Raw genomic sequence first — 57,671 nt, 5'->3', positions numbered from 1 at the left:
GGATTGTTTTAACTGGTGGTGGTGCTTTATTGAAGAACTTACCAGAAGTGATTTCTGATGCGACTAAGGTGCCAGTTTTCATCGCACAAGACCCGCTTGATTGTGTGGCAATTGGTACTGGTGAATCACTAAAAAGTATTGAAGTTATGAAACGGAAACACTAAAATCCGAATGGCGGGCCTGTCCCGCTTTTTTGATTTATGGAGGATTTAATGAATAAGTTCTTTTCTAACAAAAAACTGATCATTGTGATGGTCACTTTGATCGCGGTTTTTGGGATGATTTCAGTTTCGATTGGTTTGCGGAATAACCGCAAAGCACCTGTTTTTGTCCAACGTTTTGGTAATGATACTTTAGGCATTGTTGGTCGTGTGATTACGACACCAGTTAATGCTGTCCGTAATTTCTCTGGTAATATTAGTGATTTGTTTAATACTTATGATGAGAATAAGGCTTTAAAAGCTGAAGTTCAGGATTTAGCTGAGACTAAAGTTCAAAATCAGACTTTGAAAAACGAAAATCGTGATTTAAAGAAACAGTTAAATTTAAATGAAACCCTAACTGACTATTCAAAAATTACCGCAGCGGTTATGAGCCGCTCGCCAGTGAATTGGCAGAATTATTTAGTGATCAATCGTGGTTCTGCTTCAGGTATCAAGAAAGATATGCCAGTTATGTCTGGTTCAGGCCTAATTGGGCGGATCATCGAAGTTGACAAAACCAATGCCAAAGTGGAATTGGTTTCTAGTGACAATAATTCCAGTAATCGGTTTGCTGCCGAAATCAGTGTTGATGGTGGCACACCTGTTAGTGGCTTGATTACAGGTTTTGATGACACGACTGCTACTTTGAAGATGAGCCATTTAGTGACCGCAGATAAAGTAAAGAAGGGTCAAAAAGTGATTACCTCAGGCCTAGGTGGTTTAACACCACGTGGCTTGTTAATTGGCACCGTCGTTAAAGTTAAAAAAGATAACTATGGTTTAGCAAATACAATCTATTTGAAACCGGCAACTAATTTGAATAATTTCTCTGTTGTTACGGTAATCAATCGGGCCATTGGGGATGATTAAATGAAAGCACAACCACGGCAATATCAACATCGTTGGCTGCTACCATTGGTCATTGCAATCAATTTTTTCCTGGACGGCAGTTTAAGCTTAGTCTTTTCAAATTTCTTTTATGATAATAATTTACAAATGGCACCGCAGTTAATCCTTTTGAGCGTGGTGATGTGTACCTTTGCATTTCCAGAATCAAAAATGCTGTTTTGGTACGCGCTATTAGCCGGTTTAGCTTATGATTTATTTTATACAGGTTTAATCGGCCAATACATGTTGATTGTGCCATTAACGTATTTGATGACCAAAGCATTGATGAATTATTTTCTTCCCAGCGCGATTTATGAATTAGGTGCTGATATCATTTGCGTTTTAGTTGCACAAATGATTCTTTACTTTCTTGCACATTTCTTTGGCATGACGCAGGCTGGTGTTGGGCAATTTATTAGCAATGCTTTAGCACCGACAATCATTCTGAATGTCATCTTATTTTTAATCTTTTATTGGCCAAATAAATGGGCGTTACACTTTATTCATCGCAATCACGGGAGGTAACTACTTTGGAAAATGTTTTTCTACGGGGACGTAATGATGGTTATGAAATTGAAATACCGGCTGATCGTAATTTTACTGATAGCCTAACAGACTTACAGGCTTTATTAAAAAAAGTTCGGGCTGAAGATACTAGTACCACAGAAATTAGTTTTAAGGTACGAACTGGTCGGCGAATTTTGACAGCTGACCAACGTCAGGCTTTGTACGATTTAGTTGCTCAATTTACTAACTTCAAAATTTTAGAAGTCACTGCTGATGTGATGGACCAGCAAACGGTGGCGACTTTATTACGCTCCAAACAAGTTCACTTAGTGCCTAATACGATTCGGAGTGGGCAAGAAGCAAGTTATGATGGCGATGTGGTGCTATTGGGCAGTGTTCATCAAGGGGCAACGTTAAAGGCTTCGCACAATATTTACGTGGTGGGGACCGCCCAAGGTATTTTACATGCTGGCTATCCTGATAATGCTGAGGCAATTATTGCTGGAAATCTACAACAGGCTGCCCAGCTACGAATTGCTGATTTGGTCGAAATCGTCGCTGATGACCAGAGTATTACCCGAGCACAGTTCGCCTACATTGATGATTTGCATAAATTAATTACCGCGAAGTTGACTGAGTTGCCAAAATTGAAACCGAAATTATATCAACAATTGGAGGAACAATAATGGGAACAGCATTAGTGATCACCTCTGGTAAAGGTGGCGTTGGCAAGACCACAACGACAGCAAATCTAGGAACGGCATTGGCACTATTAGATAAAAAGGTTTGTTTAGTTGATTTGGACTTAGGCTTGCGTAATCTTGATGTCGTTATGGGCCTACAAAATCGGATTATTTATACAATTGTCGATGTTGTTGCTGGTAAAGTGAATTTAAATCAGGCTTTAATCACGGACAGTCGGTTTGATGGTAAATTAAAATTACTGCCAGCTGCTCAAAATACTGATAAGAATGTCCTAACACCAGAAAATGTTCGCCAAGTAGTCAATGAATTGAAGCAAAGTTATGACTTTGTGTTGCTCGATTGTCCAGCCGGGATTGAACAAGGCTTTGAAAATGCTGTTGCTGGTGCTGATGGTGCTATCTTAGTCACAACACCAGAAAATGCAGCAGTTAGTGATGCTGATCGGATTATTGGGATTCTTGAAGATCACCAGCTAGAATTTGCGCCACGTTTAATTATTAATCGCATTCGCAAGCATCTGATGAATCAGGGCGAAATGATGAGTATTGATGATATTACTGATCATTTAGGTATTCAGTTATTAGGCATTGTTTTCGATGATGATGGCGTGATTGCTACTACTAATGCTGGTGAACCAGTTGCGCTTAATCCGGATAATCCTGCTAGCCAGGGCTATCGCAATATTGCCCGGCGAATGTTGGGTGACAGTGTGCCATTAATGACTTTGAAGGAAGAGACTGCACCAGAACCTAAGAAAGGTTTTTGGCAACGTTTATTCCATCGTTAGTTTTTTTAATAAAAATTCATTTTTTCCTTGACATTTTTATTGGCAATGCTAAAATAATGTCAATCTAATAAATATGCAATTGCGATAAATTGTCCCGATGTTAACCGCTATGCTAAGAGAACTTCTGGCCGGCTGTAAAGAAGAGATATGTTAACATGCACAACAATTTTTGCTGATCAATGTCAGTCTGTTAATAACTGGTTTTGGTAACAAATTATTAATACTTAAAGTTGGTCCGGTTGCCGCCGTTAGTGGTCAGTTTTTTTAAAACTGGTGGAGCCATTTATTGTGAGATAAATGGGATCATGAGGTGGAACCGTGTTTATACATAATGAGCACCCTCTAGACGATTATCGTTTAGAGGTTTTTTTTTTATCTAAAAAAGGAGTGAGTCAAATGAGTTGGCAATATTTTACAGGAATTTTTCCGGCGTTATTAAGTGGGACTAGCATGACTTTAAGTATTTTTGGATTAACTTTGTTATTAGCTTTGCCATTAGGGTTATTGGTTAGTGTGGGGTTACGCAGTCATTTTAAACCATTGCGAGCTTTGCTGGACTTTTATGTTTGGGTGATGCGAGGCACACCACTATTACTGCAATTGATTTTTGTTTTCTATGGGTTGCCATTAATTCATTTGGTGTTAGAACGATACAGTGCTGCCTTGTTTGCGTTTGTATTGAACTACGCGACTTACTTCGCCGAGATTTTCCGTGGTGGTTTACAAAGTGTTGATCAAGGCCAAATCGAGGCAGCCCAAATGCTGAAATTAAAACCAAAACAAATATTTATGCATATTATCTTGCCTCAGGTGAATAAAAAAGTTATTCCAGCAATTGGCAATGAAGTGATTAATTTAGTCAAGGATTCATCTTTAGTTTATGTGATTGGGTTAGGCGATTTATTACGTGCTGGTAATATTGCGATGGCTCGCGACGTGACTTTGTTGCCGTTGTTGGCGGTAGCAGCCATTTACTTGGTACTGACAGCAGTTCTAACGTGGTTGTTGCGTCGGGCTGAGCGGCACTATGCGTATTATGAATAGGAGGGGTTTTGATGTTAACTTTAACGAATATTAGCAAGCAAATTGATCAGCGGCAAATTCTAAAGGCTGTTTCTTTAACCGTCAAGGATGGAGAAACGTTATGTATTGTAGGTCCTAGCGGTGCAGGTAAAACAACCTTATTGCGAATTATTACGGGGCTGATTGATTATGACCAAGGTCAGATTCAGTTAAATCAGCGGGAATTTCGACCAAGTCGTGATAATTTACAACAAGGTGTGATTGGGGGTGTTTTCCAAGATTTCCGGTTATTTCCACATTTAACAACTTTAGAAAATGTGATGTTAGCACCTAAATTGACGGGTTTGTTAAGTGCCGATGAAGCCCGCCAACAAGCAACTGAGTTGTTGACCCAGCTAGGTTTGGAACAACAGGCGCAACAATACACCTTTCAATTATCAGGTGGCCAAAAGCAGCGGGTCAGTATTGCGCGTGCTTTAGCCCTCAAGCCCCAAATTCTTTGCTATGATGAACCAACTTCAGCCTTGGATCCTAATTTACGAGATAGTGTCAGCCAACTGCTGCTGCAACTTAAACAAACTGGGATGACGCAAATCGTTGTGACTCATGATCTAACCTTTGCAGAGCAGATTGCTGCTCAAACTTATCACTTAGCACCATTACAGTGAGGTGTTAGCCATGATTAAAATGAAAAAAACACTACCAAGTTTGCTGTTACTATTACTTGGCCTGATACTAAGTGGTTGTGGTGGCGTGCGGCAATTGAAACAGGTTGATCAGGGCCAGCGCCCATTAATTATTGGCTTGGATGATACCTTTGTACCGATGGGATTCCAACGTCAAGACGGCAGTTTAGCTGGCTTTGACATTGATTTAGCTCGAGCTGTCGGGAAAAAGATGCACCAAAAAGTGACTTTTCAGGCGATTGATTGGAATATGAAGGAAACTGAGTTAAAAAATGGCACGATTGATTTGATTTGGAACGGCTATACCAAAACACCAGCACGAGCAAAAAAAGTAGCCTTTTCTCAACCCTATCTCCGTAATCAACAAGTACTAGTCACTCTGCGAAAAGACAAGATTAATAGCTTCGCGGGAATGCGTCAGCAAAAAGTCGGCGTTCAAAATGGTTCATCAGGGCAAACCTTATTTAATCAGCAGTCGCAAGTCTTAAAAAATATTGTTGCTGATCACAGCGCTGTTTTATATGAGAATTTCAACACGGCATTTTTAGATCTACAAGCAGGTCGGATTCAAGGTGTAGTTGGTGATAGTATTTATGCTGGCTATTATGTTCGCCAACAGCACAGCGCTAATAAATATCGTATCATTAGTGGCGGTTACCCGGAAGAAACATTTGCCATTGGGATGCGGAAGCAAGATCGACAGTTGAAACAGCGCATTAATCAGGCGTTGGTTGCCTTAACGCGTGATGGTACTGTTTCTAAGCTTAGTCAGAAGTGGTTCCAACAAGATTTGGCAATTAAATAGTTGTTGCAAAATTGCTCACAGTAAAACTCAACCAGCATAGTGGCCGTTAATAATCATTAAGTTGGGTAAGGCACTGTAGCATAAGCGCTTTTGAAAATCGGTGAGCTGAGTTTGATTTTAGCACTTTACCGATCGTTTTAACCGCTGCTGATTTTGAAAAAAGGTCCGGTAAAAGTTGACTTTTGAACGGTTTCACGGTTAAATGAAAGTATCATAAATCAGAATAGACCATCACAAAGGGGAGCTCATGCAGCTGAGAGTGATTTCGGATCAGACCCTTGAACCTGTTGTGTTAATACACGCGTAGGAATTGTGATGGAGTGAAAACACTCCGACTTTGTTGATGGTTAAATTCAAAGGAGGAGTATTTTTATGCATGAAAATGAACGATTACAAGTAATGGTGGAGGGCGCTATTTTTGCTGGCCTTGCCATGGCTTTAGAATATGTGCCACATGATTTAGGGGTTTCTTCGGTACAGTTTGCTTATGGTTTGATCCCGTTAGGTATTTATAGTCTGCGCCGCGGACCAATACCTGGCATGATGGCTGGACTGGTTTGGGGGCTATTAGATATGTGGCTGCGCGGGAGCGGTTCGCTGTTTAATCCGTTACAAATAATATTGGATTATCCTTTGCCATTTGCTTTGGCCGGCTTAATTGGTATTTTTCACCGTCAAGTTAAGACTGCACTACAAGCAAATCGCTGGTCACTTGCATTAGGCTGGATCACAGTCGGTTTTTTAATTGGTGATTTAGCAAAATATACGGCGCATTATTTCTCTGGTGTTTTTTTCTGGGGGCAATACGCGCCTAAAGGTCAATCAGCTTGGTTATACTCTTTGGTGATCAATGGCGGTAGCTTCATTGCTAATGCGGTTTTAGGTGTGATTGTCTTTGCACTGATTGTCCGGTTACTGCCTAATTTGTTAACCCGTCATTTATCGGTTTAATAACTAAATCTGCCAGCAGCTGGTAGCTAAATAAATTTTTTTAAGAAAAAACTGGGCCTTTATTCAAACTGATTTTGGATATGATGGCCAATAAGGGACATCACTAGATTTCTGTCTTTACGATTACTGTGGTAGTTTCAGATTAGGCCACAATCAGGTGATGTCCTTTTGTATGGCGCTGATGTTTAAGAATAATTTCCAAACAAGTCATTTAGCCACAGTAATCATGGTTACAGCGGGTTCTTTGAATCACTTTAAAATTAGAGTAAAATAAAAACGTGCTGCCGCTGAGCCAGCACGTTAAGTTATGAAGATGATTTGTGGAAAGAGCGGTAATGGTATCTAGAAGCCTAGGGCACTAACAGCACCGAAGACGACACCAGCGACAGTAATAATGATCATTAACCAGACAAAGACCATTGTAATTTTGCTAAAAGTACTTTTTTTCTTTTTCAAGTTGACACCTCGTTTACTTATTCTATATCATTCTACTTAAAAGCGCTGTGAATTTCAATCTAAATTGTGAAGTAAGGAAGAACATTGATGACGGGTAATTTAAGAATGTTGGGGATTTTACTCCCTCTAATTGGCTTAACAATTGGTATTTTAGCCCGGACTTTATTAGCCCGGTTCTTGGGGCCCAAGTGGCGGTTCTATGATTTTCTGCCGCCGTTTTTAACAGTGGGGACTGAATTGTTAGCTCAAAGTGCTGATATTCAGGGGACCTGGGCTTTTGGTATTATTGGCGTATGTGTGCTAGCCTTGGCTTACGCGGCCTTTTTGGCAGTCGATCATCATGAAATTCTCTTTGGCCATTACTTTCGCGTGGTTTGGCGCCTTTATTTACTAATTAGTTTTGTTTGGTTTGCATTCATGCTTTTCTGGTTATTAATGAAATGATCAACTAATGTTTAGTAAGCCCAGCCAGACAAGTTTTTGGGATGTTTTATTAAAAAATAATTACAATTTTATCATTTTTTTAAAAGCCTTGCTATCAAGGCTTTTTTTATTTTTGCAAATTGTGGAGGATAACTGAGATAAAGTGGTTAATAGTGGGGGGATGTGGTAAAATTTAAACAAGATAGGGGGTGAAGCAATGTTAATGGGTGAGTTTCATCATACAATTGATGCCAAAGGTCGACTGATTGTGCCAGCTAAATTTCGTAGTGAGTTAGGCGATAATTTTGTTTTGACTCGAGGCATGGATGGTTGTTTGTTTGGTTATCCAATGCCTAAATGGCAACAATTAGAGGCAAAACTTGACCAACTCCCCCTGACCAAGAAAGATGCTCGGGCGTTCGTGCGTTTCTTTTATGCAGCGGCAGCCGAGCAGGAAATTGACAAGCAAGGTCGAATTAACATTGCTAAACCATTACTTGAATTTGCTCATCTAAGCAAAAATTGTGTCGTTGTTGGAGTTTCTGATCGCATTGAGATTTGGGATGAGACACTTTGGCAAACCTTTAATCAAGAGGCAGAAGCCAACTTCGATGATATTTCTGAGAATTTACTGGATTTTGATTTATAAGTCAGTGTTAATTTAGAGAAGAAGAGGTGAAAACATTGTTCAAACATCAAACCGTCCTTTTAAAAGAAACAGTCAACGGTTTAGCACCACATGATCATGGTATTTATGTAGATGCGACTTTCGGCGGTGGTGGTCATACCCGCGAATTATTGAGCCGATTTAAAGGCGGACATGTTTTCGCCTTTGATCAAGACGAAATTGCGATTGCTAATGGGCAACGATTATTACAAACAGATCCAACTTTTCAAGATGCTCAGCGAGTTACTTTGATTCATGCTAACTTTCGACAGTTGTTACCAGAATTGCAAAAACTAGGCATTGATCACGTTGATGGTGTGCTATATGACTTGGGGGTCTCCTCACCGCAACTTGACCAAGTAGACCGTGGCTTCAGTTATCGCTTAACAGCACCGCTAGATATGCGAATGGATCAGGACAATCCGCTGACAGCAGCAATTATAGTCAATCAGTGGTCTTATCAGGATTTGGTCCGAATTATTCACCGCTATGGGGAAGAAAAATTTGCTAAACCGATTGCGCGGGCAATTGAACGGCAACGCGCAATTGCTCCGATTACCACAACCACTGAATTAGCAGAACTAGTAAAGACGGCTATTCCTGCGGCTACTAGACGGACTGGCGGTCATCCCGCTAAGCGAACTTTTCAAGCCATTCGCATTGCCGTTAATGATGAATTAAGTGCCTTGTCTGATAGTTTAGATCAGGCCATTGCTTTATTAGATTTAGGCGGACGTTTGAGCGTCATTACTTTCCAATCGTTAGAAGATCGGATTGTTAAACAAACAATGAAATCATATGCTGAAGTAGAGTTACCACCGGGTTTACCAGTGATTCCCGAAGAATTAAAGCCAACTTTAAAAGTTGTCCAGCGTAAGCCAATTTTACCAACGACGGAAGAATTAGCTGAGAACCATCGCGCTCACAGTGCCAAGTTACGTGTTGCTGAGAAAATTAAATTATTTGATTAAATAAGTTTAATTAAATATTGGGGTATTTAAAATGAATGATAATACAGTTAGAAAAATTGAAACCGAGCCTTTAGTTACACCAGATGCACCGGCAACACCGGCCCACGTTGACCAAGAACAATCAGCGCGCGTCGCTTTTTCCGGATTGGAACGTGTTTGTGCCTGTTGTGCTGGGATTGCCACCATTGCTTTAATGATTTTCCTCGTACATACGAATGTTGGCATTGCTGGCACCCAGCGACAACTGCAGGATGTTCAAGTTAAAATTTCGCAGATTAAGGCGACTAATGTTGATTTACGCCAAGAAGTAAGTGAGCTCTCAAGCTCTGATCGTCTGTCTGCCTATGCTCAAAAGAACGGGTTAACTTTTAATGATGCTAATGTGAGGAATGTCAGCAAATGACCCCAAAAGAAGTTAGAAATAGAAAAACAGCTAGGAGGACGCAGCAAAATCGGATCAAGACAGGATTTATCTTGATACTGATCATGTCAGCAGTTCTCCTGTTTTTTATCGTTCGCTTTGGCTATATTGCCGCCAGCGGTCACGTCGGTGCAGTTGACCTAAGTGAAAAGACCAAGCAAATTTATCAACAAGATAATGTTTTGCGCGCTCGTCGGGGAACGATTTACGATACAAATGCGAATATTTTGGCGGAAGATTCCAATGTTTATACTTTGTATGCGGTGCTCGATAAGAAGAGCGTTAGTGCGGCTGGTAAGCCACTTTATGTCACTGATAAGAATAAAACGGCCCAAGTTTTAAGTCAGTATATTAGTTTGCCGGCAGATAAGATTCTGCAATTTTTATCGCAAAAGAATTATCAGGTCGAATTTGGGAGTGCCGGGCGTAACCTATCATTAGATACGAAGCAAAAAATTGAGGCTGCCAAGTTACCAGGCATTTTCTTTACTGATACTCCATCAAGAATGTATCCTAATGGGACTTTTGCATCACATATCGTCGGTTTGGCCCAACTAGCAGATACGAAAACGGCTGATAATATTAGTACCAAGCAATTAACCGGTATATTAGGCATCGAAAAATATTTTAATAAAGCACTCACTGGTAAAAACGGTTCGCAAATTAGCAAACGTGATTCATATGGTTATAATATTCCCGGGTCAAAAACAGTGACCAAACAGGCAGTTAATGGTAGTGATATCTATTTAAGCCTAGACGCTCGTTTACAAAGTTATTTAGAGCAACTGATGCAAAATGTTCAAGATAAATATCAACCGAAAAAGATGGACGCAGTCTTAATGAACGCGAAAACTGGTAAGATTGTGGCAGCCACGCAACGGCCAACTTTTAATGCCGCTACGAAAAAAGGCTTAGGGGATCTTTGGCGCGATAGCTTAGTGGAAGATACTTATGAACCAGGTTCAGTTTTTAAACTGTTAACTTTGTCGGCGGCAATTGATTCTGGCCATTATAATCCGAATGCTACTTATCAATCAGGTTCGGTTACAATTGGTGATTCGACGATTCATGACTGGAATAATTCTGGTTGGGGCACAATTCCATTTTCTGAAGTCATTCCACGGTCTAGTAATACTGGGGCAGTGGCAATTGAACGCAGTATGGGGGCCGATATTTGGCAACAGTATCTGAATCGTTTTCATGTTGGTCAAAAAACTGGCATTACTTTGCCAGGGGAGGCAAGCGGCAGTATTCAATTTAAAACCCCGCTTGATCGCGCAGTTACTTCCTTCGGTCAAGGGATCGATGTGACGGTGATGCAGATGATGTCCTATCTAAGTGCAATTGCCAATGGTGGTAAGATGCTGCAGCCACAAATTATTGATAAGACTATCAATAGTCAGGGTAAAGTGACTAACTATCCCACAAAAGTTCTGGGTCAACCGATTACCGCCGATACCGCTAAGCAAGTGATTGCGGCGATGCGAGATGTTGTTGAGAAGGATTATGGGACTGGTTCAGTTTTCAAAATTGATGGTTATGAGAATCAAATTGCTGTGAAAACGGGGACGGCACAAATTGCCGGCGATGATGACAAGTATTTAACTGGCTCAGAGAATTACATTTTCTCAGTTGGGGGAATTGCCCCAGCTGATGATCCAGAGTATGTTTTGTACTTAACTGTTCAGCAACCTGATTTAACGGATACTTCTGCTGAAAAAATTATGTCAGAAATTTTTAATCCGTTAATGAAACGGGCTTTGAAATATCGGACGACCAGTGCTAACTTAGACGAAAACGCGATTAAAATGCCAAAGCTAACCGGCTTAACGACCGCTGAGGCAGCGAAAACTGCTCAAGAAAAGGGATTAACTGTTGCTCAAGTTGGCCAAGGTGCGAAGATTGTGCAGCAATTACCTGCGGCCGACGAAAAAGTGATTGCCAAACAGCGAATTGTGTTGTTGACCGAGGGCGCAATGACGATGCCGAATGTTGTTGGCTGGTCAAAAAATGATGTGTTAAAATTAGCAGAGATTACTGGTTGTCAATTTAAATTTAGTGGTACCGGCTATGTTACTAGCCAAAGTCTAAACGCTGGCGAAGTGCTGACCACAAATAAGACGATTACTGTCAAATTGGCAGAACCATAAAACAGGAGTGAATGAAGATGCAAGTGCCAATCGTTGCACTAATTAGTGCATGCTTACTGACAAGCTTGATTTTACCTTTCTTTATTAGTTACCAACGTCGTCATGACGAAGGCCAACAAATCCGTGAAGAAGGGCCTAAATGGCATGCAAAGAAATCTGGCACCCCAATTATGGGAGGTTTGGTTTTCCTTAGCGTGATTATTTTAGTATTATTAGTTTTAGGGGCGATTTTCCATCAATTGACTACTAGCTTATGGTTGTTTATTTTAGTGATTTTCCTCTATGGAGCAATCGGCTTCTCTGATGATTTTATTAAGCTGGCAAAGAAACGGAATATGGGATTAACCGCGATTCAAAAGTTTAGCGCTCAAATTCTGACAGCAGTTTTGTTCTTGGTCATCTTGATGAATGATCACCAACCTCATGCCTTACCAATGCCAGGCACACTGAATCCAGTGCAGGCACCAATTATTTTTGCGATTTTTGTGGGGATTTGGTTAGTCGGTTTCTCCAACGCAGTTAACTTAAGTGACGGTCTTGATGGGTTAGCTGGTGGTTTGAATGTGATTGCTTATGGTAGTTATGCTGTGTTGGCTTATCGTGATCATAATCAAGTGATGCTAATGGTTTGTTTAGCGGTTGTCGGGGCACTGGTGGGCTTTCTTTTCTTCAACCATAAACCAGCCCAAATTTTTATGGGTGATGTTGGTTCCTTGGCTTTAGGTGGTGGCTTAGCGGCTATCTCAGTGATTTTACAACGTCCTTGGTCATTATTGCTGATCGGCTTGGTTTTTGTTTTGGAAACTGCTTCCGTTATTTTACAAGTGGGTTCTTTTAAATTATTTCATCGCCGAATTTTCTTGATGACACCAATTCATCATCACTTTGAAAAATTAGGTTGGTCAGAGACTAAAGTTGTCATTGTCTTCTGGCTAGTGGGACTATTGAGTTCAATTTTGTATTTGTCATTATTTCATTAAAAAGTATCATTAAAAATTTAAGAAGGGTCCCTTATCATGAAAGAAATTACCGATTATCAAAATAAAAAGGTCCTCGTTTTGGGCCTAGCCAAAAGTGGCTTGCATGCTGCCTTGCTGTTACACCGACTAGGCGCTTTAGTCACAGTTAATGATCATGCGCCACTGGAAAAAAGTCCGGATGCACAAGAATTGGTGGCCGCAGGAATTCGTGTTATTTCTGGCTCTCATCCTTTAGCATTATTGGACGAAGATTTTGCAGTTATGGTCAAAAACCCAGGTATTCCCTATTGGAATCCCATGGTTAAGCGGGCACAGGAAATCGGTTTACCGATTATCACTGAACCAGAACTAGCTTCGGAAGTACTGGACGGTGAATTAATTGGGATTACAGGCTCTAATGGTAAGACAACCACCACTACCTTGATTAATTTGATGTTGAATCAGGATCAAGCAACAACGAAAGCTTATGTTGCTGGTAATATTGGTGTTCCAGCAACTGAAGTCGCTGAGAAAATCAAACCTGGTCAAACAATGGTGACGGAACTATCAAGTTTTCAATTGCTAGGTGTCACCAAGTTACGTCCGCATATTGCTGTTTTAACGAATATTTATGAGGCTCATTTGGACTATCATGGCAATCGCCATAATTATGTGGAAGCAAAAATGCATTTAATTCAAAATCAAACAGCCGCAGATTATTTTGTGGTTAATTGGGACAGTGATGAGTGGCAACAGCTTAGCCAACGGACTAAAGGACAGGTCGTGCCATTTTCACGACAAGGTTTAAGTCATGAAGGCAGCTACGTTGATGATGGGCAAATTTATTTTCGCGGGGAAAAGATTTGTCCAACGGCAATTATTAAAATTCCTGGACAACACAATGTTGAGAATGCTTTGGCTGCAGTCGCCGTTGCAAAACTTAAGGGTGTCAGCAATGCAGCAATTATTAAAGTCCTAGAAACATTTTCGGGGGTCAAACATCGCATTCAATTTGTGGAAGAGTGGCAAGGTCGTCGGTTCTACAATGATTCCAAAGCAACCAATATTGAAGCAACAACCGTGGCTTTACAAAGTTTTGAGCAGCCGATTGTTTTAATTGCTGGTGGCTTGGATCGAGGGTTCACTTTTGAAGCACTGGTGCCGTTAATGAAGCAGCATGTCAGAGCGATGGTTGTTTATGGTGAAACTGCTGATTTAATGATTACTGCTGGCCAACAGGCTGGGATTAAGGTGATCAAGAAAGAGGCTGATTTGGTTGCAGCAACCAAGACGGCAACGGCTTTATCACAAGCCAATGAAATCGTCTTATTATCGCCAGCTGCAGCTAGCTGGGATCAATTCAAGACTTTTGAAGATCGTGGCGATTTGTTTATTAAAACCGTTGCAACAATTACTGGTGAAACCGAGGAGTAGGAAAAATGAGATTAATGATTTCTGGCGGTGGTACTGGTGGTCATATTTATCCGGCCCTAGCTTTAATCAAACGACTTCAGGAACGGCATCTTCTTGATGAAGTCATGTATGTTGGCACTGAGAAAGGTCTTGAAGCAAGAATTGTTCGTCAGGCTGGGATTCCTTTTGAAACAGTCGATGTGCAAGGATTTCGTCGCAAACTAACTTTTGATAATTTTAAGACGATCACGAAGTTTCAAAAGAGTATTAAACGCGCACGTCAACTAATTAAGGATTTTCAACCCGATGTTGTTGTGGGAACTGGTGGCTATGTTTGTGCGCCAGTTGTCTATGCGGCCAGTCGGCTAAATATTCCAACATTGATTCACGAACAGAATTCAGTTGCGGGGCTTTCTAATAAATTCCTTGCTCATTATGTGGATCGAATTGCCTATGTATTTCCAGAAGTAGCACATCAATTTACGGAAAAGAAAAAATTAGTTCAAACTGGTAACCCACGTGCCCAAGAAGTATCCACTTTAAAGCCACAAGGTATGTTGGCAGATTTGGGATTACGAGTTGATTTACCAACACTATTAATTGTTGGTGGTAGTCGCGGTGCCGCGCCTCTGAATAAGGCAATGATTGCGGCTATTCCAGAATTTTCGGAAAAGTCTTATCAAATTTTATTTATTACTGGTCGGGCGCTTTACGACCAAGTAAAGGATAATGTGGGGCCTTTGACCGAAAAATCAAATATCAAGATCGTGCCTTACTTAGATAATTTAAGCCAATTGTTACCGGAAATTTCAGTTTTATGTGGTCGTAGCGGTGCGACTACCTTAGCTGAGGTAACGGCCTTGGGAATTCCGTCGATTCTAGTGCCAAGTCCGTACGTGACACATGATCATCAAAATAAAAATGCTGATTATCTTGTTTCCAATTATGCAGCAATTTTACTGCCAGAGGTAGAATTAAACGGTCGCTCATTGGTGGCGGCGGCTGATCACATTTTGTTGGATTCGGATGTATGGCAACAAATGCATCAAGCTGCCTTAAAATTAGCAACGCCTGATGCCAGTGATCAGTTGATCAAGGTTTTAGAGGCACTAATTTATGAACATCGACAGGCTTAGCTAAGTAAACTATTGGGGAGGTGGGTAACTTGGTTAAAAAAAATCGTCCGACAAAGGTTGCCCAACAAGACCCTAATTCAACGATTCAGGTCTGGGAGTCATTTCAGAAACGGTTTCAAAATAAGCAAGCTCATACTCGCAAGCAGCCAGTAACACGCAAATTACCACAATTACAAAAACATCGTCGCTGGCAACTCATCTGGCATCTTTTAATAATTATTTTGATTTTTGGAAATTTATTAGTTGGTTTGCTTTATTATGTCTCGCCGTTGGCCCATGTAGGCGAGCTATCAGTAACTGGTGTAAAAATTACGGCGGCGCAAGATGTCATTAATGCCAGTCGTTTGTCACAAAAATCTTATGTGGTGCCGACTATTTTACAACAAAAGAAAATTACGCAACAAATGCAAAAAAAGATTCCTGCTTTAAAACAGGTCAAAATTAAATTTAGCCAGTGGAATCATGGTCGAATTGAGGTTGTTGAGCAAGAAACAGTTGGTTTTTTTGCTAAAAAGAATGGCTATCAACGTATTTTCAGCAATGGTGCCGTTGATCGAGAGATACTTAGTAAACCAATTGGTAATTTTCCAGTTTATGCCGGGTTCAAAGCTGGCGCAACTTTAGATCAGGTAGTCAAGCTTTATGCCAAGATGCCCAATCAGATTCAAAATGCGATTTCAGAAATTAAAGCCGATCCCAGTAAGAGTAACCCTTATCGTATTCATTTATATATGAATGATGGTAATGAGGTGTTGGCAGATTCTCGGACAGTGATTAGTCGCTTGAAGTATTATGGCAATATTGTGAGTCAGACGAAAGAAAAAGGTGTGGTTGATTTAGAGGTTGGGGCATTCTTCGTGCCTTTTGCTAAACAGTAGTTTCTAAATGGCCGCATCAAGTCGTGAATGTCTGACAACGCAATTATTTTTGTTTATTTGCTAAGGAAACCTAAAGTTATTCCCTAAAACTAGGAATAACAGTTTATTATCAAGCTTGCGGTGTGGTAAACTTTAAGAAGTACTAAATTTTTTTTGAAAATGAATAATATAAAGAAAAATCGGGGAGGCTTTATTGATGAATAAAGCACAAGTATATGTGGGCCTCGATATTGGCACAACTGCGATTCGCGTGATTGTCGGGGAGGCTGTCAATAGTCAGCTCAATGTGATCGGCGTTGGTAGTGAACGATCACAAGGGTTGAAAGACGGTGTCATCGTCGACATTGACAAGGTTGTAACTGCAACTAAAAAGGCAGTTCAACAAGCACAAACGAAAGCTAATTTGAAATTCGATCAAGTTGTTGTTGGTATTCCCGCAAAAGATTTGACCATTGAACCAGCTCGAGGCATGGTGATCGTTGCGAATCAGCCTAAAGAAGTCACTGAAGTTGAAGTATTTAATGTCGCCACTGCTACATTGTCACGGAGCGTGCCACCTGAGCGAGAAATCATTGGCATTACGCCGGAACAGTTCATTGTTGATGGTCAATCGAATATTATTGATCCACGAGGCATGAGTGCGGTTCGCATTGAATTAGAGGCACTCGTTTACTCAGTGCCACGGATTGTTGTCAATAACATTCGTAAAGTCCTTGAAAAAGTTGGCTTAAAATTAAAACATTTTGTTTTGAATCCACTAGCTTTAGCCCAAGTAGCTTTAAATGATGGTGAACAGGATTTTGGTACGGTTCTGATTGATATGGGTGGTTCTCAGTCTAGTGCTTATGTCATTCATGATCACCAATTGAAGTTTGTAAGTGTTGATGATGAAGGTGGCATGAATGCGACTAAAGACGTGTCAATTGTGTTAAACACTTCGGTTAGCAACGCTGAGAAGCTTAAACGAGACTATGGTATTGCCGATCCCGATCAGACCTCAGCCAGTGAAAAATTCCCAGTGACTGTCGTTGGTAAAGATGATCCAGTTATGGTTGATGAAACTTATTTATCGGAGATTCTTGAGGCACGTTTTGAGCAAATTTTCCAGCGCTTGGATCATACTTTAGAACAGGTCAATGCGCTTGATTTACCAGGCGGTATTGTTTTAACTGGTGGGGTTGCTGAAACGGCAGAGATAGATTCATTAGCTGCGCGGTTCTTCCCACAAGGTGTTCGGATTTATGCGCCTAAAGAAATGGGCATTCGGAATGCTAGTTTTGCCACTGGCTTAGGTTTATTAGTTTATGCTTCAAGGTTAAGCGAAATCGAGTTACTGGTGACTAGTGTGATCAATAAACGGGCCTTGAATGATACTCAAAGTCAACGGGTTGATGCACCACGCGCTGCAACTAATGATGAACGTGAACAAGACCAAGCTGACGCACAACCAAATCAAGCACAAACGCAACAAAATAGTGCACCTAAAAAGGGTTTGCGTAGTTTCTTTAGTAAATTTTTTGATTAATAAAAGCATTATGACTGTGAATTAGGAGGAAATCGCATGGATTTTTCAATTGATCCCCAACAAACTACTGGTCCAGTAATTAAAGTTATTGGGGTTGGTGGCGCTGGTGGTAACGCCTTGGATCGGATGATCGAAGAGAGTATTCAAGGCGTCCAATTTATTGCTGCAAATACAGATTTACAAGATTTAACTAAGTCAAAAGCCGATATTAAAATTCAAATTGGCCCTAAATTGACTCGTGGTTTAGGTGCGGGTTCCACTCCTGAGGTTGGTCAAAAGGCAGCTGAAGAAAGTGAAGAGGTCATTACCGAAGCACTTAAGGGTGCAGATATGATTTTCGTAACTTGCGGTATGGGTGGTGGTACCGGAACTGGTGCTGCACCTGTCATTGCGCGCATTGCTAAAGATATGGGTGCCTTGACTGTTGGCGTTGTTACCCGGCCATTCACTTTTGAGGGTCCTGATCGGAGCCGTTTTGCTGCCGAAGGTATTGCTGAATTAAAGCAGCATGTTGATACATTAGTGATTATTTCCAATAACCGGTTATTAGAGATCATTGACAAAAAGACGCCATTGAATGAAGCATTCCATGAAGCTGATAATGTTTTACGCCAAGGTGTTCAAGGTATCTCTGATTTGATCACTGCACCTGGTATCGTTAACTTGGACTTTGCCGACGTTACGAATGTGATGCAAAATCAAGGTTCAGCCTTAATGGGTGTCGGTTCTGCTAACGGCGAAAATCGAATTACTGAGGCAACGAAGAAGGCTATTTCATCACCATTATTGGAAGTTTCAATCGAAGGTGCCAATAAAGTGCTGTTGAATATTACTGGCGGCCCAGATCTTTCACTTTACGAAATGGAAGCTGCTTCGCAAATTGTTTCTGACGCAGCTAATTCAAATGTGAATATTATTTGGGGGACTTCGATCGATGAAAGTCTTGGTGATGAAGTTCGTGTTACCGTAATCGCAACTGGTATTGAAAATCTCGATACTAATAAGCGTAAACGGGTTGCCGATGTTGCTAATAAGAAAGTGAACGGCACTAAAACAAGTACAGTAAAGGCTGACGAAAAGAACACCAATGCCTCACAAAGTGGTAAGTTTGATTCTGATAGTTGGAATATTCTTAATGCTAAGAATAACCAACGGGAAGATACTGATCAACAATTTGCTGATATTGAAAAACAAGATTTTGATGTTTTCCAAGCCCGGCAGGTCACAGATCAGACCAATAACGATCAAGCTGATGATAATGATGTGCCACCATTCTTAAAACGGCGGCAACCTAGAAAATAGGTTTCGGGATTTAGATTAGTGAGGTGAAAATCATGGCTTTTGAAAAATTAAGTCATTTCTTCGGGATTTCTGATGAAGATGAGTACGATGAAGCGGAATATCAGTCAGAAGCAAATGATGAATCAACGCCGGTTGCACCAACTACGAACAGTACCGCTACTGGTAATGTGGTGGCGATGAATCAAGCTGGTCGTAATGTGGCCCGGAAAATCATTATTTTTGAACCGCGGATATATGCTGACGCAAAAGATATTGCGACTAATTTATTAAATAATCAAGCAGTTATTGTTAACTTTACCCAGCTTGATGATAGTCAGGCTCGTCGTATTGTTGACTTTCTAACGGGGACTGTCTTTGCATTAAAGGGCGAAATTCAACGCGTTGGGGATCAGATATTCCTTTGCACACCACCTAAGTTTGAAATTGAGGGCACAATTTCTGAGAACTTAAAGAATGACCAAGGACTGTAATCATGATGATTCTTGGTGTACTTTATCGCATCTTGAGCACGCTGTTGGAGTTATACGGGATTGCAATTATTATTTATGCGCTGATGAGTTGGGTACCACAAGCATATTCTTCTAAATTTGGTCAGTTTATTGGACGGCTAGTTAGTCCGTTAATGAATACCATTGAAGATCATGTGCCTAGTATTTTTGGGTTAAGTTTTGCGCCAGTAATTGCGTTACTAGTCGTTGGTGGCTTGCAATGGTTATTACGCGTGATATTTAGTTTGTTTTAGATGATGAGGGGAAGTGTGGTTAGTTATGGATAGTGCCGTTTTTCAACATTTTCGTCCCGAGGAACGACCATTTATTGAACGAATCAATGATTGGCGTAATCAGGCAGTCGATGAATATCGGCCAATTTTAACCAACTTCTTGGACCCACGACAGATTTTTCTAGTTGAGTCTGTTTTGGGTAAATTAGATCAAAGTTTTCAATACTGGCAATTTGGTGGTTATAACCAGGCTGAACGGCGCCGCGTTATTTTTGCACCGGGTTATTACACGCCTGAAACTGCTGATTATCAGCTGCAATTGTTTGAAATCAAATATCCGCAGAAGTTTGCTGAGTTATCTCATGGTAAGATTTTGGGAACTTTGATCAATTCTGGCGTTGATCGGAGTCAGTTCGGTGATATTATCACTAATGGTCATGATTGGCAGTTCTTTGGTGTCAAAAATATGACTGATTTCTTCACCGAACAAATCAGCAAAATTGGCGCCATTAATGTTCGAGTTGAGGCAATTTCTGATATGGATGTGCTTGTCCCAAGTAATGATTGGCTTGATGAAACTTTATTAGTCACTTCTTTTCGATTGGATACTATTGTGGCTGATACCTTTAAAATTTCGCGGCAACGAGCTAAGGATTTAATTGAAGGACAACGGGTTCAAGTTAACTGGACAGTTGTGACCCAGCCAGATTTTCAAGTAGATTTGCTGGATATGTTAAGTGTTCGTAAATTTGGTCGCGTTCAATTGCGAGCTGTTTTAGGTCAAACTCGCAAGGAACGCTTTAAAATCCAAGTTGGCACCTTACGCCGGCAGCCACTTAGTGGACAAAAATAGGAGGCAAGCAATGACATTACAACCAGACGATATTCGCAATAAGACTTTTGAAACAAAATTTCGTGGTTTAGATCCAGACGCAGTCAAACCATTTTTGACCGAGATTGCTAGCGAGCTAGGTGAACTACAAGAAAAAAATCAGCAGTTGACTCAGTCGTTAAAGGAAAGTCAAGAACGGGTGGCTTATTTTACTGACTTGAAGGATGCTTTGAATCAGTCGATTATTGTGGCCCAGAATGCTGCTGATCGCGTAAAAAACAATGCCCAACATGAAGCTGATGTTATTAAGAGCGATGCCGACAAGCAGGCCAAGCAATTATTGACTGAAGCAACTGATCGTTCTAATCAGATTCTGCAAGATGCCTCAGAGCGTGCGCGTCATTTGACGATTGAAACCGATGATTTGAAGAAGAATACACGGGTTTTCCATCAACGGTTACAAGTGTTACTTGAGTCACAACTGGCAATGATTAAAACACCTGAATGGCAAGCTTTGCTTGGGCAAGCTGATCAAGGGACAGCTAATGTTGGGGCTTTATTAGCTCAACAGCAAGAACCTGTTGCTTCAGATCAAACTGGTACACCGACGGTCTCAGCAGCACTTGCGCAAAATGATGATGACGCGACATTGCCAGAACATGATGTGATGGCCGCAACTGAGGAAGATTCAGAAGTTGAGACAACAAAAGCGGATACTAGTGAGGCACCAGCGGCTCCAGTCGCAGTACCTTCAGCGGCAGATATTAATTTGACATCACCTACACCAACTGAGCCAACAGCTGACAGTGAAGTTACTTCAGAAAGCGACCCAGCAGCTGCGACCCCTGAGGATGAGTCACCAGTTTTTCAACATCGCGGTAACAATCAACTAGTTCAGCCGGAGAATATCACGTCAACTGATGATCAGAACAATTATGATGGTGTAACGATTGTTTTTCCTGATGAAAACGAGTAGAATATAGACAAGTATTTCTGAAACTAAGAAATTAGTTATTATTTCAAGTGAGTCAGCGATAGTGTGAGGCTGGTAATTAACGGTTAATTTCGCATCATTTCAGAAAATAATTTAAATAGTATTTTAAAGTGGAAAAGGTAACTTTTCAAATTAGGTGGTACCACGGGAATCTCGTCCTATAATTAGGCGGGATTTTTTTATTTGTGATGAAATTAAGACGTGTTGGCATAGTTATTGACTACTGCTTACACATTATATTAGGAGGACTTGGCATGCGAGTTAAAGATACCTTACATCTTGGCAAAACAGCTTTTCCAATGCGCGGTAGTTTGCCTAAACGCGAACCAATGTGGCAACAAGACTGGGAAGAGAATCATGTATATGAACAACGGCAAAAATTGAATGAAGGGAAACCAACCTTTATTCTTCATGATGGCCCGCCATTTGCAAATGGGGATATTCATCTGGGACATGCGTTGAACAAGGTCAGCAAGGATATTGTTGTTCGTTATAAATCAATGCATGGTTTCCGGTCACCTTATGTGCCTGGTTGGGATACACATGGTTTACCAATTGAACAGCAATTAACTAAAAAAGGTATTGATCGCCGTAAAATGCCCCGTGATGAATATCTGGAGTTGTGTCGAAAATTTGCGTTAGAAGAAATCGACAAGCAACGGACAGGATTTAAGCGGTTAGGTGTAGCAGGTGATTGGGATCATCCTTATATTACCTTACAACCGAAGTTTGAAGCTGAAGAAATTCGTTTATTCGGAGAAATGGCGGCTAAAGGTTATATTTATAAAGGTAAGAAACCTGTTTATTGGTCACCGTCTTCAGAATCGACTTTAGCCGAAGCAGAAGTTGAATATCATGATATCAAATCACCATCAATGTATGTGGCCTTTAAAGTGGTTGATGGTAAAGGCATTTTGGATCAGGATACTTCGATGATTATCTGGACCACAACACCTTGGACAATTCCTGCTAATGAAGCAGTTTGTGTTAATCCGCGTTTTGATTACAGTGTGGTTGACGCTGATGGTCACAAATATGTGATTGCTAGTGGTCGACTTGATGCTGTTCAAGAAGCACTTGGCTTCAAAAATGTGGCGGTAATCAAGCAAGTTAAGGGGAAAGATCTTGAATATATGACGGTGCAACATCCTTTATATGATCGGACTTCTCTTGTGATCCTAGGAAATCATGTTACGCTTGATGATGGGACTGGTTTGGTTCATACGGCACCTGGTCATGGTGCTGATGACTTTAATGCTGGTCAGAAGTATCATTTGCCAGTGTTATCTGTTGTGGATGCCAAAGGGATGATGACCGATGATGCACCTGGTTTCGCAGGCGTCTTCTACGATGATGCCAACAAACTCGTTACTGATGCACTAAAGAAAAATGGCGCTTTGTTGAAGCTTAGTTTCTTTACCCATAGTTATCCTCATGATTGGCGGACTAAAAAGCCAGTTATTTTCCGGGCAACTGCACAATGGTTTGCTTCAATTGACGCTTACCGCGACCAAATTTTGGCTCAAATCAAAGATGTTAAATTTAGTCCTGATTGGGGTCAGAAGCGACTTTACAACATGATTAAAGATCGTGGCGATTGGGTCATTTCCCGGCAACGTGCTTGGGGCTTACCATTGCCAATCTTCTATGCAGAAGATGGCACGGCAATTATCACACCAGAAACAATTGAACATGTGGCCCAGTTAATTGAAAAACATGGCGCGATTGTTTGGCAACAAATGTCGGCTAAAGAATTATTACCTGAAGGTTTTAGCCATCCTGGGTCACCAAATGGTGAGTTCACTAAGGAAAAAGATATTCTCGATGTTTGGTTTGATTCTGGGTCGTCACATCGTGGTGTTTTAAGAGAACGTCCAGAATTATCATTCCCTGCAGATTTAATTATTGAAGGATCTGATCAATATCGAGGCTGGTTTAATTCTAGCTTGATCACTAGTGTGGCAACAACTGGCCAAGCACCATATCGCCATGTCTTGTCACAAGGGTTCGTTCTCGATGATAAGGGTCACAAGATGAGTAAATCATTAGGCAATGTCATTGATCCTAATGATATTTTCAAACAAATGGGCGCTGAAATCATTCGTTTATGGGTTGCTTCAGTTGATAGCAGTTCGGATGTCATGGTTTCGATGGATGTCTTGCGACAAATGTCCGAATCGTATCGTAAGGTTCGTAATACGATGCGCTTCATGTTGGCTAATATTGCTGATTTTGATGTTAAGAAAAATCGCTTACCAGAGAACGACTTGCGCGATGTTGATCGTTATTTACTAGCACGCTTGCATGAAGTGAATCAAAATGTGATTGCGGCTTATGATGACTTTAACTTTGCCACTGTCTTTAAACAAATCAATAATTATTTGGTGAATGATCTGTCAGCCTTCTACTTAGACTTTGCTAAGGATGTTATCTATATTAAGGCGGAAAATGATTTAAGCCGGCGGGCCATGCAAACAGTTATCTATGAAGCATTGGTGACTTTAACTAAGTTATTGACACCAATTTTGCCTCATACTTGCGAAGAGATTTGGGGCTTCTTGCAAGAACCTGAGAAGTACGTGCAGTTAACTGAGCTACCAACGGCCACTGTTAGTGCCGCTGATCAAAAATTGTTAGATCAATGGGCTAATTTCATGACATTCCGTTCAGATGTTTATCGTGCGTTAGAACAGGCTCGGACTGATAAACTGATTGGTAAGTCTTTGGAAGCGGCTGTTGTTGTCTATCCTAAGGCTGAGTTAATCCCAATGTTAACTGAACTAGAACCAGAATTAGCAGAATTACTGATTGTTTCTAAATTCCAATTAAGTGAGACTGAAGTGCCAAGTAGCGCGACTCAGTTTGAGGGCTTTGCGATTGAAGTAACACATGCGCCAGGTCAGGTTTGCGAACGTTGTCGTAAGACTTTAACGAGTGTTGGTACTAATCCAGATTTACCGACTTTTTGTGCTGATTGTGCTAAGATTGTGGCTGAAGAGTTTCCTGAAGCAATTACGGAAGGTTTTGAAGCTAAAAAGTAATTAGAACAATTGGTTGATTGAAAAAAGAAGGTATGGCCCTGACAGGGATGCTGTCAATTAGGCCATACCTTTTTTATTTAGGGGGACATCAGTGTTATGGAAGATTATTTGGCAGATCCAAAAGTTCAGTCCAAACGTTGGCTGATTTTAACAGCGGTTGGCATGTTCACCTTCATGTCAACATTGGATGGCAGTATTGTCAACATTGCTTTACCAACAATTAGTAAAGATTTAGGAATTCCCATGAATCAATCTGAATGGGTTGTTTCAGTTTATTTGATTGTTATCTGTGCATTGCTATTGTTTTTTGGGAAGCTAGGCGACATTGTTGGTAAAATTAGAATTTTTCGAATTGGAACGATTTTGTTTGTCTTAGGATCGCTATTTTCTGGCTTTAATCATGGGTTATATTTGTTACTGGCTGGGCGGGCAGTCCAAGCAATCGGGGCAGCTATGACCATGAGTACTAATAATGAGATCATTACTGAAGTTTTTCCGATTCATGAACGTGGGAAGGCTTTGGGCTGGATTGGTTCTTTTGTTTCCTTAGGGAGCATTGCTGGTCCAGGAATTGGTGGCCTGATTTTGGCAAAACTTTATTGGGGAAATATTTTCTGGATCAATGTACCTGTCGGTATTTTAACAATGATCCTGGGTGCTTTTGTGTTACCCAAGGATATTTCTTTTGCAAAAACTAAAATTGACTGGTTAGGGACAATTACTTTTGCCGTGCTGATCATCGGTTTGTTTGGTGGCATTTTTGTGGGCCAGGATACTGGTTATCAGCATTGGCCAGTTATTTGTTTATTTATTTTAGCAGTTCTGGCTTTGGGTATCTTTATTTATCATGAGAATCGGGCGGTTGCACCTATGCTTGATTTTAAGATTTTTAAAAATGTTGATTTCTCACTAAGTTTACTGACTGCTTTTATGATTTTTGTTGTCAATTTCGTTTTCAATGTTATTTCGCCATTTTATTTACAAAATGCTCGTGGCTTGGCGGCAAGTACTGCTGGCTATTTACTCATGATTTTTCCAGTCGTGCAGGTGTTAGTGGCACCAGTTTCTGGCGCTATTTCTGATCGCATTGGTCCTGAAAGCCTAACTTTTTTCGGTTTAGTTTTTATTACGGTTAGTCAGGTTGGCTACTATTTAACGAATTTGCAAACCCCTTTGTGGTTATTTACGGCTTTTGTTGGCTTGGTCGGCTTAGGTAATGGGATGTTTCAAGCGCCTAATAATACTATTGTGATGAGCTCGGTCGAACGACAGGACTTGGGACAAGCAGGTGGTATCAACAGCTTAGCACGGGAACTTGGGATGATTGTTGGGATAACTTTTGCAACGACGATTTTATTCAGTGCTATGAGTCATCAATTGGGTCAGCATGTGACAACTTACTTGCCAAAACATCCGGAAACATTTATTTATGGCATGAAAGTAACTTTCTTAATTTCTATGGGGTTAAGTTTGATTGCAACAATCTTAACTGGTTATCGCTGGTTTAAAGGACGGTCAAATCGAAAAAAATTAGCCGATTAACCTTCATTCAGCATGAAACCGGCGGATAAAGAATTAGGTTATGTCAAAAAGCAGCGTGTGATCAGGGCGGTTAAGTAGAACCGGACCCTGTCACAAGGTGCTTTTGCATGTAGTCAAACTATTTTTAATTATTTGTTATCAATTCGGGGATCAGGAATGGGGTCAACTTCTTTGTGAGTGCGATAATCAGTTGCAGTTTCACCGCGACTATAAGCCAACAAATGTGCCTTCAATTCCGATTCCATTTTTTGTAATTCTCCTTCAGCTGCTTGCCGTTTCTTCCGACCATCTTGCTGAATTTTCAAGGTTTGTTGCAAGGTTTCAACCAAATCATTTTGAGTTTTTTGTAGTGTTTCGATATCGACCACACCACGTTCATTTTCTTTAGCTGTTTCAATTGCAGAAATCTTCAACATTTCTGAATTCTTAGCTAATAAATCATTGGTTGTTTGTGAGACCTGTCGTTGTGCAGTGACGGCATCTTTCTGCCGAAGTAGGGTCAGGGCGATTGCAACTTGATTCTTCCATAATGGAATAGCCGTATTGATTGAAGCTTGGATTTTTTCCGCTAAAGCTTGATTGGTTCCTTGAATCAGGCGGATTTGCGGTGCTTGCTGAATTGTAATTTGACGAGCCAGCTCTAAATCATGGGTCCGTTTTTCCAATCGATCAGCAAATTGTTTTAAATCGTTAGCTTCTTGAACTTGCATTTGATCACCAGATGCTTCAGCGGCCGCCAGTAATTTAGGAATATCATTTTCTTCCAAATCTTTCAGTTTGACTTTTCCTGCGGCAATATAAACATTTAAGGCATCGAAGTAAGCCTTATTTTGGTCATAAAGCCCATTTAACATTTTATTATCTAATAATAAATCATTTTTTTGATGGTCAAGTTTAGTGGCGATTGAATCAATTTGCGCACCAATTTTTTGATACTTAGCCGTTAATTCGTAAACTGAGCGTTTAACTTTGCCAAAGATTTTACGGAAAACATTGTTATTTTCAGCTTCTAATTCACTGGGATTGGCTTCATTAAGGCGATACATTAAATCAGTTAAGCCATTGCCAATCTCACCAGTTTGCTGGCTTTGCACTTGATCAAGCATTTTTTGAGAGAAAGCCGATAATTGTTTTTGGGCGTTAGCACCATAATTAAGGACGGCCGCCTGATTTTTAGTGTCAATTTGTTTGACCAAAGCAGCTGCTTGTTGCTTTTGAGTCTCATTTAAACGATCAAGGGCTGCAGTTTCATCAGCAGCCTTAGTGGCCGCCGCTTGGTTATCACTGGCAGTTAAATCCCCATGATCGGCGAATGGATCGGCCAGCAAATCATCATATAAATTACTGTTATCTGTTTGATTATTTTCCGTCATCGTGATTTTCATCACTTTCTTCAGTTGTGTCAGCTGAGTGCTCATTTACTTCCGGCTGCGTTGTGTTCGCAGCGTTATTTTCTGCGGAAGTTGCATCCTTTTCAGCTTGGGTGGACAAATAGTCATGTTGGATTTGATTGAGTTCGGCTTGCATTTGGGCAATAGTTTGATCACTTTGACTACTGAAATCAGGCTGATCATGATTATCATTAACTGAATCTAACGTTGATTTTAAATCAGTGACATCTTCAGAAACAAAGTCGAGATAATCGTGCTTAATTTGTTCACTTAAGGCAGCTAACATTTCCACACTCCGGTCCAATACTGCGTAAGTATCACTAGTCTTCAATTCGTGATGGCTAATTTCTTGATACTTTTTCGCAATTTGAAGGCTAGTTGGTAAGTGCTTGTAAAGGAATGGTGCCGCTTCTTGTAAATGATCTGGTTCTTTAACTAAAGCAGCAAATAACGCTTTACTTAAGTCGATTGTATCGTGATTAAGGTTAATTGCTCGTAATTTGGGTACTTCTTGCATCGTCGTCTCTAGGGCAACGATTTCTTTTTTTGCTTCGGCCATGGTATCACGGAAAACTTTAATTTCAGCATCACTTAAACCAGCTTGTTGGTAATGAGTTAGCATCTGCTTACTTATTGGTGTATCGAAACTATCACCTTGGTTGCGTGACTTTTCCCGCCGACCACGGTGATTAAACAATAACAAGGCAAGACCAATCAAAGTGAAAATTAACATTGCTTGAAAGCTATCGTGGTCATCATAAGCCAATACAGTACAACTGGCGAAGATAATCACCCAGGCCGTAAATAAAACACGCATTATTTTTTTAAATGTCATCATAAACCTCCATCTCACTCAATCACTACCTTGATTCTATCATAATTTCCCTAAAGCTGAATAAGGCTAAGGATTGATTTTATTGCTCCGTCTTGAGACGGGACGTTTTACTCGCAACACGACACTGGTTGGATTGTGGGTTAAGCCGATTTTACGATGACAAGATTGGTGATGGTTTGATTGAAACGTGTTTGGGGTGCCAAATGGCTATGGCTAATTTAAATAATCACTCGATCTGCTGCGCAGCTCAAGCAATTATTTGAAATTATCCTACGCCAAAAAATCACCAGCGCTCACACTCTATTCAAAAACGTGTTCGGAGCAACAAATGGCTAGGCCTAACTTGATTATTTGCTCGATCTGGTTGGCACCAGCTCAAGCAAATATTTGAAATTGTACTACGCCAAAAAACCACCAGCGCTCACAACTTGTTGAAACGTGTTTGGGGTGCCAAATGGCTATGGCTAATTTAAATAATCACTCGATCTGCTGCGCAGCTCAAGCAATTATTTGAAATTATCCTACGCCAAAAGACCGGCACCCCTCACACTCTATTTCGAAACGTGTTCGGGCTGGTAAATGGCTATGCTATAATCAAACTAGTCACCATAATTTTTATTAACAAAAAGTAAGCATTTTTAATTTACATTCTGTTCATATTTCGGTATGATATTATTTTATGGGAGTTGGCTAAAAAATGGATTTCACAGAAACAGTCAAGCAAGATCGGGTCCTTTATGATGGTCGGATTTTGCGTTTACATCAGCAAGTTGTCGAATTACCAAATGGTAAAGCAGCCGAACGAGAAATTGTGGAGCATCATGGGGCAGTTGCTATTTTAGCGTTAGCTGATTTAGATCATGCTTATTTTGTGCGGCAATGGCGTGCACCACTGGCTCACGAAACTTGGGAGGTTCCGGCTGGTAAAATTGATCCTCTAGAAACTGATCCGTTGCCAGTTGCACAACGTGAACTAAATGAAGAGATTGGTTATGCAGCCGAACGTTGGCAACTTTTAAGTCGATTTTATAGTTCGCCTGGGTTTGCAACGGAACAGATGTCACTTTATCTGGCGCAAGATTTACAAAAGATTGCCCATAAGCGGTCACTAGACGTCGATGAATTTTTAGAAGTTAAATTGTTTACTTTAGCAGAAATTCAAGCTTATTTAACTTCAAGTGAATTTATTGATGCTAAAACTTTGTTAGCTGTTCAGTATTGGCAGCAGTTAGTGGGAGGCCATCATGAATAAACGCCAGCAACGTTCAGAGCCAGATTTGATTGTGGATGTTCATCAGGCAGATACCGCAACATCTGAATCGGCAGCAACATCAGCACCGTTATCGCGGGTTGCCCGCCAAGAACAACTTCAGCGTCAAGGGCAGACTTCCACTTTTGTCGCCCATCCGAAAATGCGCCGTAAATTAAATTGGGCGATTTTAATTGTGAGTAGCTTAATTGTGATTGTTTATTTGATTTTATTTTTTGTTTAACAGGTAATTGGTTTAATTTAAGGAGGGCACTTATGAAAGTTGGTATTTTAGTTCCAATGGCTGAAGAAATCGGTTTATATCGGCAGCAATTATCAGCAGTCGAGACTGTTGAAATTGGTGGTGCTAGTTTTACGATTGGCAGTTATCAAAGCATTGATTTAGTATTAGCACAATCAGGAATTGGTAAAGTGCAAGCAGCAATGACAGCAACAGTGTTGTGTGACCACTTCCAAGTTGACTTGATTATTAATTCTGGTTCTGCCGCCGGTGTCGGGGCTGGGTTACAGGTTGGTGAGCTGGTTATTGGTGATCGGCTGGTGTACCACGATGTTGACGTGGTCAACGGTGGCGATTATGTGATTGGTCAAGTGCCTAATCATGATTTGTACTTTCAAGCTGATCAGCGGTTAGTCAAAATTGTTGAGGCTGCCGCTGAACAACTCGATTTAAAAGTTGTGACTGGCCTAATTGCGACCGGAGACCAATTTGTGGCCGATCCGCAACGGGTTACAGCAATCAAGGCTGATTTTCCTGGCGTACAAGCTGTGGAAATGGAAGGCGCTGCTGTGGCGCAAATTGCCACTAACTTTGATTGCCCTAGTTTAATTATTCGTGCGATCAGTGACAATGGTGATGATGAGGCTAGTGTTAGCTTTGATGAATTTGTTGTTCAAGCTGGCCGTCACGCCGCCCAATTATTACTATTAGCATTACCAGAAATGCAAAAAGAAATTTAATATGCACTCAATTGCAATGATTGTAGCCAGATGACTTTAACCTGAAATTGTAATTGGGGTTAAGGAGTAAACGTGATTCATGACACACTATTATTTTGACAATGCTGCTACGACACCAATGAGTAGCAGTGTAGTAGCGGCAATGACTGAAGTTTTACAGCACAGCTTTGGTAATGCCTCCAGTACGCATTACTTTGGCCGCCAAGCGCATCATTTATTAGACCAGAGTCGACAAACATTAGCGACTAGTATTCATGCGGCCTCACCGGAGGAAATTATTTTCACTAGTGGTGGGACTGAAAGTGATAATACCGCAATTTTAAGTACGGTCCGGGCTTATAGTGATCGCGGGCATCATATTATTACGACTGCGATTGAACATCCAGCTGTTTTACAAACCATGGCTTATTTGGAACAACATGGTTATGAAGTTACTTATTTACCAGTTGATCAACAAGGTCAGATTTCGTTGGCTGATTTGCAGGCGGCGTTGCGTCCTGACACAATCCTAGTTTCAGTCATGCTTGCGAATAATGAGGTTGGTAGTATTGAACCGATTGCTGAGATTGGCCGTCTACTAGCTGATCATCAGGCTATTTTTCACACCGATGCGGTTCAGGCTTATGGTGTTCTAAACATTGACGTGCAAGAATTAGGCGTTGATTTCTTATCCATTTCTGGTCATAAGTTACATGGGCCAAAAGGGATCGGCTTTCTTTATGCCCGCACCGGTGTAAAATTAGTACCATTTATGCGTGGCGGCGAACAGGAACACAAGCGTCGCGCTGGCACTGAAAATATTCCTGGGATTGTTGGCTTGGCACAAGCTGCTCATGATTTGGCAGGTCAAGAGAAAGCTAAAAAACGGCGGCAACTATTTGCTATGAAACAAGAAGTAATAAATGTTTTAACCGCAGAACAGGTTGACTTTGCAATCAATGGGCCCGATTTAGCTGACGCTGCACCGCATGTTCTAAATATTTGGCTGAAGGGTGTGCCAACAGAATTGGCCTTGATGAATTTAGATTTACGCGGCTTTGCTGTATCGGGTGGCTCTGCTTGCACTGCTGGTAGTTTGGAACCCTCACACGTTTTAATTGCCTTATTTGGTGAACAGGCGCCGCAGATTCGCGAATCATTGCGTTTATCTTTCGGTAGTGAAAATGATTTGGCTAGTGCGCACCAACTAGGGCTGGCAATCAGTGCAGTGGCCCATGATTATTTGCAAAAAAAGTCCGCCGACTAGTCAGGAAGATTGTTCTTGTTGACTGACTATTTGCTATAATGAAACCAGAATATGATCTGGCCAATTTTTTGTTGACCGTGACTTGGAGGAATAAACATGGCAAAAGATGAAGTTAAAGTTTTAGGGGATAAACGGACATTCAAAATTAGTCCTAAAATTAAAGCTTACGCCTTACGTGACGTTGGCTTTACGAAGACCCCACGTGGTGTTTTTCAATTAGAACGACCATTAAGAGGATCTTCACCTTATGAAGCGATTTATAATTTAAAAATGTCAATCAGTGCTGATTTAACGACTTTAAAGATGTCAGTGACTGATCGTAGTGGTATGAAGAGTATTAATATTTTCAAAGATGAAAAAAATGTCGATGAAGTGGAGCAGTTTAACTTCCAAATTGACAATTTGATTGAGCGGGATATCTTAGTTGTGACCGCTTAGAAGGAGCTAAAGAGAAAAGATGGATAATTCAAAAACCCGAGTAGTTGTTGGCATGAGTGGTGGCGTTGATTCTTCAGTAACGGCGTTGTTATTGAAAGAACAAGGCTATGATGTTGTCGGCGTATTTATGAAGAATTGGGATGATACAACTGACTCGGGCGTTTGTACAGCAACCGAGGATTTCGAGGATGTTGCTCGCGTCGCAAATCAGATTGGGATTCCTTATTATTCAATCGATTTTGAGAAGGAATATTGGAATCGCGTGTTCGAATATTTCTTAGACGAATATCGTCATAACCGGACGCCTAATCCTGATGTGATGTGCAACAAAGAAATCAAATTTAAATCTTTTCTTGATTATGCGATGGCAATGAATGCTGATTATATTGCCATGGGCCATTACGCGCAATTACGGCGTGATGACGCTGGCCAGGTTCATTTGGTGCGTGGTGCTGATGATAATAAGGATCAGACTTATTTCTTGAATACATTGTCGCAAGATCAATTGCAAAAAGTCATGTTCCCGATTGGTCATTTACGCAAGCCAGAAGTACGCGCAATTGCTCAGCGGGCAGGTTTAGCGACTGCTAGCAAGAAGGACTCAACTGGTGTTTGCTTCATTGGTGAGCGTGACTTCAAGAAGTTCTTGAAGGAATTTTTACCAGCACAACCTGGTGAAATGCGGACACCTGCTGGTGAGTTGAAGGGTCAGCATGATGGCTTAATGTATTACACAATTGGTCAGCGTTCAGGCTTAGGTATTGGTGGTGGCACTGGTTCTAATGACCCTTGGTTTGTTGTCGGCAAGGATATGAAGACAAATACCTTAATTGTTGATCAAGGTTTCGATAATCCTTTACTTTATGCAACGAGCTTGAAGGCCGTTAAATTATCCTTTGTGGCTGGTCAGGCACCAGCAACTGAGTTCCACTGCACTGCTAAGTTTCGTTATCGTCAGGCTGATGTTGGTGTGACTGTTAAGCTTGATGCTGATGACGCTAGCCAGGCAACTGTTATTTTTGATGCGCCAGTACGGGCAATCACCCCAGGCCAGGCCGTTGTTTTCTATGATGGCGACGAGTGTTTAGGTGGCGGTACAATTGACGTTGCCTATAGTGAGACTAAGGCACTTCAGTACGTTTAATTAACACAGAATAGCACTTCAAGACTGCTCCAATTAGGAAGTAAGTGGTGGTTGCTGGGCAATTTAGCAAAGTTGGTTATCGACCCGACTAACACAAATTCAACACTGCTTATGAAGAAAAGCAACTTGTAAAAACGAACAAAGTCTGTTTGATAATTTTTCTGGTACTAAGTCAGAAACTGTCAAACAGACTTTTTGTAATACTGTTCCGTTGTGACAACAATTTGATTTGTAATTGGCTCAAATCAACGTCGGCCGCGTTCCACAACCAGCAAGCCCGAAATGCAGTCAGACGCAATTCTGTTTTAATACCTTCACCGGAGTTTATACTTTTATACTTAAACCGGCCTGTTTTGTTTCCTTTTGGCAACAACTTACTCGCAAATCTTGAAGAATTTGCGAAACTCAACTAAAATGAAAACATTAACCTAATTGATTGGGGCAAGCTAATTAGTCCTTGTTTGGAATCAATTTAGTAGCGCTGTTGTTGAGCAGGAATCTAGAGTAAGGGTAGGTTAGGCTATGACCAAAATTTATTTTGTCCGCCATGGTAAAACAGAATGGAATTTGGAAGGACGTTATCAAGGTTCACACGGTGACTCGCCGTTGTTACCTGTTAGCTACCGTGATATTACACGCTTATCTAAATTTCTATTAGCCAAAAAAGTGCAATTTCAAGCAATTTATACCAGTCCATTGTTACGGGCGCAAACGACCGCGGTTTTTATTAGTGAACATTTAAATCAAGCAATTCCTATTATTATTTGTCCTGATTTACGCGAGTTTAACCTGGGATTGATGGAAGGAAAAACTTTTAAAGAAGTCGAAAGTAAATATCCTAATGAAGTTGATGCGTTTCGCCATCGTCCCGATCAGTTTGATGCCGCTAAAATTGAGGCAGAAAGTTTCAGTCAACTGATTTTACGGATGCGAAAAGTGATTGTCAAAATCGCGCAGCAATATCCAGCCGCTAGTGATAATATTCTAATCGTCAGTCATGGGGCTGCGTTAACAGCTTTGATGCAATCATTGATTGGGACGCCATTGGCTGATTTAAGGAAAGATGGTGGCTTGGCTAATACTAGCTTGACTGTTTTGGCAACGACTGATCAAGGCCAAACTTTCCGAAAGGTTCTTTGGAATGAAACGTCTTATTTAGGCAAGAAATTAGGCGCCACTGATTCCGTTTAAGCTAAAGGAGTTAAAAATTTGAACGCGACTGAACGAGACAAAATTACGGCAGAAATTCATGATTTAACCGTCACTTTAACAAAGCAACCTCATGATATTTCAGCATTGCTGACTTTAGCGACCGATTTAATTGCAGTTGCTGACTTTAGCCAAGCGCAAATCGTGTTGGCACAAGTCCATCAGTTAGCACCTGAGAAAATTGAAGTTCCTTACAACCAAGCAATTATTGCTCATCAACTGAAACAAGATGAGCAGGCCTTGCGTTTGTTATCGCCGCTATTGAAAACAAAATTAGTTGGTGTTGCAAGCTATTTGATGGCAGTTATTTACTTTGAACAGAACCAAATTCAACTGGCAAACGCATTTGCTTTAACAGCTGCCGAGCAGGCAACCGCAGGCCTTCCGGAGTATTTACTATTGGCGCAAATATTAACAAAACAACATTTATGGACAACTGCGCAACCATACGCTCAAAAAGCTTATGATTTAGCGCAGGACGATCCAGATGTCTTGTTCGTTTTAGGCGGTTGTTTAATCAATACACCTGACCAAAAGTCAGCTGGCACTCAGTTATTAAAACGGGCGGCCCAGTTGGCACCGCAGAAATATCAGACGGCGGTAGCAGCAATTTTTCCCGATAACTGAAATAAATGAAGTGAGGTGATTTCGATGGCACAACAGGAATTAGAAGGCACTGTTGATGGTTTTCTGTTTGAGAGTCCAAGCAGTTTATTCAAGATTGTTTCGATCAAAATTAAAAAAGCCGACTTTCAATGGGATGCAACTACAATTGTTGTGACCGGAAATTTTGCTGAACTTAATTATGCTGAACGTTACCAGTTCTTTGGCGAATTAGTGGAACATCCTAAATATGGCAAGCAATTTAAAGCGAATACTTACCAGCAAGTGCGGCCTGATAGTGAGGCCACATTAATCAATTATTTATCTGGTGATCAATTTCCAGGTATCGGTAAAGTGGCCGCGAAACGAATTGTACGCCAACTAGGGCTTGATGCAATTGATCAAATTTTGACCGACCCAAGTAGTTTGGATCAGGTGGGACTGAAAGCGGATCAAGTTCAAGTCCTTAAAGAACAGCTCCAGGCCTCCCATGGTACGGAACAAGTTTTACTAGCCTTAGGTAATTTAGGGTTTGGACCACAATTAGTTGAGAAAATTATTGAAAAATATCAAACTGATGCCTTAAAGATGATTCAGACCAATCCTTATCGCCTTGCTTTGGATATTCGTCAAATTAGCTTTCGTCAGGCCGATCAAATTGCTGTGGCGGAGAATATTGCTGCTGACGCGCCAATTCGGCTCCAGGCGGCTTTAATTCAGTATTTACGTCATGACTTAGCTGTGACTGGTAATACTTACGCCGCGGCTCGAGAAACTTTAGCAGGAGCGGCCAATTTATTAGCACAAACACGATCAGAACGGATCACTGATCAGCAAATTGCCGATCAGTTGGTACAAATTGCCGGTGATGGCCGAATTGCCGTTGAGGAAGATCGCTTGTATTTGACCAATACTTATTTGAGTGAGATGCAAATAGCACAGTCAATTCAACAATTACGCCAGCAAAAAGTGAAAGCTTGGTCGACTGCTACTTTTAAGAAAGAATTACACGCTTTAGAACGTTGGCACAAGGTTACTTATAATGAGCAGCAAGTTGCAGCAATTGAGGCGGCGCTTAATCAACCGTTGACCATTTTAACTGGTGGTCCTGGAACTGGTAAAACAACCATTTTAAATGCTGTAGTCGCTTTATTTGCCAAGAAAAATCACTTTCAACTTGAGATTCGTAAAGGTGAGGAAGAGGATTTTCCAATCCAGTTAGCCGCGCCAACCGGAAGAGCAGCCAAACGTTTGGCCGAAATGACTGATTTGCCAGCTAAAACAATTCACCGGCTGTTAGGATTGAATCGAACTGATGATCAATTTGAACCATTAATGGGGCAAGATATTCATGGCCAATTATTAATTGTTGATGAAATGTCGATGGTTGATCAACAACTTTTCCAAGCGTTATTACAAGCGTTACCTAGTGGCATGCAGGTCCTCTTAGTTGGTGATCAAGACCAATTACCATCAGTGGGTCCTGGCCGGGTATTTGCCGATTTGATCAGTAGTCAGCAGGTACCCGTTACCGCTTTAACCGAAATTTATCGGCAATCAACTGATTCGACAATTATTGATTTGGCGCGAGACATTAAAGAAGGCCAGGTACCGGATAACTTAACGGCTAATTTACCAGACCGTTCCTTTATTGCTTGTCAACCCGGTCAAGTAGCCCATATTGTTGATCAAGTGTTGCTACTTTCTCGAGAGAAGCAGTTTAGTTTAGCAGAAACTCAAATTTTAACTCCAATGTATCGCGGCGTTGCAGGAATTGATCGGCTAAATGCGTCGATTCAAGAGCTAGTTAATCCAAGAAAAACGGCAGCTACTAAGCAGGTCACCGTTGGTAAAGTGAACTATCGGATTGGTGATAAGGTCATTCAGCTTGTTAATGATGGCCAGCGCGGTATTTATAATGGAGATATTGGTAAAGTGATTGGGATTGAGAAGGCTAGTGCTGCCAATGATAATCAAGCGCAACTAATCATTGATTTCTCTGGGCTTGAGGTTAGCCTAGCACGACCTGACTGGCTAAATCTCGGGTTGGCTTATTGTGTGTCGATTCATAAGTCTCAAGGTAGTGAGTATCAATTGGTTATTTTGCCCTTAACCATGGATAATCGGCGAATGTTACAGCGCAAGTTGCTTTATACAGCAGTGACGCGGGCCAAAGATAAGCTAGTAATGATCGGCCAAAAGGAAGCTTTTGTCCAAGCCATTTTGGAACAGGGCACAGAACGGAAAACAACCTTAGCCCGTCATATTAGCCAACAGTTTAAGGCTGAAGATAAGGTAGTGACCGCCGGACATTCTGAAAACCAGACAACTGTTGACTCAAAACCGACTACGGCCGAGATTAATCCTAAGCTGATCCAGTTGACAGATGATGAACCGGCTTCAGCAACTAAGCAAGCCACATCTGCTGATGCAGTTGACCAGCAAGTTGAGGAAACGCCGATCAGTGAGTACCGCTTAACAGCAAAATTAATTGCTGGCAATACGATTGATCCAATGATTGGTATGGCCGGGACGAAATTAGCATAAGTAAATAGTAAAACTGAGTGTAACCGCAACCAAAAGCGGTTAGCTGGTGATTATTAACGTAAAAGCCGGCGCTGCAATATTTGAAGTGGCTAAACGACTTGTCTTGAAATTTCTTTTTCTATCCTATTAATATTGTAGCGCCACAAAAAGACGAACAATTCGCGAATTGTTCGTCTTTTTGGTGTTAAGCTGACTGAACCAGCTGGCTTTTGATTAGTCTAAATCCAGAAAGGATACTGGTTATTGGTCGCATTAAGTTGAAATGAATGGTGGCCCATATCCTCACCGTCCATTTGACCAAATTGCGCTGGTTGACAACTAACTTGTAGTTGCTCCGTTTTAAAAAGATGGACTGCGGGACTGTTTAAATGGTGGCCATTGACCAACATTAAAATGAATAGGCCAATAAACTTAATTAAACTGGGTTTTTCTAAGATGATCAAATCTAGTTCTTCAATATGTGGGTCTGCTGTAGGCACGATGGGCACGCCACCGCCAAAATAAGCAATATTAGTCAGGGTGACAAGGTAAGCTTGATCGAAATGGGCTTTCTCCTGCTTAGTTTGTACGTCAACGGCAAAGGACTTTTGATTTTTCAGAACAGAAATTAAGTTAATGACATAAGCTAGGTTACCAAGATGCCAGCGGTTTAATTTTGCCTTTAAGGTTGAATGTTCAGTCAGATGAACAACATGGGCATCAAAGCCCATGCCAAAGTTGTTAATGAGCAATTGTTGTTGGATCTTGCCAGTTTCATCCTTGATCTGCACTGCGAAAATATTTAAGTTACTTGGCTGTCTGATTTTTATTAAATGGTCAATGAAAGTGGCAATTTTTTGTTTTAAATGTAAACTACGGGCAAAATCATTACCTGATCCGGCTGGGAAGTAAGCAATTGGAATTGGCGTAGGCGTGACGTCATGAATACCATTAAGAACTTGATTGACTGTCCCGTCACCACCAACGACCATAAAGACTTGCTCGCTGACTTGCTGTGCGGGTAATTGTTGTGCGAGCTGGCGGCTAAGAATGGTGGCATGACCAGAATATTCAGTAAAATAATAAGTGAACTTGATTTTAGCTGCGGTCAAAGCCGTTTTTAGCTTGGGCCAAACTTTTTTAGCAGCACCGCTACCAGCTTGGGGATTGATAATGATCGTGTAATTCGGCAAAACAAATTTCCTCCAAAAAAACAAGATAAATGGTGCTGATGAACATTAAAACTATGATTGCTGAATAGCTGGCAACTGTGACAACACAATCCGTGATAAAAGTCAATTAGCCAGTGAAGCTTAACGTAAATAACGAACAATTCGCTAGAATTGCTCGTTATTTTTGCGTTAGGCGGAACCGGTTGCCTTTTGAGAACACGTTTCGGCAACCAAATTTGGCCTTATTTGTCTAAATGACTAATGTCCCAGATGCTATTTGTATTAAGCGGGAACCTTTCAAAAATACATTTAGTTAAGCTGTGGTGATCAACATTGGTAAAATCATCGGATGCCGCTCAGTTTGATTGAAGAGGAATTCCTGCAATGAGTCAATAATAGCATCTCGTAACATTGATTCAGTGACATTCTCTTCGTCAGCGAACATCTTACGAATTAAATTGTAAATCCGTTTTTGGGCGGATTCAATTAAGCTACCAGACTCTCGCATATAAACGAAGCCCCGTGAAAGGATATCAGGTCCTGCCAAGACTAATTTGCGCTTGTAATCAATGGTTGCGACAACGACAACGAGGCCTTCTTCAGAAAGAATCCGGCGATCGTGAAGCACAATATTGCCAATATCACCAATTCCGGAACCGTCAACATATACGTCGTCAGCAGGGAAGTGTCCTGCAACTCGGGCGCGATCACTTGTTAATGCAAGGACGTCACCATTTTCCAAAATATAACTATGATCCATTGGGACGCCGCATAATTCAGCTAATTCTGTGTGAATCTTCAACATGCGATATTCACCGTGAATCGGCATAAAGAATTTCGGTTTCATTAACCGCAGCATTAGTTTTTGTTCTTCCTGACCACCATGACCAGAAGTATGGATATTATTGACTTTACCATGAATAACATGAGCACCAGCTTCTGACAACTGGTTGATTAAGTGATTGACACTAATCGTATTTCCAGGAATAGGGTTACTAGAGAAAATCACCGTATCACCAGGATTGATTGAAATCTGGCGGTGCGTGCCATTAGCAATTCGGCTAAGAGCTGCCATAGGTTCACCTTGAGATCCAGTACAAAGAATCATGACTTCATTAGCAGGTAAATGGTTGATTTCATGAGCATCAACTAAGACGCCATCAGGAATTTTCAGATAACCTAATTCCTGACCATTTACAATCGCTGTTTCCATACTACGACCGAAAACAGCGACTTTTCGATGGTGTTCAATGGCTGCTGAAACCGCTTGGGCTACCCGGGAAATATTAGAAGCGAATGAGGCAAAAATGATGCGCCCTTCGATCCCTTCAAAAATATGACGAATGGAATTACCAACAAAGCGTTCGGATTTAGTAAAGTTGGGAATTTCAGCATTAGTTGAATCGGACATCAATAAGAGCACGCCTTCTTCACCTAAACGCGCCATTCGTTGAAGGTTAGGGGATGGTTGATCGCCAACTGGTGTTAAGTCAAACTTAAAGTCACCAGTTTCAACGACAACGCCTTGGGGGGTATGAACGGCAACCCCAAGTGTGTCAGGAATTGAGTGGGTTGTTCGAAAGAAAGTCACACTGACTTTTGGAAATTTCAACACGCTGTCTTCACTTAATTCATGAAGCTCAGTCGTATTTAATAAGCCGTGTTCCTCAAGTTTTCCCTTAATTAGGGCTAATGCCAAAGGACCGGCATAGATTGGAATATTAGGGATTTGTTTCAATAGAAACGGAATCCCACCGATATGATCTTCATGGCCGTGGGTAATCACGAGCGCCTTAACCTTATCGATATTATCAGCAATGTAACTGTAATCAGAGATGACGTAGTCGATCCCTAGTAAATCATCTTCGGGAAACTTGATCCCAGCATCAATGATGATGATTTCATCTTGGAATTGAACGCCGTACATGTTTTTGCCGATTTCACCTAATCCACCGATGGCATAAACTGCAGTTTCGTTATTTTGTATTTTAAGCTTTTTGACCATTAATTAAACTCCGTTAGTTTGAAGTCGGGACTCTTTTGTTCATAGTCCAAAAAATTGCCGGTCAATTCTTGGATCAATTCAACATTATAGTCAGTGTTTTTGGCAACGAGGGCCCGAGCAGCAACAGCTGAGTCAGCTTCTAGATACAGTGCTTGAGTTAATTCCCGTTGGGGATTGCGAATGGCATTTGGTTGGTACAATACTTTAAAAATCAAGATAAAAACTCCTTATAAACGATATTTTTTAGTTTTCCGAACGTTGGGTCAATGAAAAAATAAATTATTTTTCATTCACAGTTATGATGATATTATCATATTTTGCCCAACTTGTATACTCTCAGGAACCACTCAAAGCGCCTCTTAGGGCCAATAGTCGTCTTTTTTTAGGTGTTAATTGCTAAATTTCTTTTGAGGAAACCTGGCTTTATTTAAAAGGACTTTATTAAGCTGTAGCAATCAGATTGCCGCAATAAATGCGCTTTAAAAGTTCGCGCTAACTTGCGGTAATTCGTTCCGACGGCAAACGCAGGGCTTTTTTGTAGCTTACTGTTGCCTTTTGCATCTTTGAGTCGGGTGAGTGTCAAAAATGCTAATAGGATTGGGCAAGGGTTCAAAATAGTTTTTTAGTTAGGGAGTCGGTATACTAGCAGTAAAGGATGTGATGCTATGATTATTTGGTGGTCGATTTTAATTATTTTAGCCGTAATTGTCTTAAGTTGGACGGGGCATCATCTCTGGCTGATTCACTGGCAACACCAACAGCAACTCATAGTTGATCAACAAATTAATCAGGCAATTCAAGTCTGGGCGGCTAAATTGCCGCAACTAACAGCACAAACATTACGTAGTGAGGTGCCGGTATCAATTTGGCATCGTGATGTGCTGGTTTTTGAATATCAAGTACAGTTAGCTTCTTCAGAAAAAATTACGCTAACCATTGGTGAGTTTGAACGTTATCTGCGCGCGAGTGTAGATTTGCCGGCGGAGATTATCGTGACTGAATACTGGCAACTTAAGGATACATTTCATTTTGATGTTGCTTATTTACGTAATCATGCGACCGCAAACTATGTTCATGACATGGCCCGGATTTCTCACGATGAGGCCCAAACAAAAACGCCGACTGCTCACCCCAATTGGCAAACACCGACGTCTAAAAGTCATCATCCGAACGAATAGTTTATTTCACGAATCTTAATCAATTAAGATTGTGTTTTTATCAGTTAACTGATAAGGGTCTTTTTGATTGATTAAGTCATAATAAAGATGACCGTTCAAGTGGTCGATCTCATGTTGACAAACAATGGCTGGATAATCACGCAGCCGAATTTTGTGAGTTTTTCCAGTGACGTCTTGATAGCGTACAGTGATCCGATCGTGGCGAACCACATAGCCTGGTAAGTCGTGATCCACTGATAAACAACCTTCACCCTCAGATAGAGCTGCTGATTGAACGGAATGACTAACAATCACTGGATTAATGATGACTTCTTTAAATAGTGGTTTTGCATCTTCTTCAGCGCCAGGAACCAGCACGGCGGCCATCATTTCAGAAACACCAACCTGTGGTGCTGCTAAACCAACACCAGGACGTAGGCCATATTTTTCAGCAGATTCAGGAACTTGACTCACGACCAAATATTCCATCATATCATGGGCTAACTTTTGATCAGCCTCGCTTAAGGGAAAGGTTACTTTAGCTGCTACTTGGCGCAAAACAGGGTCGCCATCACGCGTAATGTCTTTCATTAAATACACGGTATTTCCTCCAAACAAACTTACAATAATAAATTAATTTTAGCAGATAGGGGCCGCTTTTTAAAGCGGTCAACTAAGCACAATGATATTTTTTGTGATTACGCGTTGAAAATATGCTTCGTTAAGGTTAGTCATGAGTTGCATTTTCTGAAAAAATCAGTATGATAAATAACTGAATGATTCGAAATTAAATAACACCTGTTAGGTGAGGCTCCTATACAAACATAAGCTACTGCTCAGAAACATCGAGAGATGCCCATGAGTCAGCTGGAATTGCCTTCAAGGCTCTTTCTAATGTAGCTGAATTTATTTTCTACGTTGTATAGTGCTAAAACTCAACAGTGATCTAGCAAGTAATTGCGCACACTCACTGTTGGCGAGTGTGCTTTTTTATTTTACCGCGGCCTCGTAATTTAAATGAGTCCGAATTAATTTTGAATGAATGTCATTGTTGTTCAAGAATTTTCAATTTTGGAGGTGATCTTGTGCCCGCTAGTCCTGATCCAGATAGTTTACCGATACAGCAACATTCGCGTACTGCAGAAAGTGCGCCAGAAAAACCTGGAGGTGGCAACAATGTTGTTTTCAACCAAAAAGGGTGCAATCACCCAATCCAAAACCGATGCTTTGCTGGCAGCAAGCCAGTTAGCTCCGGAAGAAATTCTTAAGCAATTACAAACTACAACGACAGGATTAACAGCCACTGAAGTTGAAAAACGTCAAGACCAATATGGCTTAAATCAAGTTGTGGTGAACGCCGAGGTTAGTCGCTGGCGAATATTAGGGCAGTCATTCTTAGATCCCTTTGTCATTGTTTTAATTGTTTTAGCAGTTGTTTCTGCCTTGACCGCTGATTATGATGGGGCCATTGTCATGACCATGATGATTCTATTATCGGTCGTTTTGCGGTTTACCCAAGAAGTACGTTCACAAAAAGCTAGTCAGGCGCTGAAACAGATGATTGCCAATACTTGTGCAGTTACCCGAGATGGCTTTACCGCCGAACGGCCAATGACGGAGGTTGTCCCCGGTGATATTATTCAATTGCAAACAGGAGATTTGATACCTGCGGATGCTTATTTATTAACTGCCAAGGATTTATTCTTAAATCAATCCTCAATCACTGGTGAATCAATGCCAGTCGAGAAATTTGTCGGTGCTGATCGGCTTAATGATGCTGTCACTGGTCAACAGATTTTTGATCATCCCAATTTGTTGTTTATGGGTACCGATGTGATTAGTGGTGCTGGTCAAGCAGTGATTCTCAAAACCGGACGAGCAACGCTTTTTGGTGATTTAGCCAAATTAGCGACTGCCAAACGTGGTACCACGCAGTTTGATCGTGGGTTACGTCGTATTTCTAAATTACTGATTATCATGATGTGTGTGTTAGTCCCAATTGTTTTCGCAATTAATGCCATTACGAAGGGGGATTTAACCCAAGCGTTTTTCTTTGCCGTGGCAATTGCGGTCGGTCTGACCCCAGAAATGTTGCCCATGGTCGTGAATAGTAATTTAGCCAAAGGTGCCACCACCTTGGCTAAAAAGAAAGTGATTGTCAAGGAACTACGAGCGGTCCAGAATTTAGGTGCAGTGGATGTGCTTTGTACGGATAAAACTGGTACCTTGACCCAAGATCAAATTACGTTGATGTCGCATTTAGATCCCCAAGGAGTTAACGATCAAGAGGTGCTTCATTTGGCCTATATGAATTCTAATTACCAAACTGGTTGGAAGAACCTGCTAGACCAAGCTGTGATCGATTATGGTAATTTGCCAAATCACCAAGCAATGATGGCAAGTTTACCAGCTGACTTACAGAAAGTTGACGAAATTCCATTTGATTTTAATCGGCGGCGGTTAACTGTTGTTGTTAAAAATCAGCAACATCAATGGATGGTTACTAAAGGTGCCTTCGAGGAAGTTCTGGGTATTTGTAATCGGGTGCGGTGGAATGGCAGCATTCAAAAATTAACGCCGGATATTAAAAAAGCCCTGATCCAGCTTAATCAGCAACTCAATGATCAAGGAATGCGAATTTTAGGCATTGCTTATCGGATTGATGTTCACGAGCAGGCAACTTATGAGGTCAGTGATGAGAACGGCATGGTTTTTGCTGGTCTGATGGGCTTCTTAGATCCAGAAAAGGCCAGTGCCGCGCAAGCAGTTAAACTACTGCAACAACATCACGTGACGGTTAAGATTCTGACTGGTGATAATGGCACAATTACCCAGCATGTCGCTGGTAAAGTCGGTATTAAAAATGATCACTTCTACGAAGGCCGACAAATTGCGGCAATGACTGATGAAGAAATTAGTCAGATTATTGAGGATTGCGATTTATTCGTTAAATTAAATCCAGTTCAAAAGGCACGGTTGATCAAAATTCTTCAACAGCAGCATACAGTTGCATATATGGGGGATGGCATCAATGATGCACCGGCCTTACGCCAAGCAGATGTCGGCATTTCCGTAGATAATGCGGCGGATGTGACTAAGGAAGCCAGTTCTGTTATCTTACTCGAAAAAAGCCTGTTAGTATTGGAGGACGGTATTCTTGAGGGCCGAACAGTTTATCGAAACACAATGAAGTATATTCGTATGACGATCGCTTCAAATTTTGGTAATTCACTGAGTGTTTTGTTGGCTAGTATTTTCTTACCATTCTTACCAATGTTATCATTGCAGATTTTAGTGCAAAATTTGATTTATGATTTTGCCCAAATGTCATTGCCTTGGGATCACGTTGATCGACAAACGTTGTTAAAACCAACGCCTTGGCAAACTAAGGGATTATTGCGCTTTGCCCTGATTTTCGGGCCAGTCAGTTCAGTTTTTGACTTAATTACATTTGCGTTTATGTGGTTTGTTCTTCACGCTGATGTTGCCGCACGAGCTGGCTTATTCCAGACCGGGTGGTTCCTAGTAGGCCTCATTACGCAAAGTTTGGTTGTTTTTGTCTATCGAACGACTCGGGTCCCATTCTTCAAAAGTCGCTCCAGTTGGCAAGTCGTTAGCGCAACAGCTGGTGCAATTTTGTTAGGGTTTGTGATGGTCTTTGGGCCACTACAACATACTTTTGGCTTTGAGAACTTACCAGCAATTTATTGGTTATTTTTACCAGCAGTTGTGTTGTGTTACTTGGCACTGTCAGATGTTTTGAAAAAGTTATTAAAAGTTAAGTTGAATTGATTTCGCGCTAAACGTAATCAATGTCAGCCTCGATCAATTAACGGCAAAGAGCTTGTGACAAAAGGCGGTCAGCCGGTGCGCATTAACGTAAAATGTCGAACAATTCGTTAGAATTGCTCGGCATTTTTGCGTTAAGCAGAACCGGTTGCCGTTTGAGAAAACGTTTCAGCAGCGAACGTTTGCCTTGTTTTTGGCAAAAAAGGGCGATGACCTGGTCACTGTTTATTTTATCAACTAAGTTTTTTAAAAATTGAGGCACCAATTTAACAGTTTACGAACATCTAAACCTAGAAGTAACGCTTATTTCTTTGGTAAAGTTTGGAAAATTGATAACAGAATAAATGCAAAAAGGAACAGCATTAATTGATTGGCATAATCACTGATTTTCGTTTTTAAATTCACACATAGTTATAATGAAATCGCTTAATTAACGAACTAAATTCAATCACTTGCATGTTTATTTTAATCATGATATCTTTAGTCTAGTCTAGTATCTTAACACAGATTACAAATAATTGTGTAACAGAAAGTAGAGGGTGAAAGATGGCTCAAGGAAAAATCAATTTTGCAGCAATCCTTAACGAAGAAGCACAGGAATTTAAAGAAATCCAGGTCTTGAATGAGGCTGGGGAAATTGTTGCGCCAGATTTGGTGCCAGATTTAACTGATGCTGAGTTGGTCAACTTGTTAACAAAAATGGTTTGGGCACGAACTTTGGATCAGCGCGCCACAGCATTAAATCGTCAGGGTCGGTTAGGTTTTTATGCACCAACGGCTGGCCATGAGGCGTCACAAGTTGCTAGTCAACTGGCGATGGATCAGCAAGATTTTCTATTGCCTCGTTATCGTGATGTACCAGAATTGATTCTTCACGGGTTGCCACTTTATCAGGCTTTTCTGTGGTCGCGTGGTCATCAAGCTGGTAATGAATATCCAGCTGATTTTCAAGCTTTACCACCTCAAATTATTATTGGCGCGCAATATGTGCAAGCTGCTGGGGTTGCTTTAGGGATTAAGAAAAATCAGTGCCCACAAGTTGCCTATGCTTATACTGGTGATGGTGGCACTTCTGAGGGCGATTTTTATGAGGGCATTAACTTTGCCGGTCATTTTAAAGCCCCAGCAATTTTTGTGGTTGAAAATAATGGTTTTGCTATTTCTGTGCCGCGAAGTGCGCAAACAGCAGCCAAAACCTTAGCTCAAAAGGCTGTTGCTGCAGGTATTCCGGGAATTATGGTTGATGGGATGGATGCCTTAGCAGTTTATCAGGCAATGGCTTCCGCTCGGGCCTGGGCCGTCGCTGGAAATGGGCCAGTCTTAATTGAAACAATGACTTATCGATATGGTCCCCATACGTTGTCAGGTGATGATCCTAAGCGTTATCGGACGCCAGAAATGGATCAACTTTGGCTAAGCCGTGATCCATTGATTCGAATGCGCAAATATCTAACTGCCAAGCAGCTTTGGAGTGATGAGCAAGAAGCAGCACTAGTTGAGCAATTCAAGGCTGAAATCAAAGCGGCAATTGATCAGGCAGATCAAATTGCACCTCAGAAAGTTACTGACTTTTTAAAGAATACGTATCAAACAGCGCCACAAAATATTCAAGAAGAACTACAGAAATTTACTCAGCGGGAGGCCAAATAATGACTCAAAAAACAATGATTCAAGCAATTACAGATGGGTTAGCAGCAGAACTAGCTACTGATGATAAAGTCATGGTTTTTGGTGAAGACGTTGGTAAAAACGGTGGTGTCTTCCGGGCAACAGAAGGGTTGCAAGCTAAGTTTGGCGAAGATCAAGTTTTTGATACGCCTTTAGCGGAATCAGGAATTGGCGGTTTGGCCATTGGTCTGGCTTTGCAAGGATTTCGACCAGTGCCAGAAATTCAATTTTTCGGTTTTATTTTAGAAACAATGGATTCAATTGGTGGACAGATGTCACGTATGCGCTACCGCATGGGCAATACGCGCCAAATGCCAATTACGATTCGGGCACCTTTTGGTGGCGGGGTCCATACGCCAGAAATGCATTCTGATAATTTCGAAGGTTTGATCACCCAATTTCCGGGGATGCGGGTGGTAGTGCCTAGCAATCCCAAAGATGCTAAAGGGCTGCTGATTAGTTCAATTAAAAGTGATGATCCGGTTTTATTCTTGGAACATATGAAGCTGTATCGGTCTTTTCGTGAAGAAGTGCCTGATGAGGCTTACGAGATTCCGTTAGATCAAGCGGCAATTGCTCGTTCAGGCAAAGATGTGACTATTGTGACGTACGGCGCGATGGTGCGTGAGTCTTTAAAGGCTGCCGCTGAACTGGCTGAAAAACAAATTGATGTGGAAGTAATTGATTTACGGACAATTTCACCTCTAGATGTTCAAACGATTATTGATTCGGTGATCAAAACCGGTCGTGTCGTGGTCGTACAGGAAGCACAACGTCAAGCAGGTGTTGGCAATCAGGTGATTTCAGAGATTTCACAGCGGGCAATTTTAAACTTACAGGCCCCAATTGGCTTTGTGGCTGCGCCAGATACACCATTCCCATTTGGCCAAGCAGAATCGTTGTGGCTGCCGAATGCTCAAGATATTGTTGAAAAAGTCCAAGCGACTGTTAATTTCTAAATTCAGGAGGCTAACTAAATGAGTTATATTTTCAAACTACCCGAACTAGGGGAAGGCATCGCTGAAGGCGAAATTGTTAAATGGCATGTGCAACTCGGAGATCAAGTTAAGGAAGACGAGACCATTCTGGAAGTGCAGAATGATAAGTCAGTTGAAGAAATTCCCTCGCCAGCCAGCGGCACGGTTACTCAGATTTTAGCGCCTGAAGGTGCTACTGTGACTGTTGGGGAACCATTAATTGAATTTGATGGTACTGGCGACAATCCTGCCAGTACTTCTGCTGAACCAGAGGCAGCACCAACTAGCACGTCGACTAGTTATTATCAATTTAAGTTGCCTGAGCTAGGAGAGGGGATTGCTGAAGGCGAGATTGCCAAATGGCATGTTCAAGCTGGCACTGAGATTAATGAGGACGATACTTTATTAGAAGTTCAAAATGATAAATCAGTTGAAGAAATTCCCTCGCCTGTCACTGGGAAAGTGATTCGGATTTTAGTACCAGAAGGCGAAACGGTGACTGTTGGGGAACCATTAGTTGAAATAGATGCGCCAGGGCAGAATGGTACTGCTGTTGCACCGACTGCAGCAACGCTGGCCCAACCAGCTGTGACCGAATCAGAGTCAACTAGCTCAACACCACCAGCAGTCGCGCTTAGTACAGCTCAGCATCCAATTTTGGCAATGCCGTCTGTGCGTTTGTATGCGCGGGAACAAGGCGTTGATCTCGGACAAGTAGTGGCCACTGGTAAGAATGGTCGAATCACGCGGGCAGACGTGGCTGCTGCTAAGTCAGGCAATACCGCAGTTACTGCTGCACCAACAGTAAGCCCAGTGACTGCAGCTCCAACTCAAGCGCCAGTTGTAGAAACAACCCCGGCGTCAGCAGCACAGCCATTGCCGGTCAATCCCTATGAGACTAGGGAAAAGATGAGTCCTACTCGGAAGGCGATTGCTAAGGCGATGGTTAATAGTAAGCACACCGCTCCGCACGTGACGCTATTTGATGATGTGGAAGTTTCTAAATTAATGACCCACCGTAAGAAATTTAAGACAGTGGCCGCTGATAAGGGGATTAAATTAACCTTCTTAGCTTATGTGGTCAAAGCCTTGGTGATTGTCTTACGTGATTTCCCAATTCTGAATGCGTCAATTGATGATGCGACCCAAGAAATTGTGTATAAACACTACTTCAATGTTGGCATTGCAACAGATACGCCTCATGGCTTATATGTGCCTAATATTAAAAACGCTGATGCCAAAAGTATTTTTACTATTGCTGAAGAAATTAGTGCCAACGCAGTCAAGGCGCAAGATAATAAATTAAAGCCTGATGAGATGGCCCATGGGTCGATGACGATTAGTAACATTGGTTCAATTGGTGGTGGCTGGTTTACGCCAGTCATCAATTATCCTGAAGTGGCCATTTTAGGTTTTGGTCGGATTGCCAAAGAACCTTATGTGAATGCAGATGGTGAAATTGCCGTTGGCGCAATGATGAAATTATCATTATCCTTTGACCATCGCTTAATTGATGGTGCCACCGCTCAAAAAGCAATGAACGAATTGAAACAGTTATTAGCAGATCCAGAATTATTATTGATGGAGGGTTAATTGATGGTCGTTGGAGATTTTGCAATTGATTTAGATACTGTGGTGATTGGTGCTGGCCCTGGCGGTTACGTAGCGGCAATTCATGCGGCGGAATTAGGCCAGAAAGTAACGGTGATCGAACGCGAATATGTTGGCGGTGTTTGTCTTAACGTCGGTTGTATTCCGTCAAAAGCACTTATTACAGCTGGTCATCGCTTACAGGAAGCTCGAGATGCTAGTGCTTTTGGTATTAGCAAGACGGACGCCACAATTGATTTCGCCAAAACTCAGGATTGGAAACAACACCGCGTAGTGGAGCGCTTAACTGGCGGGGTGCGGATGCTTTTTAAGAAGCACAAAATTGACTTGATCGAAGGGGATGCCTTCTTGAAAGATGCCCATAGTTTACGGGTGATTCAAAAAGACAGTGCCCAAACTTATACGTTTAAAAATCTGATTATTGCTACTGGTTCGCGACCAGTCGAAATTAAGGGTTTTAAGTTTGAAAAACGCGTCCTTGATTCAACTGGTGGTCTTAATTTACCCGCAGTACCAAAGAAATTAGTGGTTATTGGTGGCGGGTATATTGGTTCAGAATTGGCTGGTGCCTATGCTAATCTTGGTGCTGAGGTCACGATTCTTGAGGGTACGCCGTCAATTTTGCCTAATTTTGACGCTGATCTGGTCAAATTAGTCTTAGATAGTTTCCAGAAAAAGGGCGTCAAAGTTATCACTGGTGCCATGGCTAAAAATGCCGAAAATTTTGATGACCATGTTACAGTGACATACGAAGCCAACGGGACCACTGAAAAAGTCGATGCTGATTATGTTATGGTAACAGTTGGCCGCCGTCCTAACACCAATGATATGGGTTTGGAACAAGCTGGCATCAAAATGGCTGAGCGCGGCCTCATTGAAGTGGACCAACAAGGTCGTACGAACCAGGCTAATATTTACGCAATTGGCGACATTGTTGCTGGTGCTGCTTTGGCGCATAAAGCTTCCTATGAAGGTAAAGTTGCCGCGGAAGCGATCAGTGGCAAACCGGCTGCTGTGGATTATCGCGCGATGCCAGCGGTTTGTTATACTGATCCAGAACTAGCGACAACTGGGTTAAGTCTGACTGAAGCTAAGGACCAAGGTTATCAAGCTAAAGCAGATAAATTTCCATTTGCAGCCAATGGTCGGGCAATTTCCTTGCAAGCAACGACTGGCTTTGTGAAATTGATTTCTGATAAAAATGATGGCACTTTACTTGGCGCTCAGGTCGCGGGTAGTGGCGCCAGTGATTTGATTTCTGAATTGACCTTAGCTGTTGAATCAGGTATGAATATCAGTGATTTAGCACTAACGATTCATCCTCATCCAACTTTAAGCGAAGCCATTATGGATGCGGCTGATCTAGCTGAAGGGATGCCAACGAATATCTAGCTGGTGCTTAATTTTAGACTCAGTAAGCATCAAGTGAGTCTGATCAGATTCAGCGTTTTATAGAATGCGAATCATTAGAAAATCATCACCTCAAAAAGTAATAGCGTTTAATGATCAGCTGCTGGAACAGCGGTCATTAAACGCTATTTTTAAACTAATCATTAGAAGGTGGATGCCCAATGCAGAAATATCTCTGCACATTGATCAAGGCAGCATTCTTAAGCGCTGCAACTGTTATAGAAAGATGCTAGCTTTTTCTCCGCTCGTAAGATTGACCATAATTGGGCTTGATCCATTAAGGCAGGGCTTAAACTGGTGAGTATTATTGGCGAGATTCGCTGTTGTTAGCCAATAAATGGAAATCAGCACAAAAGAGGTGGGACAAAAGTCCGCTCAACCACAAATAAACAAGACTTTAACTGCTGAAACATGTTCTCAAAAGGCAGTCGGCCCGCGTAACACAAAAAAATAACAAGCAATTTTATACGAATTGCTCGTTATTTTCCTTTGACACTGACGGTCTTTTGTTGGACGCGGTTCTGTTCTAAACAAGTCTTGGATGATTGACAGTTTAGTTGTTTTCTCGGTTATAGTTCGACGCCAGCTTCGTCAAAGAAGTGGGCCAGTGGTTTTAATTCTTGAGCATCATAGCTAGCGAAGAAGTCTGTCAAACTAGTGGTGCCTTGTAAATCATGGTTAGCGTTGTAGCTAGGATTGATGGTTTCAATTAATTGGCCATCTTTAATCGTGAGCTCTAATTCTTCAACTGGTAAGCCACGTTTTTGAGTAATCTTTGCATCAATTAAGAATGGTCGCCCAGCTTTGGTTACCTCAAGAGCACGATCAAAGGCTGCTGGTAATTCACTTGATTTACGAACTGTGATCGATTCAACACCCATACCTTGGGCAATCATGGCAAAGTCTTGGTCTTCCAAATCAATCCCACTGTGATGGGCAATATTTAAATCATCTTGCTCAGATTTAATGAAGCCTAAAACAGTGTTGGAAGTGATGATGTTAATAATTGGTAACTGGTATTTCTTTTGATCAATTAAATCTTGCATGACCATTGAGAAAGCACCATCGCCGGAAATATTGAAAACTTGGCGATCAGGGTAGGAGAGTTTACCAGCAATCGCCCCTGGTAAGCCATAGCCCATTGAGGCGAATAAGGCTGAAATCGTCCATTTATTTTTAGGCGTCAAGTTTAAATAACGGAAAGAGTTAATGATGTTATCACCAACGTCAATTGAGAAAACAGCATCTGGTTCAGCAATGCGATTGATTTGTTTGTAAATCGGTTCGAACTCCAGAGGATCAGTTTCCCGATTTAAAAGTTTGTCTAAATATTGCCGCCAATTCTGATTAGCAGCGACTGCCGCTTTAAAGTAAGGACTTGGTGCTGCTGTTTGACTGCGGGCTAATGCTTTCTCAACAAAAGTAGTCGCATCGCTCCAAATGCCTAAATCAAGGAAGTGGTGTCGACCAAATTGTGCCTCATCAGCGTCAACTTGGACGAATTTAAACGGATGGGTGCGATAAACTAAGTTAGCAAATGGAAAATCGGTGCCGATGGCAATGACTAAATCACTAACAGCAAAAATTTCATCGGCAGCTTTAGCAGCGGCACGATTGGCATAACCTAAATTGCCTTCGTAGTGATCATCAATCAATCCTTTGGCCAAGCCGGTTAGAATCAGTGGCACTTGTAACTTCTTTGATAATTCGATCAGCTTGTCGCCGCCACCACGAATACCACGACCAACGTGGATCACCGGCCGTTTAGCGGCTTTGATCATGTCCAGAACTTGGTCAACTTCATTATCAGTGGCCTCTGGCAATGGTTTGACTTTATTATCGGTTGGTGAAACGCTTGTATAAGGTTCGTCAGGAATTTCAACATAACCGAAGTCGTTTGGAATAATGACCACTGCAACGCCTTGATGCTTGTATGCCTCACGAATTGCTTTGTCAACAACGTAGGGCAGACTTTCAGGTGTCATGACTAGTCGATTGTAAACTGCCACGTCTGCAAAAATTGGATTTTCGTCGAATTCTTGGAAATAATTGTAGTTCATATTTGTACTAGGAACTTGACCAATTAACGCTAAAACTGGCGCGTGATCTTCACGAGCATCATATAAACCTGTTAATAGGTTTGTGGCACCAGGACCAGCAGAGCCAAAAGTAACGGCGATTTTGCCAGTTAATTTAGCATCGGCTGACGCGGCCAAGGCCCCAACTTGCTCATGACGAATTTGAACATACTTTAGCCGTTCTTTTTCTTGGTCTAAGGCAGCCATCGTTGAATTAAATGACCCACCTGGGTAGCCGTAAATATGGTTAACCCCCCAAGATTCGATGACTCGTAACATTGCGACACTTGCTGGAACTGTTGATTGATTGTTCATGATTGATATCCCCCAATAAGATAAAGATTGTAAACAATTTGTTCGTAGACAATGTAACACATTTTGCAAACGGTTGCAACAGATTAAGTATACGGGATTGACTGATTATTTAGCAAGTTTTATGAACCGCTTTCAGAAACGCTGATAAATCAAGACTGCTTCGGTTAATAAAGAAAAAGTGTTCACCTTCAAAAATATTTATTAAGACAAATCTGGCACGATTTATTGGTGGTAGAATAGCAAATATTTTTGGTTAAACAGCTCTTAAAATCCGCTTATATAATGAATGAATAATCTAAACCGAATCATTATTATTAAAGTATGTAACAGACTGGTGGTACTGTGTGGGCAAACTGATAATGGGATTAAAATATCAGCTGGATCAATTGAGCTCTTGCCGATGTCAAGTGAGCAGCAATTGGTGATGTTTGTCTGATTAAGTTCTGATAGTAGTAATACTCTTACTATTTTGTTAATCTGGCAGTTGATTAACTGTTATCATGCCTAAGAGTCTGGACCCTATCGTAAGTAAAAGTGTGTTAAAATTAAGCAACAATCATGTTCGGAGTGAGTGACAGGGCAATTATTTTGCATCACTCCAGATAGACGAAGAAGGAGTGATGGTAATGGACACTAACTATAGTTACCCACTTGATCCTGAATGGAATCAAGATCAGTTACTGGCGACAATGGCGATTTTTAATTTAACGGAGGACGCTTATGAAACTAAGTTAAATGTGGCGGATTTTCAGAAAGCTTGGCAACAATATCAAACGCTTTTCCCAGCCAAGATGGATCAACGCCAAATTGATCGTGAATTTGAACGAGTTAGCGGCTATTCGATTTATGCGGTTCAAAAAGCAGTTGCTCAGGCAAAGTCAGCGACAATTAAGATGAAATGAGGATTAACGATGGCATATGAAACTTTAAAGATTCAACAAGACTTAGTTGAATGGTTATCACTGACAGGTGATCAATTACGACGGCATTTACATAGTCCACTTGAAGTAACGACTAAAAGTGGCCGCAATGATTTAGTGACCAATTTAGATAAACAAACCGAACAATTTTATGTGCAACAGATTCGGCAACATTATCCTGAAGCACATATCTGTGGTGAAGAGGGATTCGGTGATCAATTGACTGATTTGACCGGGTTAGTTTTCTTCGTTGATCCGATTGACGGGACGATGAATTTTGTTCGTCAAAAAAACAATTTTGCGACGATGATCGGCGTCTATCTAGATGGTCAGCCATTAGTCGGGGCAATTCTTGATGTGATTGGTGAAAAACTATTAGTAGGTGGCGCTGAAACTGGTGTTCAGTTGAATGGGTATCCGCTCACGCCAATTGCACCAGCACCAATCGCTGAGGGGTTGCTCGGCGTCAATGCAATGATGTACGCCCATAATGGCTATCATTTGCAGGATTTAGCTGCACAAACATCTGGCGTGCGTGTAACTGGAAGTGCTGGTCTGGAGTTCATTCAAGTCATTACCGGTCAACAAAATGGTTATGTTTCGTCATTATCACCATGGGATGTGGCCGCTGGTTGGGCGATTGGCCAGGGTGTTGGTATCGAGGCACATAACTTAGCTGGGCAACAACCACAATTGCGCGAGCGGGAAGTTATTATCGCTGGAATCCCCGAAATTTGGCGCTCATTTCAGAAATTACAAAATTGAAACCGATTTTATGAATAATTTTCTGTAAGCTGGCTCATATTTATGGTATTATTTTACTTGACTGTACGAGAGAGCTTATTACCTATGCTTTTTGGAAGGAAGAAAACATTAGTGAAAACACGTGAAGATATTCGAAATATTGCCATCATCGCCCATGTCGATCATGGTAAAACAACTTTAGTCAATGAATTATTAAAACAATCTGATACCCTTGATGAACATATCCATTTGGAAGACCGGGCAATGGATTCTAATCCAATTGAACGGGAACGTGGGATTACCATCTTATCTAAAGTAACGGCCGTTGATTATCACGACCACAAAATCAACATCTTGGATACCCCAGGACATGCTGACTTTGGTGGCGAAGTTGAACGGATCATGCGCATGGTTGATGGTGTGCTGTTAGTTGTTGATGCTTTTGAAGGCACCATGCCACAAACTCGATTTGTTTTAAAGAAAGCATTGGAACAACATTTAACACCAATCGTTGTCATTAACAAGATTGACCGTCCTGGTGCTCGTCCTGAAGAAGTTGTTGACGAAGTGCTTGAATTGTTCATCGAATTAGGCGCTGACGAAGATCAATTAGACTTCCCAGTTGTTTATACTAGTGCCGTTAACGGGACTTCTAGTATGGACGCTGATTTGGATACTCAGGAACACACGATGGCACCTGTTTTTGATACGATTTTGGATACAATTCCAGCACCTGTTGATAACAGTGACGAACCATTACAATTCCAAGTTGCCATGTTAGACTACAATGATTATGTTGGTCGGGTTGGTATCGGCCGAATTTTCCGTGGTCAAATTAAAATTGGCGACAGCGTTTCCGTTTTGAAATTGGACGGGTCTGCTAAAAACTTCCGAGTAACCAAATTATTTGGTTTCTTCGGTTTGAAACGAATTGAAGTTAATGAGGCTAAGGCCGGCGATTTGATTGCCGTTTCTGGGATGGAAGATATCTTCGTTGGTGAAACAGTCACACCAGTTGATCATCAAGACCGGTTACCAATCTTACGGATCGATGCGCCAACTTTGCAAATGACGTTTGCCGTTAACGACTCACCATTTGCCGGTAAGGAAGGTAAATTCGTGACACCTCGTAAGATCGAGGATCGTTTGAAGTCACAATTACACACTGACGTTTCATTACGGGTTGATGATACTGATTTACCAGGTGCTTGGGTTGTCTCGGGTCGTGGGGAATTACATTTATCAATCTTAGTTGAAGAAATGCGTCGTGAAGGTTTCGAATTACAACTTTCTCGTCCGGAAGTTATCTATCGCGAAATTGATGGCAAACTTTCAGAACCATTTGAAAGCGTCCAAATCGATACACCTGACCAGTACGTTGGTTCGGTCATCGATTCAATGGCTCAACGTAAGGGTGACATGCAAAACATGGAATCACTTGGTAATGGCCAAACACGGATGATTTTCTTAGCACCATCACGTGGTTTGATTGGTTATTCAACTGAATTCTTATCACAAACTGGTGGTTACGGGATCATGAACCACTCATTTGAGAAGTACATGCCAGTTGTTCGTAACTGGAATCCTGGTCGTCAATCAGGTGCTTTGGTTTCAATCAACCAAGGAACTGCCACAACTTATAGTTTACAATCTGTTGAAGATCGTGGTGAATTATTCGTTGATGCTGGTGTTGACGTTTATGAAGGGATGATCGTTGGTCAAAGTAACCGTGATCAAGATATCGCCGTCAATGTCACTAAGGGTAAAAACTTAACTAACACCCGTGCCGCTGGTAAAGACCACGCAGCTGCGATTCGGACACCACGGACAATGTCACTTGAAGAATCAATTGAATTCTTGAATGAAGATGAATTCTGTGAAGTAACGCCAACCAGTGTTCGTTTACGGAAGAAGATTTTAAATACCAACGAACGCCGGAAAAATGACAAGCGTCGTAAGATGGCTGCCAACGACAAGTAATTGAATTAACGCTAACGCTAATGCGAGCGTGACAAAAGGCGATTAGCCGAGTATTAACGTAAAATGCCGAACAATTCGAAAGAATTGCTCGGCATTTTAGGCTCTTCGTCAACTGAAGTTGATAGAATATTTTCTAAGTAGTTAGACTAAAATTGGTCTAGGCTATACTCCTTCTTGGGTAGACAAGCAAATAATTAAAGCTTGTCTTCCTAGGAAGGAGTTTTTGTATGGGCCGGA

At 41.4% G+C, this 57,671-nt stretch carries 52 protein-coding genes and 2 riboswitches (1 of these 54 running past the window's edge); of the genes, 44 read left to right on the top strand and 8 right to left on the bottom strand.

Translation table 11 applies throughout. The annotated features are described in order from the left end of the window. From EKM81_RS04620 to thiT, 9 genes are all read left to right on the top strand, one after another. On the top strand, positions 1-164 hold the 3' end of the coding sequence (locus tag EKM81_RS04620) for a rod shape-determining protein (protein WP_125649049.1). 838 nt of this gene lie to the left of the window's left edge; the window shows 164 of its 1,002 coding nt (coding positions 839-1,002); the start codon falls outside the window, past its left edge; the stop codon is at positions 162-164. A 48-nt stretch (positions 165-212) separates the two neighbouring features. After that, a complete protein-coding gene (gene mreC / locus EKM81_RS04615; RefSeq protein ID WP_125649046.1) occupies positions 213-1,073 on the top strand; it encodes a rod shape-determining protein MreC in 861 nt (286 codons plus the stop codon). Beyond that, entirely contained in the window at positions 1,074-1,616 is a 543-nt protein-coding gene (gene mreD / locus EKM81_RS04610; protein WP_125649043.1) for a rod shape-determining protein MreD, read from the top strand. It abuts the gene before it with no gap. A gap of 5 nt (positions 1,617-1,621) precedes the next feature. After that, the gene (locus EKM81_RS04605) at positions 1,622-2,284 is read left to right on the top strand and encodes a septum site-determining protein MinC (protein ID WP_164509208.1); all 663 of its coding nucleotides are present in this window, start codon (positions 1,622-1,624) and stop codon (positions 2,282-2,284) included. After that, positions 2,284-3,090, top strand: coding sequence for a septum site-determining protein MinD (minD, locus tag EKM81_RS04600; protein ID WP_125649037.1), 807 nt, complete (start codon positions 2,284-2,286; stop codon positions 3,088-3,090). The genes EKM81_RS04605 and minD overlap by 1 nt, the downstream gene beginning before the upstream one ends. 396 nt (positions 3,091-3,486) lie before the next feature. Next, positions 3,487-4,134, top strand: a complete 648-nt coding sequence (locus EKM81_RS04595) for an amino acid ABC transporter permease (RefSeq protein ID WP_125649033.1) — start codon at positions 3,487-3,489, stop codon at positions 4,132-4,134. Between the two features lie 11 nt (positions 4,135-4,145). Beyond that, a complete protein-coding gene (locus EKM81_RS04590) occupies positions 4,146-4,781 on the top strand; it encodes an amino acid ABC transporter ATP-binding protein (protein ID WP_125649030.1) in 636 nt (211 codons plus the stop codon). 19 nt (positions 4,782-4,800) lie between these two features. Further along, positions 4,801-5,604: an amino acid ABC transporter substrate-binding protein gene (locus EKM81_RS04585; RefSeq protein WP_125649069.1), complete on the top strand. Its 804-nt coding sequence runs from the start codon at positions 4,801-4,803 to the stop codon at positions 5,602-5,604. A 227-nt stretch (positions 5,605-5,831) separates the two neighbouring features. Then, a riboswitch (TPP riboswitch) is annotated at positions 5,832-5,931 on the top strand. A 45-nt stretch (positions 5,932-5,976) separates the two neighbouring features. Beyond that, positions 5,977-6,555, top strand: a complete 579-nt coding sequence (thiT, locus tag EKM81_RS04580) for an energy-coupled thiamine transporter ThiT (RefSeq protein ID WP_125649027.1) — start codon at positions 5,977-5,979, stop codon at positions 6,553-6,555. A 342-nt stretch (positions 6,556-6,897) separates the two neighbouring features. Here the strand turns inward: thiT and EKM81_RS04575 are convergent, their stop codons facing one another. Beyond that, positions 6,898-7,011, bottom strand: a complete 114-nt coding sequence (locus EKM81_RS04575) for a DUF4044 domain-containing protein (protein WP_125649024.1) — start codon at positions 7,009-7,011, stop codon at positions 6,898-6,900. Between the two features lie 87 nt (positions 7,012-7,098). Between EKM81_RS04575 and EKM81_RS04570 the strand changes: the two genes are divergently transcribed. From EKM81_RS04570 to EKM81_RS04490, 17 genes are all read left to right on the top strand, one after another. Then, the gene (locus EKM81_RS04570) at positions 7,099-7,455 is read left to right on the top strand and encodes a DUF3397 family protein (protein WP_125649021.1); all 357 of its coding nucleotides are present in this window, start codon (positions 7,099-7,101) and stop codon (positions 7,453-7,455) included. Positions 7,456-7,651: 196 nt separating this feature from the next. Then, positions 7,652-8,083, top strand: coding sequence for a division/cell wall cluster transcriptional repressor MraZ (mraZ, locus tag EKM81_RS04565; protein WP_125649018.1), 432 nt, complete (start codon positions 7,652-7,654; stop codon positions 8,081-8,083). A gap of 35 nt (positions 8,084-8,118) precedes the next feature. Beyond that, complete coding sequence (gene rsmH, locus EKM81_RS04560) at positions 8,119-9,072, top strand: 16S rRNA (cytosine(1402)-N(4))-methyltransferase RsmH (protein ID WP_125649015.1); 954 nt, start codon at positions 8,119-8,121, stop codon at positions 9,070-9,072. A 31-nt stretch (positions 9,073-9,103) separates the two neighbouring features. Continuing rightward, positions 9,104-9,475, top strand: coding sequence for a cell division protein FtsL (gene ftsL / locus EKM81_RS04555; RefSeq protein WP_125649012.1), 372 nt, complete (start codon positions 9,104-9,106; stop codon positions 9,473-9,475). Beyond that, on the top strand, positions 9,472-11,643 hold the full coding sequence (locus tag EKM81_RS04550) for a penicillin-binding protein (RefSeq protein WP_125649009.1): 2,172 nt from the start codon (positions 9,472-9,474) through the stop codon (positions 11,641-11,643). The genes ftsL and EKM81_RS04550 overlap by 4 nt, the downstream gene beginning before the upstream one ends. A gap of 17 nt (positions 11,644-11,660) precedes the next feature. Further along, on the top strand, positions 11,661-12,623 hold the full coding sequence (gene mraY / locus EKM81_RS04545; RefSeq protein WP_125649006.1) for a phospho-N-acetylmuramoyl-pentapeptide-transferase: 963 nt from the start codon (positions 11,661-11,663) through the stop codon (positions 12,621-12,623). A gap of 36 nt (positions 12,624-12,659) precedes the next feature. Then, entirely contained in the window at positions 12,660-14,036 is a 1,377-nt protein-coding gene (murD, locus tag EKM81_RS04540; protein ID WP_125649003.1) for a UDP-N-acetylmuramoyl-L-alanine--D-glutamate ligase, read from the top strand. Between the two features lie 5 nt (positions 14,037-14,041). After that, positions 14,042-15,151, top strand: coding sequence for an undecaprenyldiphospho-muramoylpentapeptide beta-N-acetylglucosaminyltransferase (gene murG / locus EKM81_RS04535; protein ID WP_125649000.1), 1,110 nt, complete (start codon positions 14,042-14,044; stop codon positions 15,149-15,151). A gap of 29 nt (positions 15,152-15,180) precedes the next feature. Beyond that, the gene (locus tag EKM81_RS04530; RefSeq protein ID WP_125648997.1) at positions 15,181-16,029 is read left to right on the top strand and encodes a cell division protein FtsQ/DivIB; all 849 of its coding nucleotides are present in this window, start codon (positions 15,181-15,183) and stop codon (positions 16,027-16,029) included. Between the two features lie 196 nt (positions 16,030-16,225). Next, on the top strand, positions 16,226-17,554 hold the full coding sequence (ftsA, locus tag EKM81_RS04525; protein ID WP_125648994.1) for a cell division protein FtsA: 1,329 nt from the start codon (positions 16,226-16,228) through the stop codon (positions 17,552-17,554). A 36-nt stretch (positions 17,555-17,590) separates the two neighbouring features. Then, positions 17,591-18,856: a cell division protein FtsZ gene (gene ftsZ, locus EKM81_RS04520; protein ID WP_125648991.1), complete on the top strand. Its 1,266-nt coding sequence runs from the start codon at positions 17,591-17,593 to the stop codon at positions 18,854-18,856. A 32-nt stretch (positions 18,857-18,888) separates the two neighbouring features. After that, positions 18,889-19,326, top strand: a complete 438-nt coding sequence (locus EKM81_RS04515) for a cell division protein SepF (protein ID WP_125648988.1) — start codon at positions 18,889-18,891, stop codon at positions 19,324-19,326. A gap of 2 nt (positions 19,327-19,328) precedes the next feature. Further along, positions 19,329-19,598 (top strand): YggT family protein, encoded by a 270-nt coding sequence (locus tag EKM81_RS04510; RefSeq protein ID WP_225420175.1) that lies wholly within the window; start codon positions 19,329-19,331, stop codon positions 19,596-19,598. A 25-nt stretch (positions 19,599-19,623) separates the two neighbouring features. After that, positions 19,624-20,430 carry a YlmH family RNA-binding protein gene (locus tag EKM81_RS04505; protein ID WP_125648985.1) on the top strand — a complete coding sequence of 269 codons (807 nt, stop codon included), beginning with the start codon at positions 19,624-19,626 and terminating at the stop codon, positions 20,428-20,430. A gap of 10 nt (positions 20,431-20,440) precedes the next feature. After that, on the top strand, positions 20,441-21,385 hold the full coding sequence (locus EKM81_RS04500; protein WP_125648982.1) for a DivIVA domain-containing protein: 945 nt from the start codon (positions 20,441-20,443) through the stop codon (positions 21,383-21,385). Positions 21,386-21,657: 272 nt separating this feature from the next. Further along, positions 21,658-24,444, top strand: a complete 2,787-nt coding sequence (gene ileS, locus EKM81_RS04495; protein WP_125648979.1) for an isoleucine--tRNA ligase — start codon at positions 21,658-21,660, stop codon at positions 24,442-24,444. A 96-nt stretch (positions 24,445-24,540) separates the two neighbouring features. Next, a complete protein-coding gene (locus EKM81_RS04490; RefSeq protein WP_125648976.1) occupies positions 24,541-25,986 on the top strand; it encodes an MFS transporter in 1,446 nt (481 codons plus the stop codon). A gap of 128 nt (positions 25,987-26,114) precedes the next feature. Here EKM81_RS04490 and EKM81_RS04485 read toward each other — a convergent pair whose 3' ends face one another. Next, a complete protein-coding gene (locus tag EKM81_RS04485; RefSeq protein WP_125648973.1) occupies positions 26,115-27,359 on the bottom strand; it encodes a toxic anion resistance protein in 1,245 nt (414 codons plus the stop codon). Further along, positions 27,346-28,215, bottom strand: coding sequence for a 5-bromo-4-chloroindolyl phosphate hydrolysis family protein (locus tag EKM81_RS04480; protein ID WP_125648970.1), 870 nt, complete (start codon positions 28,213-28,215; stop codon positions 27,346-27,348). Before EKM81_RS04480 ends, EKM81_RS04485 begins: the two co-directional genes overlap by 14 nt. A gap of 694 nt (positions 28,216-28,909) precedes the next feature. On the opposite strand from EKM81_RS04480, the gene EKM81_RS04475 reads away from it, so the two are divergent. The 9 genes from EKM81_RS04475 to recD2 all read left to right on the top strand — a co-directional run bounded on the left by EKM81_RS04475 (position 28,910) and on the right by recD2 (position 37,629). Next, complete coding sequence (locus tag EKM81_RS04475) at positions 28,910-29,464, top strand: NUDIX hydrolase (protein ID WP_125648967.1); 555 nt, start codon at positions 28,910-28,912, stop codon at positions 29,462-29,464. Beyond that, complete coding sequence (locus tag EKM81_RS04470) at positions 29,457-29,705, top strand: hypothetical protein (RefSeq protein ID WP_225420174.1); 249 nt, start codon at positions 29,457-29,459, stop codon at positions 29,703-29,705. The genes EKM81_RS04475 and EKM81_RS04470 overlap by 8 nt, the downstream gene beginning before the upstream one ends. 32 nt (positions 29,706-29,737) lie before the next feature. Continuing rightward, positions 29,738-30,442: a 5'-methylthioadenosine/adenosylhomocysteine nucleosidase gene (locus EKM81_RS04465; protein ID WP_125648964.1), complete on the top strand. Its 705-nt coding sequence runs from the start codon at positions 29,738-29,740 to the stop codon at positions 30,440-30,442. Positions 30,443-30,521: 79 nt separating this feature from the next. Next, entirely contained in the window at positions 30,522-31,688 is a 1,167-nt protein-coding gene (locus EKM81_RS04460; RefSeq protein ID WP_125648961.1) for a cysteine desulfurase family protein, read from the top strand. 96 nt (positions 31,689-31,784) lie between these two features. After that, positions 31,785-32,126 carry a DUF1831 domain-containing protein gene (locus EKM81_RS04455; protein WP_125648958.1) on the top strand — a complete coding sequence of 114 codons (342 nt, stop codon included), beginning with the start codon at positions 31,785-31,787 and terminating at the stop codon, positions 32,124-32,126. Positions 32,127-32,145: 19 nt separating this feature from the next. After that, positions 32,146-33,270: a tRNA 2-thiouridine(34) synthase MnmA gene (mnmA, locus tag EKM81_RS04450; protein WP_125648955.1), complete on the top strand. Its 1,125-nt coding sequence runs from the start codon at positions 32,146-32,148 to the stop codon at positions 33,268-33,270. A gap of 522 nt (positions 33,271-33,792) precedes the next feature. Continuing rightward, positions 33,793-34,461 carry a histidine phosphatase family protein gene (locus EKM81_RS04445; protein ID WP_125648952.1) on the top strand — a complete coding sequence of 223 codons (669 nt, stop codon included), beginning with the start codon at positions 33,793-33,795 and terminating at the stop codon, positions 34,459-34,461. A gap of 18 nt (positions 34,462-34,479) precedes the next feature. Next, positions 34,480-35,106 carry a tetratricopeptide repeat protein gene (locus EKM81_RS04440; RefSeq protein ID WP_125648949.1) on the top strand — a complete coding sequence of 209 codons (627 nt, stop codon included), beginning with the start codon at positions 34,480-34,482 and terminating at the stop codon, positions 35,104-35,106. A gap of 24 nt (positions 35,107-35,130) precedes the next feature. After that, positions 35,131-37,629: an SF1B family DNA helicase RecD2 gene (gene recD2, locus EKM81_RS04435; RefSeq protein ID WP_125648946.1), complete on the top strand. Its 2,499-nt coding sequence runs from the start codon at positions 35,131-35,133 to the stop codon at positions 37,627-37,629. 218 nt (positions 37,630-37,847) lie between these two features. On the opposite strand, the gene EKM81_RS04430 is transcribed toward recD2, so the two are convergent. The 3 genes from EKM81_RS04430 to EKM81_RS04420 all read right to left on the bottom strand — a co-directional run bounded on the left by EKM81_RS04430 (position 37,848) and on the right by EKM81_RS04420 (position 41,000). Next, positions 37,848-38,801 carry a diacylglycerol/lipid kinase family protein gene (locus EKM81_RS04430; protein WP_164509205.1) on the bottom strand — a complete coding sequence of 318 codons (954 nt, stop codon included), beginning with the start codon at positions 38,799-38,801 and terminating at the stop codon, positions 37,848-37,850. Positions 38,802-39,093: 292 nt separating this feature from the next. After that, positions 39,094-40,785, bottom strand: a complete 1,692-nt coding sequence (gene rnjA / locus EKM81_RS04425) for a ribonuclease J1 (protein WP_125648940.1) — start codon at positions 40,783-40,785, stop codon at positions 39,094-39,096. Further along, positions 40,785-41,000, bottom strand: coding sequence for a DNA-directed RNA polymerase subunit epsilon (locus EKM81_RS04420; RefSeq protein WP_125648937.1), 216 nt, complete (start codon positions 40,998-41,000; stop codon positions 40,785-40,787). Before EKM81_RS04420 ends, rnjA begins: the two co-directional genes overlap by 1 nt. Before the next feature lie 450 nt (positions 41,001-41,450). On the opposite strand from EKM81_RS04420, the gene EKM81_RS04415 reads away from it, so the two are divergent. Further along, the gene (locus EKM81_RS04415; RefSeq protein WP_125648934.1) at positions 41,451-41,963 is read left to right on the top strand and encodes a hypothetical protein; all 513 of its coding nucleotides are present in this window, start codon (positions 41,451-41,453) and stop codon (positions 41,961-41,963) included. 15 nt (positions 41,964-41,978) lie between these two features. On the opposite strand, the gene def is transcribed toward EKM81_RS04415, so the two are convergent. Continuing rightward, complete coding sequence (gene def / locus EKM81_RS04410) at positions 41,979-42,542, bottom strand: peptide deformylase (protein ID WP_125648931.1); 564 nt, start codon at positions 42,540-42,542, stop codon at positions 41,979-41,981. Positions 42,543-42,732: 190 nt separating this feature from the next. Further along, a riboswitch (M-box (ykoK) riboswitch) is annotated at positions 42,733-42,892 on the top strand. Between the two features lie 226 nt (positions 42,893-43,118). Here def and mgtA point away from each other — a divergent pair. The 5 genes from mgtA (at position 43,119) to lpdA (ending at position 51,379) form a co-directional block, all read left to right on the top strand. Further along, positions 43,119-45,734, top strand: a complete 2,616-nt coding sequence (mgtA, locus tag EKM81_RS04405; protein ID WP_125648928.1) for a magnesium-translocating P-type ATPase — start codon at positions 43,119-43,121, stop codon at positions 45,732-45,734. A 543-nt stretch (positions 45,735-46,277) separates the two neighbouring features. Next, entirely contained in the window at positions 46,278-47,381 is a 1,104-nt protein-coding gene (gene pdhA / locus EKM81_RS04400) for a pyruvate dehydrogenase (acetyl-transferring) E1 component subunit alpha (protein ID WP_125648925.1), read from the top strand. Further along, positions 47,381-48,358 carry an alpha-ketoacid dehydrogenase subunit beta gene (locus tag EKM81_RS04395; RefSeq protein WP_125648923.1) on the top strand — a complete coding sequence of 326 codons (978 nt, stop codon included), beginning with the start codon at positions 47,381-47,383 and terminating at the stop codon, positions 48,356-48,358. The genes pdhA and EKM81_RS04395 overlap by 1 nt, the downstream gene beginning before the upstream one ends. 18 nt (positions 48,359-48,376) lie before the next feature. Next, positions 48,377-49,969: a dihydrolipoyllysine-residue acetyltransferase gene (locus EKM81_RS04390; protein WP_125648920.1), complete on the top strand. Its 1,593-nt coding sequence runs from the start codon at positions 48,377-48,379 to the stop codon at positions 49,967-49,969. Positions 49,970-49,972: 3 nt separating this feature from the next. Beyond that, a complete protein-coding gene (gene lpdA / locus EKM81_RS04385) occupies positions 49,973-51,379 on the top strand; it encodes a dihydrolipoyl dehydrogenase (protein WP_125648917.1) in 1,407 nt (468 codons plus the stop codon). Positions 51,380-51,966: 587 nt separating this feature from the next. Here lpdA and spxB read toward each other — a convergent pair. Then, the gene (gene spxB / locus EKM81_RS04380; RefSeq protein WP_125648914.1) at positions 51,967-53,790 is read right to left on the bottom strand and encodes a pyruvate oxidase; all 1,824 of its coding nucleotides are present in this window, start codon (positions 53,788-53,790) and stop codon (positions 51,967-51,969) included. Between the two features lie 626 nt (positions 53,791-54,416). Between spxB and EKM81_RS04375 the strand changes: the two genes are divergently transcribed. The 3 genes from EKM81_RS04375 to typA all read left to right on the top strand — a co-directional run bounded on the left by EKM81_RS04375 (position 54,417) and on the right by typA (position 57,434). Beyond that, a complete protein-coding gene (locus EKM81_RS04375; RefSeq protein ID WP_164509204.1) occupies positions 54,417-54,692 on the top strand; it encodes a UPF0223 family protein in 276 nt (91 codons plus the stop codon). Positions 54,693-54,701: 9 nt separating this feature from the next. Further along, positions 54,702-55,475: an inositol monophosphatase family protein gene (locus tag EKM81_RS04370; RefSeq protein ID WP_125648908.1), complete on the top strand. Its 774-nt coding sequence runs from the start codon at positions 54,702-54,704 to the stop codon at positions 55,473-55,475. A gap of 111 nt (positions 55,476-55,586) precedes the next feature. Next, positions 55,587-57,434 (top strand): translational GTPase TypA, encoded by a 1,848-nt coding sequence (gene typA, locus EKM81_RS04365; protein ID WP_125648906.1) that lies wholly within the window; start codon positions 55,587-55,589, stop codon positions 57,432-57,434. The last annotated feature ends 237 nt before the right edge of the window (positions 57,435-57,671 follow it).

The organism is Lapidilactobacillus gannanensis (assembly GCF_003946675.1).
GTDB classification, from domain to species: Bacteria; Bacillota; Bacilli; order Lactobacillales; family Lactobacillaceae; genus Lapidilactobacillus; species Lapidilactobacillus gannanensis.
This window is presented reverse-complemented; position numbering and strand designations above follow the sequence as displayed.

Bases quoted from the DNA above. Each gene is read 5' to 3' on its own strand.
- EKM81_RS04510 (WP_225420175.1), top strand. From the start codon at position 19,329: ATGATGATTCTTGGTGTACTTTATCGCATCTTGAGCACGCTGTTGGAG.
- EKM81_RS04395 (WP_125648923.1), top strand. From the start codon at position 47,381: ATGACTCAAAAAACAATGATTCAAGCAATTACAGATGGGTTAGCAGCA.
- EKM81_RS04490 (WP_125648976.1), top strand. From the start codon at position 24,541: ATGGAAGATTATTTGGCAGATCCAAAAGTTCAGTCCAAACGTTGGCTG.
- EKM81_RS04465 (WP_125648964.1), top strand. From the start codon at position 29,738: ATGAAAGTTGGTATTTTAGTTCCAATGGCTGAAGAAATCGGTTTATAT.
- rnjA (WP_125648940.1), bottom strand. From the start codon at position 40,785: ATGGTCAAAAAGCTTAAAATACAAAATAACGAAACTGCAGTTTATGCC.
- mreC (WP_125649046.1), top strand. From the start codon at position 213: ATGAATAAGTTCTTTTCTAACAAAAAACTGATCATTGTGATGGTCACT.
- EKM81_RS04585 (WP_125649069.1), top strand. From the start codon at position 4,801: ATGAAAAAAACACTACCAAGTTTGCTGTTACTATTACTTGGCCTGATA.
- EKM81_RS04475 (WP_125648967.1), top strand. From the start codon at position 28,910: ATGGATTTCACAGAAACAGTCAAGCAAGATCGGGTCCTTTATGATGGT.
- mreD (WP_125649043.1), top strand. From the start codon at position 1,074: ATGAAAGCACAACCACGGCAATATCAACATCGTTGGCTGCTACCATTG.
- EKM81_RS04505 (WP_125648985.1), top strand. From the start codon at position 19,624: ATGGATAGTGCCGTTTTTCAACATTTTCGTCCCGAGGAACGACCATTT.
- EKM81_RS04445 (WP_125648952.1), top strand. From the start codon at position 33,793: ATGACCAAAATTTATTTTGTCCGCCATGGTAAAACAGAATGGAATTTG.
- ileS (WP_125648979.1), top strand. From the start codon at position 21,658: ATGCGAGTTAAAGATACCTTACATCTTGGCAAAACAGCTTTTCCAATG.
- EKM81_RS04485 (WP_125648973.1), bottom strand. From the start codon at position 27,359: ATGACGGAAAATAATCAAACAGATAACAGTAATTTATATGATGATTTG.
- EKM81_RS04455 (WP_125648958.1), top strand. From the start codon at position 31,785: ATGGCAAAAGATGAAGTTAAAGTTTTAGGGGATAAACGGACATTCAAA.
- EKM81_RS04390 (WP_125648920.1), top strand. From the start codon at position 48,377: ATGAGTTATATTTTCAAACTACCCGAACTAGGGGAAGGCATCGCTGAA.
- pdhA (WP_125648925.1), top strand. From the start codon at position 46,278: ATGGCTCAAGGAAAAATCAATTTTGCAGCAATCCTTAACGAAGAAGCA.
- mraY (WP_125649006.1), top strand. From the start codon at position 11,661: ATGCAAGTGCCAATCGTTGCACTAATTAGTGCATGCTTACTGACAAGC.
- ftsZ (WP_125648991.1), top strand. From the start codon at position 17,591: ATGGATTTTTCAATTGATCCCCAACAAACTACTGGTCCAGTAATTAAA.
- EKM81_RS04515 (WP_125648988.1), top strand. From the start codon at position 18,889: ATGGCTTTTGAAAAATTAAGTCATTTCTTCGGGATTTCTGATGAAGAT.
- mnmA (WP_125648955.1), top strand. From the start codon at position 32,146: ATGGATAATTCAAAAACCCGAGTAGTTGTTGGCATGAGTGGTGGCGTT.
- EKM81_RS04500 (WP_125648982.1), top strand. From the start codon at position 20,441: ATGACATTACAACCAGACGATATTCGCAATAAGACTTTTGAAACAAAA.
- EKM81_RS04590 (WP_125649030.1), top strand. From the start codon at position 4,146: ATGTTAACTTTAACGAATATTAGCAAGCAAATTGATCAGCGGCAAATT.
- mgtA (WP_125648928.1), top strand. From the start codon at position 43,119: ATGTTGTTTTCAACCAAAAAGGGTGCAATCACCCAATCCAAAACCGAT.
- thiT (WP_125649027.1), top strand. From the start codon at position 5,977: ATGCATGAAAATGAACGATTACAAGTAATGGTGGAGGGCGCTATTTTT.
- EKM81_RS04470 (WP_225420174.1), top strand. From the start codon at position 29,457: ATGAATAAACGCCAGCAACGTTCAGAGCCAGATTTGATTGTGGATGTT.
- EKM81_RS04460 (WP_125648961.1), top strand. From the start codon at position 30,522: ATGACACACTATTATTTTGACAATGCTGCTACGACACCAATGAGTAGC.
- EKM81_RS04415 (WP_125648934.1), top strand. From the start codon at position 41,451: ATGATTATTTGGTGGTCGATTTTAATTATTTTAGCCGTAATTGTCTTA.
- ftsL (WP_125649012.1), top strand. From the start codon at position 9,104: ATGAATGATAATACAGTTAGAAAAATTGAAACCGAGCCTTTAGTTACA.
- spxB (WP_125648914.1), bottom strand. From the start codon at position 53,790: ATGAACAATCAATCAACAGTTCCAGCAAGTGTCGCAATGTTACGAGTC.
- EKM81_RS04480 (WP_125648970.1), bottom strand. From the start codon at position 28,215: ATGATGACATTTAAAAAAATAATGCGTGTTTTATTTACGGCCTGGGTG.
- lpdA (WP_125648917.1), top strand. From the start codon at position 49,973: ATGGTCGTTGGAGATTTTGCAATTGATTTAGATACTGTGGTGATTGGT.
- murG (WP_125649000.1), top strand. From the start codon at position 14,042: ATGAGATTAATGATTTCTGGCGGTGGTACTGGTGGTCATATTTATCCG.
- mraZ (WP_125649018.1), top strand. From the start codon at position 7,652: ATGTTAATGGGTGAGTTTCATCATACAATTGATGCCAAAGGTCGACTG.
- ftsA (WP_125648994.1), top strand. From the start codon at position 16,226: ATGAATAAAGCACAAGTATATGTGGGCCTCGATATTGGCACAACTGCG.
- EKM81_RS04595 (WP_125649033.1), top strand. From the start codon at position 3,487: ATGAGTTGGCAATATTTTACAGGAATTTTTCCGGCGTTATTAAGTGGG.
- EKM81_RS04375 (WP_164509204.1), top strand. From the start codon at position 54,417: ATGGACACTAACTATAGTTACCCACTTGATCCTGAATGGAATCAAGAT.
- EKM81_RS04370 (WP_125648908.1), top strand. From the start codon at position 54,702: ATGGCATATGAAACTTTAAAGATTCAACAAGACTTAGTTGAATGGTTA.
- recD2 (WP_125648946.1), top strand. From the start codon at position 35,131: ATGGCACAACAGGAATTAGAAGGCACTGTTGATGGTTTTCTGTTTGAG.
- murD (WP_125649003.1), top strand. From the start codon at position 12,660: ATGAAAGAAATTACCGATTATCAAAATAAAAAGGTCCTCGTTTTGGGC.
- EKM81_RS04550 (WP_125649009.1), top strand. From the start codon at position 9,472: ATGACCCCAAAAGAAGTTAGAAATAGAAAAACAGCTAGGAGGACGCAG.
- minD (WP_125649037.1), top strand. From the start codon at position 2,284: ATGGGAACAGCATTAGTGATCACCTCTGGTAAAGGTGGCGTTGGCAAG.
- EKM81_RS04570 (WP_125649021.1), top strand. From the start codon at position 7,099: ATGACGGGTAATTTAAGAATGTTGGGGATTTTACTCCCTCTAATTGGC.